55 protein-coding genes (2 of these 55 cut by a window edge) are annotated in these 55,982 nt (G+C 72.1%); 19 read left to right on the forward strand and 36 right to left on the reverse strand.

The annotated features are described in order from the left end of the window. On the forward strand, positions 1-36 hold the 3' portion of the coding sequence (locus tag ABD831_RS02215; protein WP_344940877.1) for a M4 family metallopeptidase. 1,548 nt of this gene lie to the left of the window's left edge; 36 of the gene's 1,584 nt are visible here — the last part of the coding sequence; the start codon falls outside the window, past its left edge; it ends in the stop codon at positions 34-36. 102 nt (positions 37-138) lie between these two features. On the opposite strand, the gene lysS is transcribed toward ABD831_RS02215, so the two are convergent. The 7 genes from lysS to ABD831_RS02250 all read right to left on the reverse strand — a co-directional run bounded on the left by lysS (position 139) and on the right by ABD831_RS02250 (position 7,545). Next, positions 139-1,923, reverse strand: coding sequence for a lysine--tRNA ligase (gene lysS / locus ABD831_RS02220; RefSeq protein ID WP_344940880.1), 1,785 nt, complete (start codon positions 1,921-1,923; stop codon positions 139-141). Positions 1,924-1,982: 59 nt separating this feature from the next. Next, a complete protein-coding gene (locus tag ABD831_RS02225; protein ID WP_344940883.1) occupies positions 1,983-3,293 on the reverse strand; it encodes an adenylosuccinate synthase in 1,311 nt (436 codons plus the stop codon). A gap of 198 nt (positions 3,294-3,491) precedes the next feature. Continuing rightward, positions 3,492-4,295, reverse strand: a complete 804-nt coding sequence (locus tag ABD831_RS02230) for a Cof-type HAD-IIB family hydrolase (protein ID WP_344940886.1) — start codon at positions 4,293-4,295, stop codon at positions 3,492-3,494. A gap of 19 nt (positions 4,296-4,314) precedes the next feature. Beyond that, the gene (locus tag ABD831_RS02235; protein ID WP_344940889.1) at positions 4,315-4,722 is read right to left on the reverse strand and encodes a DUF3151 domain-containing protein; all 408 of its coding nucleotides are present in this window, start codon (positions 4,720-4,722) and stop codon (positions 4,315-4,317) included. Then, entirely contained in the window at positions 4,719-5,747 is a 1,029-nt protein-coding gene (gene fbaA, locus ABD831_RS02240; protein WP_142176518.1) for a class II fructose-bisphosphate aldolase, read from the reverse strand. Before fbaA ends, ABD831_RS02235 begins: the two co-directional genes overlap by 4 nt. A 102-nt stretch (positions 5,748-5,849) precedes the next feature. After that, positions 5,850-6,662 carry a hypothetical protein gene (locus tag ABD831_RS02245; protein ID WP_344940893.1) on the reverse strand — a complete coding sequence of 271 codons (813 nt, stop codon included), beginning with the start codon at positions 6,660-6,662 and terminating at the stop codon, positions 5,850-5,852. Positions 6,663-6,708: 46 nt separating this feature from the next. Continuing rightward, on the reverse strand, positions 6,709-7,545 hold the full coding sequence (locus ABD831_RS02250; protein WP_344940896.1) for a GNAT family N-acetyltransferase: 837 nt from the start codon (positions 7,543-7,545) through the stop codon (positions 6,709-6,711). Positions 7,546-7,580: 35 nt separating this feature from the next. Here ABD831_RS02250 and ABD831_RS02255 point away from each other — a divergent pair, with 35 nt between their 5' ends. Then, a complete protein-coding gene (locus ABD831_RS02255) occupies positions 7,581-8,993 on the forward strand; it encodes an NAD(P)/FAD-dependent oxidoreductase (RefSeq protein WP_344940899.1) in 1,413 nt (470 codons plus the stop codon). Positions 8,994-9,042: 49 nt separating this feature from the next. Here ABD831_RS02255 and ABD831_RS02260 read toward each other — a convergent pair whose 3' ends face one another. From ABD831_RS02260 to ABD831_RS02270, 3 genes are all read right to left on the reverse strand, one after another. After that, on the reverse strand, positions 9,043-10,170 hold the full coding sequence (locus ABD831_RS02260) for a M24 family metallopeptidase (protein WP_344940902.1): 1,128 nt from the start codon (positions 10,168-10,170) through the stop codon (positions 9,043-9,045). A 34-nt stretch (positions 10,171-10,204) separates the two neighbouring features. Then, complete coding sequence (locus ABD831_RS02265; RefSeq protein ID WP_344940905.1) at positions 10,205-11,464, reverse strand: MFS transporter; 1,260 nt, start codon at positions 11,462-11,464, stop codon at positions 10,205-10,207. Between the two features lie 218 nt (positions 11,465-11,682). Beyond that, positions 11,683-12,855, reverse strand: coding sequence for a citrate/2-methylcitrate synthase (locus ABD831_RS02270; RefSeq protein ID WP_344940908.1), 1,173 nt, complete (start codon positions 12,853-12,855; stop codon positions 11,683-11,685). A 126-nt stretch (positions 12,856-12,981) separates the two neighbouring features. Between ABD831_RS02270 and ABD831_RS02275 the strand changes: the two genes are divergently transcribed. Continuing rightward, positions 12,982-14,271 carry a citrate/2-methylcitrate synthase gene (locus tag ABD831_RS02275; protein WP_344940911.1) on the forward strand — a complete coding sequence of 430 codons (1,290 nt, stop codon included), beginning with the start codon at positions 12,982-12,984 and terminating at the stop codon, positions 14,269-14,271. A gap of 1 nt (position 14,272) precedes the next feature. Here the strand turns inward: ABD831_RS02275 and ABD831_RS02280 are convergent, their stop codons facing one another. Further along, positions 14,273-14,935 carry a TrmH family RNA methyltransferase gene (locus ABD831_RS02280; protein ID WP_344940915.1) on the reverse strand — a complete coding sequence of 221 codons (663 nt, stop codon included), beginning with the start codon at positions 14,933-14,935 and terminating at the stop codon, positions 14,273-14,275. A 175-nt stretch (positions 14,936-15,110) separates the two neighbouring features. Here ABD831_RS02280 and ABD831_RS02285 point away from each other — a divergent pair, with 175 nt between their 5' ends. Then, positions 15,111-15,836 (forward strand): DedA family protein, encoded by a 726-nt coding sequence (locus ABD831_RS02285; protein WP_344940918.1) that lies wholly within the window; start codon positions 15,111-15,113, stop codon positions 15,834-15,836. Positions 15,837-15,915: 79 nt separating this feature from the next. After that, positions 15,916-16,863: a TIGR03086 family metal-binding protein gene (locus tag ABD831_RS02290; protein WP_344940921.1), complete on the forward strand. Its 948-nt coding sequence runs from the start codon at positions 15,916-15,918 to the stop codon at positions 16,861-16,863. Positions 16,864-16,867: 4 nt separating this feature from the next. On the opposite strand, the gene ABD831_RS02295 is transcribed toward ABD831_RS02290, so the two are convergent. The 3 genes from ABD831_RS02295 to ABD831_RS02305 form a co-directional block, all read right to left on the reverse strand. Then, positions 16,868-17,584, reverse strand: coding sequence for a cation efflux transmembrane domain-containing protein (locus tag ABD831_RS02295; protein ID WP_344940925.1), 717 nt, complete (start codon positions 17,582-17,584; stop codon positions 16,868-16,870). Further along, positions 17,581-17,928 carry an ArsR/SmtB family transcription factor gene (locus ABD831_RS02300; RefSeq protein WP_344940928.1) on the reverse strand — a complete coding sequence of 116 codons (348 nt, stop codon included), beginning with the start codon at positions 17,926-17,928 and terminating at the stop codon, positions 17,581-17,583. Before ABD831_RS02300 ends, ABD831_RS02295 begins: the two co-directional genes overlap by 4 nt. A gap of 120 nt (positions 17,929-18,048) precedes the next feature. Continuing rightward, complete coding sequence (locus ABD831_RS02305) at positions 18,049-18,792, reverse strand: LemA family protein (RefSeq protein ID WP_344940931.1); 744 nt, start codon at positions 18,790-18,792, stop codon at positions 18,049-18,051. 132 nt (positions 18,793-18,924) lie between these two features. On the opposite strand from ABD831_RS02305, the gene ABD831_RS02310 reads away from it, so the two are divergent. Further along, positions 18,925-19,218, forward strand: coding sequence for a DUF1905 domain-containing protein (locus ABD831_RS02310; RefSeq protein ID WP_142176491.1), 294 nt, complete (start codon positions 18,925-18,927; stop codon positions 19,216-19,218). Then, on the forward strand, positions 19,215-19,913 hold the full coding sequence (locus tag ABD831_RS02315) for a hypothetical protein (RefSeq protein ID WP_344940935.1): 699 nt from the start codon (positions 19,215-19,217) through the stop codon (positions 19,911-19,913). Before ABD831_RS02310 ends, ABD831_RS02315 begins: the two co-directional genes overlap by 4 nt. Here ABD831_RS02315 and pyrE read toward each other — a convergent pair. From pyrE to ABD831_RS02340, 5 genes are all read right to left on the reverse strand, one after another. Next, positions 19,877-20,440: an orotate phosphoribosyltransferase gene (pyrE, locus tag ABD831_RS02320; RefSeq protein ID WP_344940938.1), complete on the reverse strand. Its 564-nt coding sequence runs from the start codon at positions 20,438-20,440 to the stop codon at positions 19,877-19,879. The two genes, ABD831_RS02315 and pyrE, sit on opposite strands and share 37 nt — an antisense overlap. 103 nt (positions 20,441-20,543) lie before the next feature. Then, positions 20,544-21,584 carry an NAD(P)-dependent alcohol dehydrogenase gene (locus ABD831_RS02325; RefSeq protein ID WP_344940941.1) on the reverse strand — a complete coding sequence of 347 codons (1,041 nt, stop codon included), beginning with the start codon at positions 21,582-21,584 and terminating at the stop codon, positions 20,544-20,546. A 98-nt stretch (positions 21,585-21,682) separates the two neighbouring features. Further along, entirely contained in the window at positions 21,683-22,105 is a 423-nt protein-coding gene (locus ABD831_RS02330; protein ID WP_344940944.1) for a (R)-mandelonitrile lyase, read from the reverse strand. A 104-nt stretch (positions 22,106-22,209) separates the two neighbouring features. Beyond that, positions 22,210-22,671 (reverse strand): MerR family transcriptional regulator, encoded by a 462-nt coding sequence (locus ABD831_RS02335; protein WP_344940947.1) that lies wholly within the window; start codon positions 22,669-22,671, stop codon positions 22,210-22,212. A 79-nt stretch (positions 22,672-22,750) separates the two neighbouring features. After that, the gene (locus ABD831_RS02340; protein WP_344940950.1) at positions 22,751-23,527 is read right to left on the reverse strand and encodes an SDR family NAD(P)-dependent oxidoreductase; all 777 of its coding nucleotides are present in this window, start codon (positions 23,525-23,527) and stop codon (positions 22,751-22,753) included. Between the two features lie 52 nt (positions 23,528-23,579). On the opposite strand from ABD831_RS02340, the gene ABD831_RS02345 reads away from it, so the two are divergent. Both ABD831_RS02345 and ABD831_RS02350 read left to right on the forward strand, forming a co-directional pair. Beyond that, on the forward strand, positions 23,580-24,371 hold the full coding sequence (locus ABD831_RS02345; RefSeq protein WP_344940953.1) for an exodeoxyribonuclease III: 792 nt from the start codon (positions 23,580-23,582) through the stop codon (positions 24,369-24,371). Continuing rightward, positions 24,371-25,243, forward strand: coding sequence for an alpha/beta fold hydrolase (locus ABD831_RS02350; RefSeq protein ID WP_344940956.1), 873 nt, complete (start codon positions 24,371-24,373; stop codon positions 25,241-25,243). Before ABD831_RS02345 ends, ABD831_RS02350 begins: the two co-directional genes overlap by 1 nt. A gap of 110 nt (positions 25,244-25,353) precedes the next feature. Here ABD831_RS02350 and ABD831_RS02355 read toward each other — a convergent pair whose 3' ends face one another. Both ABD831_RS02355 and ABD831_RS02360 read right to left on the reverse strand, forming a co-directional pair. Beyond that, a complete protein-coding gene (locus tag ABD831_RS02355; RefSeq protein WP_344940959.1) occupies positions 25,354-27,111 on the reverse strand; it encodes an MFS transporter in 1,758 nt (585 codons plus the stop codon). 7 nt (positions 27,112-27,118) lie between these two features. After that, on the reverse strand, positions 27,119-27,829 hold the full coding sequence (locus tag ABD831_RS02360; RefSeq protein WP_344940962.1) for an LppX_LprAFG lipoprotein: 711 nt from the start codon (positions 27,827-27,829) through the stop codon (positions 27,119-27,121). Positions 27,830-28,011: 182 nt separating this feature from the next. On the opposite strand from ABD831_RS02360, the gene ABD831_RS02365 reads away from it, so the two are divergent. Both ABD831_RS02365 and ABD831_RS02370 read left to right on the forward strand, forming a co-directional pair. Beyond that, positions 28,012-28,707 carry a hypothetical protein gene (locus tag ABD831_RS02365; protein WP_344940967.1) on the forward strand — a complete coding sequence of 232 codons (696 nt, stop codon included), beginning with the start codon at positions 28,012-28,014 and terminating at the stop codon, positions 28,705-28,707. After that, positions 28,704-29,303: an HAD family hydrolase gene (locus ABD831_RS02370; protein WP_344940970.1), complete on the forward strand. Its 600-nt coding sequence runs from the start codon at positions 28,704-28,706 to the stop codon at positions 29,301-29,303. The genes ABD831_RS02365 and ABD831_RS02370 overlap by 4 nt, the downstream gene beginning before the upstream one ends. Here the strand turns inward: ABD831_RS02370 and clpB are convergent. Beyond that, complete coding sequence (gene clpB, locus ABD831_RS02375; RefSeq protein ID WP_344940975.1) at positions 29,290-31,851, reverse strand: ATP-dependent chaperone ClpB; 2,562 nt, start codon at positions 31,849-31,851, stop codon at positions 29,290-29,292. The genes ABD831_RS02370 and clpB overlap by 14 nt on opposite strands. A gap of 152 nt (positions 31,852-32,003) precedes the next feature. Between clpB and ABD831_RS02380 the strand changes: the two genes are divergently transcribed. After that, positions 32,004-32,420 carry a DivIVA domain-containing protein gene (locus ABD831_RS02380; RefSeq protein ID WP_344940979.1) on the forward strand — a complete coding sequence of 139 codons (417 nt, stop codon included), beginning with the start codon at positions 32,004-32,006 and terminating at the stop codon, positions 32,418-32,420. A gap of 7 nt (positions 32,421-32,427) precedes the next feature. Here ABD831_RS02380 and ABD831_RS02385 read toward each other — a convergent pair whose 3' ends face one another. The 10 genes from ABD831_RS02385 to ABD831_RS02430 form a co-directional block, all read right to left on the reverse strand. Continuing rightward, entirely contained in the window at positions 32,428-32,709 is a 282-nt protein-coding gene (locus ABD831_RS02385; protein WP_344940982.1) for a hypothetical protein, read from the reverse strand. Positions 32,710-32,728: 19 nt separating this feature from the next. Further along, a complete protein-coding gene (locus ABD831_RS02390; RefSeq protein ID WP_344940985.1) occupies positions 32,729-33,442 on the reverse strand; it encodes an ANTAR domain-containing protein in 714 nt (237 codons plus the stop codon). A 262-nt stretch (positions 33,443-33,704) separates the two neighbouring features. Next, positions 33,705-36,848: an ATP-binding protein gene (locus tag ABD831_RS02395; protein WP_344940988.1), complete on the reverse strand. Its 3,144-nt coding sequence runs from the start codon at positions 36,846-36,848 to the stop codon at positions 33,705-33,707. A gap of 116 nt (positions 36,849-36,964) precedes the next feature. Then, a complete protein-coding gene (locus tag ABD831_RS02400; protein ID WP_142176456.1) occupies positions 36,965-37,426 on the reverse strand; it encodes a heat shock protein transcriptional repressor HspR in 462 nt (153 codons plus the stop codon). Between the two features lie 9 nt (positions 37,427-37,435). Continuing rightward, positions 37,436-38,446, reverse strand: coding sequence for a DnaJ C-terminal domain-containing protein (locus ABD831_RS02405; RefSeq protein ID WP_344940991.1), 1,011 nt, complete (start codon positions 38,444-38,446; stop codon positions 37,436-37,438). An 89-nt stretch (positions 38,447-38,535) separates the two neighbouring features. Further along, positions 38,536-39,267, reverse strand: coding sequence for a nucleotide exchange factor GrpE (locus ABD831_RS02410; protein ID WP_344940993.1), 732 nt, complete (start codon positions 39,265-39,267; stop codon positions 38,536-38,538). After that, on the reverse strand, positions 39,264-41,174 hold the full coding sequence (gene dnaK / locus ABD831_RS02415; RefSeq protein WP_344940996.1) for a molecular chaperone DnaK: 1,911 nt from the start codon (positions 41,172-41,174) through the stop codon (positions 39,264-39,266). The genes ABD831_RS02410 and dnaK overlap by 4 nt, the downstream gene beginning before the upstream one ends. A 153-nt stretch (positions 41,175-41,327) precedes the next feature. Further along, entirely contained in the window at positions 41,328-42,281 is a 954-nt protein-coding gene (locus ABD831_RS02420) for a hypothetical protein (protein ID WP_344940999.1), read from the reverse strand. After that, on the reverse strand, positions 42,265-43,038 hold the full coding sequence (locus tag ABD831_RS02425; RefSeq protein WP_344941001.1) for a hypothetical protein: 774 nt from the start codon (positions 43,036-43,038) through the stop codon (positions 42,265-42,267). Before ABD831_RS02425 ends, ABD831_RS02420 begins: the two co-directional genes overlap by 17 nt. Positions 43,039-43,186: 148 nt before the next feature. Then, entirely contained in the window at positions 43,187-44,836 is a 1,650-nt protein-coding gene (locus tag ABD831_RS02430; RefSeq protein ID WP_344941004.1) for a sulfatase family protein, read from the reverse strand. 304 nt (positions 44,837-45,140) lie between these two features. On the opposite strand from ABD831_RS02430, the gene ABD831_RS02435 reads away from it, so the two are divergent. Then, entirely contained in the window at positions 45,141-46,418 is a 1,278-nt protein-coding gene (locus ABD831_RS02435; RefSeq protein ID WP_344941006.1) for a PQQ-dependent sugar dehydrogenase, read from the forward strand. On the opposite strand, the gene ABD831_RS02440 is transcribed toward ABD831_RS02435, so the two are convergent. Next, positions 46,411-48,198, reverse strand: a complete 1,788-nt coding sequence (locus ABD831_RS02440; RefSeq protein WP_344941009.1) for an alkaline phosphatase D family protein — start codon at positions 48,196-48,198, stop codon at positions 46,411-46,413. The genes ABD831_RS02435 and ABD831_RS02440 overlap by 8 nt on opposite strands. Before the next feature lie 88 nt (positions 48,199-48,286). Next, positions 48,287-49,027, reverse strand: a complete 741-nt coding sequence (locus ABD831_RS02445; protein WP_344941012.1) for a dienelactone hydrolase family protein — start codon at positions 49,025-49,027, stop codon at positions 48,287-48,289. Positions 49,028-49,079: 52 nt separating this feature from the next. Between ABD831_RS02445 and ABD831_RS02450 the strand changes: the two genes are divergently transcribed. Continuing rightward, positions 49,080-49,958 carry a DUF3626 domain-containing protein gene (locus ABD831_RS02450; protein ID WP_344941015.1) on the forward strand — a complete coding sequence of 293 codons (879 nt, stop codon included), beginning with the start codon at positions 49,080-49,082 and terminating at the stop codon, positions 49,956-49,958. Here the strand turns inward: ABD831_RS02450 and ABD831_RS02455 are convergent. After that, the gene (locus tag ABD831_RS02455; protein WP_344941017.1) at positions 49,948-50,550 is read right to left on the reverse strand and encodes a hypothetical protein; all 603 of its coding nucleotides are present in this window, start codon (positions 50,548-50,550) and stop codon (positions 49,948-49,950) included. The genes ABD831_RS02450 and ABD831_RS02455 overlap by 11 nt on opposite strands. Positions 50,551-50,574: 24 nt before the next feature. Beyond that, positions 50,575-52,275, reverse strand: a complete 1,701-nt coding sequence (locus ABD831_RS02460) for an alpha/beta hydrolase (protein ID WP_344941020.1) — start codon at positions 52,273-52,275, stop codon at positions 50,575-50,577. Between the two features lie 103 nt (positions 52,276-52,378). On the opposite strand from ABD831_RS02460, the gene ABD831_RS02465 reads away from it, so the two are divergent. From ABD831_RS02465 to ABD831_RS02485, 5 genes are all read left to right on the forward strand, one after another. Further along, on the forward strand, positions 52,379-53,218 hold the full coding sequence (locus ABD831_RS02465; protein WP_344941022.1) for an alpha/beta fold hydrolase: 840 nt from the start codon (positions 52,379-52,381) through the stop codon (positions 53,216-53,218). An 85-nt stretch (positions 53,219-53,303) separates the two neighbouring features. Further along, positions 53,304-54,023, forward strand: coding sequence for a DsbA family oxidoreductase (locus tag ABD831_RS02470; RefSeq protein ID WP_344941025.1), 720 nt, complete (start codon positions 53,304-53,306; stop codon positions 54,021-54,023). A 40-nt stretch (positions 54,024-54,063) separates the two neighbouring features. After that, positions 54,064-54,471: an MmcQ/YjbR family DNA-binding protein gene (locus tag ABD831_RS02475; protein WP_344941027.1), complete on the forward strand. Its 408-nt coding sequence runs from the start codon at positions 54,064-54,066 to the stop codon at positions 54,469-54,471. 122 nt (positions 54,472-54,593) lie between these two features. Beyond that, a complete protein-coding gene (locus tag ABD831_RS02480) occupies positions 54,594-55,382 on the forward strand; it encodes a CAP domain-containing protein (protein ID WP_344941030.1) in 789 nt (262 codons plus the stop codon). 20 nt (positions 55,383-55,402) lie between these two features. Further along, a protein-coding gene (locus tag ABD831_RS02485; RefSeq protein ID WP_344941033.1) for a 2-phosphosulfolactate phosphatase crosses the window boundary here: on the forward strand, positions 55,403-55,982 show its 5' portion. It continues 251 nt past the right edge of the window; only the first 580 of its 831 coding nucleotides appear in the window; its start codon is at positions 55,403-55,405; its stop codon lies off the right edge, out of view.

Genomic DNA, 55,982 nt, shown 5'->3' on the forward strand with positions numbered 1-55,982 from the left:
ACCGCGACGGCCTGGTCCGCCGTCGGCGTCAACTGACGAGGACCGCTCACGACCTGCCGGGCTCAGCCCACGGCGGACGAGGAGGCCCCGACCACGGACGTGGTCGGGGCCTTCCCCGTCGAGGGAGTGTCCCGGAGGTCAGTGGCCGACGAGGGTGCGGACCCGCTCTGCGCCCACGGCGAGGAGCAGGGTCGGCAGGCGCGGGCCGGTGTCCTTGCCGACGAGCAGCCGGTAGACGAGCACGAAGAACGCGCGCTGGGCCGCCGACAGCTCCGGGTCCTTGACCTTGGCCTCGGGGTCGATGCCGCGCTGGACCTTGGGCACGCCGTAGACGAGGTGCGTCAGGCCGTCGAGCGACCAGTGCCGCTCGAGGCCGTCGACGAGCAGGCGCAGCGACTCCTGCTGCTGCTCGTCGAGGCTGCCGAGCAGCTCCGCGTCGGGCTCCGTGCGCACGACGGTGCGGTCCTCGGCCGGCACGTAGCCGAGCATCCAGCGCTCGGCGCAGTCGAGGCGCGGGCGCAGGTCGTCGGTCGAGCCGACCGGGTTGTCGGGCTCGAGCTCGCTGAGGATGCGGACCGCCTGCTCCTCGTCGCCCTGCGTGACGTCGATGACCGAGGCGATGGTGCGGAACGGCATCGGGCGCCGCGTGGTGGGCAGCGGACCGGACGCCGTCGACGTGGCACGCAGGTGCGCCGCGAGGTCACCGGCCTGGGCAGAGCCGTCGGCGACCTTGCGGTTCAAGGCATCCCACTCGTCGTAGAGGCGCTGCAGCTCGGGGCCGAAGGCCACGTCGAAGCTCTGGTTCGGCCGGCGGCGGGCGTAGAGCCAGCGCAGCACCGGCGCCTCCATGACCTCGAGCGCGTCGGTCGGGATCGGCACACCGCCCTTGCTCGAGCTCATCTTCGCCATGCCGGCGATCCCGACGAAGGCATACATCGGGCCGACGGGCCGCTCCCAGCCGAAGATCGGGGCGAGGTCCTTGCCGACGACGAAGCTGCTGCCCGGGCTCTGGTGGTCGACGCCGGAGGGCTCGAACATCACGTGCTCGTGCCCCCAGCGCATCGGCCAGTCGACCTTCCACACGAGCTTGCCGTTGGTGAAGGTGTCGAGGTCGACGGTCTCGCTGTGACCGCACCGCGTGCAGTCGTAGGTCAGCTCGTGGCTGTCGTCGTCGTAGGCCGTGACGGTCGTGAAGTCGGTGCCGCACGAGCTGCAGAACGGCTTGAACGGGTAGTAGCCCGCCTTGCCCTCGCTGCCGTCGTCCTCGGACGCGGCGCCCGACCCGCGCTCAGCCTCGGTCGCGGCGGCAGCCTGCTCGTCCGTGAGCTTGGACGCCTTCTGCTGCTGCTGCTGGCTGCCCTTGCCCTTGCCGGTCGACTTCTGGCGCGCCGCCTCGACGGCCTCGAGCGTGCGGTACTGGTCGAGCACCTTGTCGATGGCGAAGCGCTCACGCATCGCGAGCAGCACCTGGTCGCGGTAGACGCCCGCGCGGTACTGCTCGGTCTGGCTGATCTGGCGAACCTCGATGCCGGTGGCCTCCATGGCCTCGATGAGCGGCGCCTTGAAGTGGTCGGCCCAGCTCGTGTGCGCCGACCCGGCGGGCGGCGGTACCGCGGTCAACGGCATACCGATGTACTGCTCCCACGAGTCGTCCACTCCCGCAAGGTTCTTCGGCACCCGACGGAAACGGTCGAAGTCATCCCAGCTGAGGATGTGCTCGCAGTCGATGCCGCGCCGCTTGATCTCGTCGGCGACGAGGTGCGGCGTGATGAGCTCGCGGAAGTTGCCGAGGTGGATCGGGCCGGACGGACTGATGCCCGACGCGCAGACGATCGTCTCGCCGGGGTTGCGCTCCTGCGCCTCGGCGATCACGTCGTCGGCGAGACGCGTGACCCAGTCGAGCGGGGTGACCTCTTCAGTCATGGGTTTCCTTCAGCTACAGATGCTTTCGTATGCCGTGTGCTGGCGTGACACGGAACGCGTCAGTGGGCGACGGCGGGCTTCAGCGGGAACCGCTCGATGATCTCGTCACGTCCCGGACCGACCCCGATGGCCGAGACCCGGGCGCCGATGAGCTCCTCGACCCGGAGCACGTAGGCCTGCGCGTTGGGCGGCAGGTCCTCGAAGGTGCGGCAGGCGGTGATGTCCTCCCACCAGCCGTCGAGCTCCTCGTAGATCGGGGTCGCGTGGTGGAAGTCGGTCTGGTTGACCGGCATCTCGTCGTGGCGCACGCCGCCCACGTCGTAGGCGACACACACCGGGACCTTGTCGAGGCCCGTGAGGACGTCGAGCTTGGTGATGACGAAGTCGGTGACGCCGTTGATGCGGGTCGCGTAGCGGCCGACGACGGTGTCCATCCAGCCGCAGCGGCGGGGGCGGCCGGTCGTCGTGCCGTACTCGGCGCCAGTCTTGCGCAGGAACTCGCCCTTGTCGTCGTGCAGCTCGGTCGGGAACGGGCCCTCGCCGACACGGGTCGTGTAGGCCTTGAGGATCGCGATGACCGAGTCGATGCGCGTCGGCGGCACGCCCGAGCCGGTGCAGGCCCCGGCGGAGACCGCGTTGCTCGACGTCACGTAGGGGTAGGTGCCGTGGTCGACGTCGAGCAGGGTTGCCTGCCCGGCCTCGAAGAGCACCGTCTCGCCCCGGTCGAGGGCCTGGCTCAGCACGAGGCTGGTGTCGGCGACCATGGGAGCGAGGCGGGCGGCATACGCCAGCAGCTCCTCGACGACGTCGTCGACCTCGGCGCCGCGGGTGTTGTAGACCTTGGCCAGCAGCTGGTTCTTCAGCTCGAGGGCAGCCTCGACCTTCTGGCGCAGGATCCCCTCGTCGTACAGGTCCTGGATGCGGATGCCGACGCGGTTCATCTTGTCGGCGTAGGTCGGGCCGATGCCGCGGCCGGTCGTGCCGATGCGGCGCTTGCCGAGGAAGCGCTCGGTCACCTTGTCGATGGTGCGGTTGTAGCTCGGGATGACGTGGGCGTTGGCGCTGACGAGCAGCTTGCTCGTGTCGACGCCGCGCGCCTCGAGCCCGTCGAGCTCCTCGAAGAGGACCGAGAGGTCGATGACGACGCCGTTGCCGATGACGGGGACGCAGTTGGGGCTGAGGATGCCGGAGGGCAGCAGGTGCAGCGCGTACTTCTCGCGCTTGCCGTCCTTCTCGATGACGACGGTGTGGCCGGCGTTGTTGCCGCCGTTGAACTTGACGACGTAGTCGACGCTGCTGCCGAGCAGGTCGGTCGCCTTGCCCTTGCCCTCGTCGCCCCACTGCGCTCCGACGAGCACGATTGCCGGCATCGGTCTGCCTTCCGGTTGTGGTCAAAGCCAACCGCAAGGTTATCGGTTCGAGACCGGTGCCCCCGACGGCGTCCCACCCGAGCCGTCGGACTGCGAGCAGCGCCGCTCGCGCTCAGCAGCGCCTGAGTGCTGCGGCGCCGCTAAGCCGGACCGGCGTCGCCGAGCCGGACCGGCGTCGGTGAGCCGGACCGGCGTCGGTCAGTGCGCGCCCAGCCACTCCTCGAGGTACTCGGCGACGCCGTCCTCGCGGTGGTGTCCGGTGACGACGGTCGCGGCATCGAGCGCCGGCTCGACCGCGTTGGAGACGGCGACCGCGGTGCCGGCCACGGCGAAGGCCGAGACGTCGTTGTGGTTGTCGCCGAAGAACACGGTGTCGGCGACATCGATGCCGAGCTCACCGGCCAGGGCGCGCAGCCCGTCACCCTTGGAGCAGGCCGCGTTGGCGATCTCGAGGTAGGTCGCCTTCGACCGGTACGTCACGAGGCCGGGCCGCCCGGCGAGCGCGGCCTCGAGCTCGTCGACGAGCTCGGGGTCGCCCATCGCCATGACCTTGTGCGGCGGGTGCGTGTCGACGAGGCCACCGGCCACGTAGTCGTGCGCGGACCCGTCGCTCGGGTCGACGGCCGTGATCGTGGCCTCGCGCTCGGTCCACTGGTCCGGGCCCCAGGCGTACCAGTCGTCACCGGCGAAGAAGCTCGCGTGGAGTCCGAGCCGCGAGCACACGGCATACGCCTCCCGTGCGTCCTCGGAGGTGATCGGCACGTCCGTGACGACGGACCGGTCGGCGCGCAGGACGAGACCGCCGTTGTAGGCGATGAGCGGGGTCGGCTCGACACCGCACAGCCGCTCGAGGCCCTCCAGGGACGCCGGCATGCGCGAGCTGCAGAGCACGAAGGTGTGCCCGGCCTCCCGCACCGCCCGGATGGCGGCGACGGTGCGGGAAGACAGCGTGCGTCGGTGGTCGAGCAGCGTGCCGTCGACGTCGGAGCAGAAGAGCGTCATGCGGTGGGGCGGCCGTGCCTCAGAGACCGAGCTCGCGCGCGCCCTCGGCCGAGCTGTCGCGGAGGAACTTCGTGCAGCGGGCCTCCTCGTCGCTCTCGCCGATGGCACGGGCGGCGCGGGCGAGCGCCGCGAGCGCCCGCAGGAAGCCGCGGTTGGGCTCGTGCGACCACGGCACGGGGCCCTGCCCGCGCCAGCCGGACTTGCGCAGCGAGTCGAGTGCCCGGTGGTAGCCGGTGCGGGCGTACGCGTAGGCCTCGACGTCGCGGTCACCGTCGGCGAGCGCGTCCTCGGCGAGCACCGCCCACGCGAGCGAGCTGGCCGGGAAGGCGGCGGCCACCTGCACGGGGTCGACGCCGGCGTCGAGCTTCTCGGCGGCCGGGTCGACGGCGAGACGCGTCTCGGGGATGCCCAGGAGGTTGTCGCTCACGAGTGGGTGCCTGCCGAGCGCAGCGCGGTGCAGGCCTCGACGATGCGCACCGCCATGGCCTCCTCGGCCGCCTTGCCCCAGGCGCGCGGGTCGTACTGCTTCTTGTTGCCGACCTCGCCGTCGACCTTGAGGACGCCCGCGTAGCCGGAGATCATCCAGTCGGCGATGCGGCGGGTGAAGGCGTACTGCGTGTCGGTGTCGACGTTCATCTTGACGACGCCGTTGTCGACGGCGGCCGAGATCTCCTCGGGCAGCGAGCCGGAGCCGCCGTGGAAGACGAGGTCGAACGGGCGCGCATCGCCCGTCAGACCGAGCTCCTTGGCGGCGGCCTGCTGGGCCTGCAGGAGGATCTCGGGGCGCAGCTTGACGTTGCCCGGCTTGTAGACACCGTGCACGTTGCCGAAGGTCAGGGCCGTCAGGTACCGACCGTTCTCGCCCGCGCCGAGCGCCTTGATCGTGGCGATGGCGTCCTCGGGCGTGGAGTAGAGCTTCTCGTCGATGGCGCCCTCGACGCCGTCCTCCTCGCCGCCGACCACACCGACCTCGATCTCGAGGATGACATCGGCAGCCTTGGCGAGGGCGAGCAGCTCCTGCGCGATCTGGAGGTTCTCCTCGAGCGGCACGGCCGAGCCGTCCCACATGTGCGACTGGAACCACGGCGTGCCGCCGGCCTTGACCCGCTCGGTGCTGGCCGCGAGGAGCGGTCGCACGAAGGTGTCGAGCTTGTCCTTGGGGCAGTGGTCGGTGTGCAGCGCGATGTTGACGGGGTAGTTCTTGGCCACCTCGTGCGCGTACGCGGCGAACGCCAGCGAACCGCTCACCATGTTCTTGATGCTCGGGCCGGAGAGGTAGTCGGCCCCACCCGTCGAGACCTGGATGATGCCGTCGGAGCCGGCGTCGGCGAAGCCCTTGAGCGCGGCGTTCAGCGTCTGCGAGCTCGAGACGTTGATGGCGGGGTACGCGAAGGAGCCGGCCTTCGCGCGGTCGAGCATGTCGGCATACACCTCGGGGGTGGCGATGGGCATTGCTACTCCTGCGTCTCGTGTGCGGCTTTGAGGATCCGTCCGAAATCCTGCCACGTATGCCGTCGCGTGCCCACGGGTGCCCACCCATCGGTGAGCGCCCGCTCAGAGCAGGCGCGCGACGAGGACTGCGAGGGCCCGCTGCTGCTCCCCCTGCTGCCACCCGCTCCCGTCGAGGGAGACCCACACGAGGTGGGTGCCGCGGCGGAGCAGGACGACCTCGGCCGACCCGGCGCCGTACTCGGAACGGACGGTCCCGACGAGGGCACCGACACCGGCGACGGTGCTCGGCACCCCCTTCGCGCAGGCCGTGAACGCAGTGTGGAGGTAGTCGACGAGACCTCCCGGGTCGCCTGCGACGAGGTCGACGAGGCTGTAGGTGACGGCCTTCGTCCCGGCGGAGCTCTCGGGCGGGGCCTGGTTGCCTGCCTGCTTCGGCATCGTGAGGAGGTAGCCCTCGACGAGGCGGCGCGCCCCGCTCGCCGGGATGAACGCGTCGGGGGGCAGGTCGGTCCACGGCACGAGGCCGTCGCAGTGCGGCCGGGACGGCAGCTCGCCGGGACACCGGGCCCGGTCGGTGGCGTCGGGACCCGGCACGACCTCCTTCGGGGCGGAGAACGCGCTCGTCTCGGCACCGGGGAAGACCGCGCCGAGGGGCACTCGTCCCTTGCCGGTGAGCGGACGCGTCGTGGTGCACTGCGGGGCCGCCTCGATGGGGGTCATCGCCGGGTCGGGCCCGGCGGCGGACGGGATCGAGCCCGTGTCGGCCGACGCGGACGCCGTGGCTCCTCCCACGACCGGGCCGGTGCTCCCGGAGGTGCACGCGCCGAGCACCGAGGCGGCCACCGCCACGGCCGCCACGACGGCGCGCGGCCGCGACCCTCTCGACCCCCGCGAACCCCGCGACCCCCGCGTCATCACCGTCGCCTGCGTCCTCGCGTCACGTCAGGAGTGTCTCAGAGGGTCAGGTGGCGGGGTCGAAGACGTACGGCGTCGTCGTCGCGACGCGGTGCAGGCCGAGCCGGCGCAGGATCGGCTCGGAGTCGGGCGAGGCGTCGACCCGGACGTAGTCCTTGCCGCGGTCGAGTCCGAGCCGCGCGCGGTGGAGCAGGGTCGCGCGGTAGAGGCCCCGACCGCGCCACTCCGGCAGCGTGGAACCGCCCCAGAGACCGGTGAACCCGCTGGTGTCGTACTCCGCGCGAGCAGCGCAGAGCACCGGTCCCTCGCGCGTCTCCTCGACCACGACGACGTCCATCGAGGACGGCTCGGCGAGCCAGCGCGGGAGGAGCGAGTCGACGACCCAGCCCTGGGACTCGCCCCAGACGGCCTGGAGCATCGCGGCCATCCGCTCGAAGTCCTCCTCGGAGTCGGCGGCGCGCACGACGACCCCCTCGGGCAGGTGGAGGTCCTGGGACGCGAGGGGCGCGGCCTCACCGAGGATGAGCGCCTCGTCGTCCTCCTTGACGAAGCCGGCGTGAACGAGTCGCTCACCGAGGTCGGCGGGCTCGTCGTAGTCGTAGGTCTTCCACTCGACGCGCAGACCGCGCTCGGCGAAGAAGTCGCGCTGCCGCGCGATGACTCCGTCCCATTCGTCCGGGTCCGGGCCGAGGCCGTCAGGACTCTCGATCATGTTCCAGTGGCCACCGTCGATCTCGTACTCGCGGCGCACCAGCCCGTCGAGCTCGATGGGCCGTTGCGCCGTCCCGACACCGATCGGCGCGCGTGTCTCGTCATGGAAGACGCGGAGGAGCTCGTCGGGGGTGAGGGGCGGGCGATCGCTCTGGAACGAAGAGGGGTTCACAGGCACCAGCCAAGCATGGTCGAATCCGTCTCGTCATGCCTGTTTCCCCGCTCTCGCCCCGCGCCGCCGCCGCTCTCGCCGACGCCCGTCCCGTGCCGTTCTGGACCGACCGTCCCGAGCGACCCGATCCCCGGGCGCCCCTGACGGGACCCGCGCCTCGCACCGACCTGCTCGTCGTGGGTGGCGGGTTCACCGGACTCTGGACCGCGATCCAGGCCAAGGAGGCCGATCCCTCGCGCGACGTCGTCGTCATCGAGGCCGGCCGCCTGGCCGATGGCGCCTCCGGCCGCAACGGTGGCTTCATGGCGCCGTCCCTGACGCACGGGCTCGCCCAGGGCGTGGGGTGCTGGCCCGACGAGATGGGGACACTCGACCGGCTCGCGACGGAGAACTTCGCGGGCATCCAGAGGTCGCTGACGGCATACGGCATCGACGCGGACCTCCACGTGCCCGGCGAGCTGACGCTGGCGCTGACCGAGCACCAGATCCCTGCTGTCCGTGAGTCGTTCGAGCTGCACCGCCAGCACGGTGTGCCGGTCGAGCTGCTCGACGCCGAGCAGGCACGGGCCCGTGTCGACTCGCCCCGCTACCTCGCCGGGATGTACGACCCGGAGGTCGCGCTCGTCGACCCGGCACGCCTCGTCTGGGGTCTGGCCCGGGCAGCCGAGTCACTCGGCGTCAGGCTCCACGAGCACACGCGCGCAACGGGATTCGACACCGAGGGCGACGGCGTCCGGGTGACGGTGGACGCTGGCTCGATCCACGCCCGGCGCGTCGTCCTCGGCACCAACGCGTCGCAGGGCGTGCTGCGGCGTCTCAGCGCGTGGGTGCTGCCGGTCTACGACCACGTGCTCATGACCGAACCACTGACTCCCGCGCAGCTCGATGCGATCGGGTGGCGTGGTCGTGAGGGCCTGACCGACGCGGGCAACCAGTTCCACTACTACCGGAGGACGCTCGACGACCGGGTGCTGTTCGGCGGCTACGACGCGAACTACCACTTCCCGGGCCGCATCGACCCCGCGCTCGAGCAGTCGGACGCGTCGCACGGACTGCTCGCCGACCACTTCCTCGGCATCTTCCCGCAGCTCGAGGGCACCCGGTTCACCCACCGCTGGGCCGGCGTCATCGACACGACCTCACGCTTCACGCCGGTGTTCGGCACCGCTCTCGGCGGACGGATGGCGTATGCCGTGGGCTACACGGGGCTGGGCGTCGCGTCGACCCGCTTCGGCGCGGCCGTCGCACTCGACCTCGTGGACGGCAAGGACACCGAGCGCACCCGGCTCGGCATGGTGCGGCACAAGCCGATCCCCTTCCCTCCCGAGCCGATCCGGTATGCCGCCGTGCGGGCCACGCGGTCCTCGCTCGCCGCCGAGGACCGCACGGGACGTCGGAACCTGTGGCTCAGGGCGCTCGACCGCATCGGCGTCGGCTTCGACTCCTGACGCGCTTGGCCACGTCGGGAATCGGGCACTCGGCGGGGAGAGGGTGCGGTCAGACGACGACGAGGTCGGTGGGGCGGGTGTTGAAGCGCTCGACGCCGTCGTCGGTCACGGCGACGATGTCCTCGATGCGGGCGCCCCAGCGGCCGGTGAGGTAGACGCCCGGCTCGATGCTGAACGTCATGCCCGTCTCGACCGGCAGGTCGTTGCCCGCCACGATGTAGGGCTCCTCGTGGCCGTCGAGCCCGATGCCGTGGCCGGTGCGGTGGATGAAGTGCTCGGCCAGGCCGGCCTCGGCGAGGACGTCGCGCGCCGCCCGGTCGATGGCTTCGCAGGTGACCCCGGGTCGCACCGACTCGACGGATGCCTGCTGCGCCGCCTGGAGCGCGGCGTACGCGGAGGCCACGTCGGGCTCGCGAGGCGACCCGACGGCATACGTCCTCGTGCTGTCGGAGCCGTAGCCCGACGGCAAGGGGCCGCCGATGTCGACGACGACGACGTCGCCATCCTCGATGACGCGGTCGCTGACGGAGTGGTGCGGGCTCGCACCGTTCGGGCCGGACCCCACGATGACGAACTCCGCTGTCTCGTGGCCTTCCTCGACGATCGCGAGGGCGATGTCGGCCGCCACGTCGGCCTCGGTGCGACCTGCCCGGAGCCACTCGCCCACGCGGGCGTGCACCCGGTCGATGGCGGCACCCGCCGCACGCAGCTCGGCGAGCTCTGTCGCGTCCTTGCGCATCCGCAGCTCGCGCAGCACCGGCCCGGCGAGCTGCTGGTCGGTGGCCCCGGCGTCACGCAGCCGCAGCAGGTGCAGCGCCGGCATCATGTCGGAGACCGCCACACGGCCACCGGGCATCCCGCCGAGTGCCAGGGCGTACGGGTCCTCACCGTCGACCCAGGTGCGCACCTCGACACCGAGCTCGCCCAGCGGCACGTGGCCCAGGCCGGCGTACTCCAGCGCGGGCGAGACGAACACCGGCGCGACCGCCCCGTCCGTCGGCACGACGAGCGCCGTGAGCCGCTCGAACGACGACCCGACGACCCCGGTGAGGTAGCGCAGGTCCGAGCCGGGCGAGACGAGCGTCGCCGCGACACCTGCGTCGGCCGCGTGCCGGCGCAACCGGTCCAGACGGGACCGCATCGTCGCGACGTCGAGGACGGAGGAGGTGACACCCATGGCCCGACCGTACCGCCGCGCCTGCAGCCCGCGCCTACGGGTGCGGCTGCGCCGCAAGGCGTTCGCCCTCGACGGTGACGTGCCGATAGGGCGAGCACCACAGGACCACCGCCGACACCACGAGCCCGACGACCCCCGCCGCGATCGCCACGCGGTTGCCCCACGTGGCTGCCACCCAGCCGCCGAGCGGCGCCGCGACCGCGATGGAGCCCCAGTTGAACGACCGGATCGTGGCATTCATGCGCCCGCGGAGCCGGTCGGGTGTCACCAGGTTGCGATAGCTCATCTCGAGCGGGCCCTTGAGCCCCATCGCCAGCCCGAAGAGCGCGTTGGCCACGAGCGGACACACGACGGCGAACGGCCCCGGCTGCGCGAGCAGGAGGAGGGCGTATGCCGCGGGGCTGAGCCACTCGCTCGCCGTGATCACCCGGCCGGTGCCGAAGCGCAGCCCGAGCCGCGGGGCGAGGCCGGCGCCGACGACGCCCGTCACGCCGGTCGCGGCGAGGACGAGGCCGACCGCGATCGCGTCGAGCTGCAGCTCGGTCGTCGCGAAGTAGACGAGCACCGTGGTCACCATGGCGTTGGCGAAGAACCACAGGTGCAGGGCCACGGCGTAGGGGCGGAGCGTCGCGTGGCGGTAGACCCAGGCCGCTCCCTCCCGCAGCTCGGTCCAGAGGTGTCGCTCGACGGCGGGCTCGGGACGCTCCTCCTCGACGCGGACGGTCGTGAGCACGACCGCCGACACGGCATACGACATCGCGTCCACGAGGACGGCCACCGGCGCCGAGAGGAGGCGCACCAGCGCACCGCCGACGAGCGGGCCGAGGGACTGGGTCGCCGAGTAGGTCTGGGAGAGGCGGGCGTTCGCCGAGGCCAGCCCCGCGCTCGGCACGATCGTCGGGAGCAGCGACAGGTGCGCCGCGCTGAAGAACATCGATGCCGAGCCGGCGCAGAAGACGAGCACGGCCAGCAGCGGCACGGTCAGGTGCCCGGTCAGCGCGAGCACCCCGACCGCGCCCAGCAGCAGGGCGCACAGCAGGTCGGCCGCGACGAGGAGCGGACGCCGCTGCACCCGGTCCACGACGACCCCGGCGAGCAGGCCGAAGAGGAGGTAGGGCAGCCACTGTGCGGCCCGCACGATCCCGAGGGCCGTCTGGTCGGCGTGCAGCGTCTCGATGAGGAGCAGCTGCAGGGCGAGGGCCGAGACGAAGGTGCCGAGGTTCGAGATGGCGTCGGCCACCCAGTAACGGACGAAAGCCCCGGACCGGGACGTATCGACCACGGGACCGGACACGCTCGCCCCCTCCTTACGTGCTGCCGACGAATCCTTGACACCACCCTGTCGAGTTCTGACCTGAACGTCGAACCGAGCGCCACGTTCTGCCCTACCGTGGTGCTGACGTTCGGAGGGCTCCGGGCGACGACCAGCGACCGGATGCTCCCCCGGTCGCGCCGAGCAGGCCCCGGCAACCGGATGCGTCGGGGCCTGCTCGATGCCCTGGTGCGGCTCGGTCAGGCCGGCAGCGGCGTGCGCGAGCCGGACGGCACGGGCTGCGGAGGCGGCGGGCCGACGTAGCGCGCTGCGGGCCGGATGATCTTCGGGTCGCGGCTCTGCTCGAGGACGTTCGCGGTCCAGCCGACCACACGGGCGACGCAGAACGTCGGCGTGAACATCGACGGGTCGAGCCCGGCGAGCTTCATGACGACGCCCGCGTAGAACTCGACGTTGGCGTGCAGCTCACGACCCGGCTTGAGGTCGGCCAGGGCCTTTTCGATGGCGTCCTCGACGCCGACCGCGAGGTCGACGAGCGGGTCGTCCCAGCCGCGGGCGATCACCTTGAGCATCTCGGAGCGTGGGTCCCGGGTGCGGTAGACGGCGTGGCCGAAGCCCATGATCCGGTCACCCGACCCGATGCGCTCGCGCACCCAGCCGTCGGCCCGGTCCAGCGTGCCGATCTCGTCGAGGGCCTCGAGCGCCCGACTCGGCGCACCGCCGTGCTTGGGGCCCGAGAAGGAGCCGATGGCCCCGACGAGGCACGCCGCGAGGTCGGCGCCGGTGCTCGCGATGACCCTGGCCGTAAACGTCGAGGCGTTGAAACCGTGGTCCATCGTGGCGACGAGGTACTGCTCGACGGCCCGGGCGTCACGGGCCGCGGGGAGCCGTCCGGTCACCATGCGCAGGTAGTCCTCGGCGTGACCGAGGGTCGGGTCGGCGGGGATGGGCTCGAGGCCCTGGTGCAGGCGATGGGCGGCGGCGAGGATCGTCGGCGTGATGGCGACCGACGCCAGGGCCGCAGCACTCTTCTCGTCCTCGTCGCAGTCGTAGAGGGGTCGGATGCCGGCGATGCCTCCCCAGGCGGACAGCGCGGTCCGCAGCACCTGGAGCGAGTCGGTCGTGGTCGCGCAGATGGCGGGAAGCAGGTCCGCGAGCCCGGGCGGAAGGACGCGCAGGCGCCCGGCCGCCGCGGAGAACGTCGCGAGCTCGTCGTCGTCGGGGAGGTGGCCGTGGAACAGCAGGTACCAGGCCTGCTCGAAGCCGACCTGCTCGGCCAGCTCGACGGCGGAGTACTGCCGGTAGTGGAAGAAGCCCTCGTCCCCGCGGACGTCGCCGAGCTCGGTGTCGGTGACGACGACCTTGGCCAGGCCCTTCGGGACGGTGATGAAACCGGTGGCATTGGTGGACATGGGGTGCTCCTTTCGGGTTCACTCGTCACTCTCAGCGATGTTGATCAACATCGTCAATGTTGATCGCGTCAACGGTTGAGCCGATCAACACCGATCACCCGCTCAGCCGATCAGCACGGAGGTGGCATGGCGGCGACGACCGGCTCGTGGATCACGACGACCGAGGCTGCGCAGCGGCTCGGCGTCAAGCGGGCGACGCTCTACGCGTACGTCAGCCGGGGGCTGCTCCGCAGCGAGCGCCGCCCGGGCCAGCAGGAGAGCCTCTTCGACCGGGGCCAGATCGACGCCATGGCATCAGCGACCCGGCCGCCGGGTGGCCCCCAGCCGGTGCTCCGCTTCCGGAGCATCGCGACGTCGGTCAGCAGCCAGGTCGAGGGAGAGCTCCACTACCGGGGCCGCCCCCTGCACGACGTCGTGGCCCTGGGGTCGTTCGAGGAGGCGGCCGCGGTCGTGCTCGGCACCGCTGTGCTGCCCTCGGACTCGGGGACGAGCACCGTCGAGGGTGCCGGGGGCATCGGGGGCGCCGGGGGCGCCGCTGGCGTCCGGGGCTTCGGGGGCGTCGCCGACCTCTCGGCCCTGCCACTCGAACGCCGGATGCCGGTCGCCGTGCAGCTGCTGGCGGCCGCCGACCCGTTCGCCTCCGACACCGACCCGGAGCGGGTCCGCGCCGCCGCCGTGCCAACCCTCCGCGCCGCGGTGGGCCTGGCTGCAGGCTTTGCCCTCGCACCGGCCAAAGGCCTCCGGTCCGGTGACCTTTCCGGCGACCGAGCCCCGGTCGGGGCGCTGAGCCCGGATCTGCCGCCGGACCTGGCGGCGCTCACGCTGGCGGCACTGGGCGGGTCGCCGTCGTCACCCGGAGACGTCGCAGCGCTCCGAGTCCTGCTCGTCGCCCTGCTCGACCACGGCCTGACGGCCTCGACGGTCGCGGCCCGGGTGACGGCGTCCACCCGGGCCGGCCTCCACGACTGCCTCTCGGCCGCGTATGCCGCCATGGCCGGACCCCTCCACGGCGCCGCGCCGGTGGCCGCCCACGCCCTGCTCACCGACGGTGTCGACCCCGCGACCCTCGTGGCCCGCTCCCTGCGCGAGCGCGGCGGGGTCGCAGGCTTCGGACACTTCCTCTACCCCGACGGTGACCCGCGGGCCGACGTCGTCCTGGAGTCCCTGTGGCGCCGCCGCGGCACGACGCGGTTGCGGCGTCGGGTCGAGGCTCTCGCAGCGCTCGTCGCCGAGCGCACCGGAGCCCTGCCCAACATCGACCTCGCGAGCGCAGCGGTCCTGCACGCGCTGCGCCTTCCGGCGGAGTCCGGCGAGGTCGTCTTCCAGGTGGCCCGGTCGGTGGGCGTGGCCGCGCACGTCGCCGAGGAGTACGCCGAGGAGCCGTTGCGTTGGAGAGGCCGGGACCCGCAGGGCTGAGCTAGACCTGCTGGGGCCCGGTCTGGTGAACGGCTTGGTGGACCGGCTGGTGGACCGCCTGGTCGAAGACGTGCCGACGCACCCAGGCATGCATCGCGACCGCGGCGGCAGCGCCGGCGTTGATCGAGCGCGTCGACCCGAACTGCTCGATGTGCAGCACCGCCGCGCACTCGGCCCGCATCGGCTCCGACAGCCCGGGGCCCTCCTGCCCGAAGACGAGGACGCACCGCCGTGGCAGGTCGAAGGTCTCGAGGGCCACCGAGCCCGGCAGGTTGTCGATGCCGAGCAGCACGAGTCCCTCGGCACGCGCCCACTCGGCCAGCGAGGCGGCATCCTGGTGGTGGTGCTCGTGCTGGTAGCGGTCGGTGACCATGGCCCCGCGGCGGTTCCACCGGCGCCTGCCGACGATGTGGAAGGCCTGGGCGCCCATGGCGTTGGCCGTGCGGATCACCGAGCCGATGTTGAAGTCGTGGCCCCAGTTCTCGACGGCGACGTGGAAGTCGTGGCGCGTCGTGTCGAGGTCGGCGACGATCGCCTCGTGCCGCCAGTAGCGGTAGGCGTCGACGACGTTGCGCCGGTCACCGTGCTCGAGCAGCTGGGGGTCCCAGTGGTCCCCGGCGGGCCACGGCCCCTCCCACGGGCCCACGCCCACCTCTGCTTCCACGCACCGAGTCTACGGAGGTCCAGGCAGGTCCACGGAGCGGCTTCGGGGGTCCCACGCAGGCAGGATCCAGCAGCAGGACCGCACTCCCGCCGTCGCGCCGGCAGGGCGGGGGATCCTCAGGCGGCGGACAGCGCGGATTCAGGTGTTCCCGGGCACACGGCATACCCTGTGACGCATGCACGTACTCGCCGCCCTGCCGGCCCTCGCTCCGGCCCTCGGCCCGAAGTGGATGGACCCCCAGCACCTACTTGACCAGTACCAGGGGGCGTTCTTCGTCATCGCCCTGGTCATCGTCTTCGTCGAGTGCGGTCTGCTCTTCCCGATCCTGCCCGGCGACTCGCTGCTCTTCGCGGTCGGCCTCTTCATCGCCACGGGCCAGCTCGACCTCAACCTCGGCGTGGCCATGGCGGCACTGGTCGTCGCTGCCTTCCTCGGCAACGTCGTCGGCTACGAGATCGGCCGGGCGGTCGGCAAGCCGCTCTACAAACGGCAGGGCCGGTTCATCAACAGCGCCAACTTCGACAAGACCAACACGTTCTTCGACAAGTACGGCAACCGCGCGCTCGTGCTCGGACGCTTCGTGCCGATCGTGCGCACGTTCATCACCGTCGTGGCCGGCATCGGCCGGATGCACCGTCAGCGCTTCTTCGGGTGGAGCGCCGTGGGCGCCGTGGCCTGGGTCGTCGGCGTGACCCTGCTCGGCTACTTCCTCGGTCAGGCCTTCCCCGGCCTGACGAAGAACATCGAGTACGCCATCCTCCTCGTCGTGCTCGTCTCGCTGCTGCCGATGGTCTACGAGGTCGTCAAGCACCGCCGAGAGGCCAAGGCGATCGCCGCGGAGACTCCCGAGGCTGCGGGCGACATCGGCGACCACGTCACCGGGTCCGATCGCGCTTCCTGAGCGGATCCTTCGGGCGATGACCTGACGCACGTCCCTCTCCGGAGCACACTGGTGGGTGCAGGGGTGATGGGAGGGCGCCATGACCGCCACCGAGACCCAGCAGGCCGGCCCGGGCCTGGGCGAGACCTACCGCCGCAGCGTGCAGTGGTGGGCGCAGCAGGCCGCTGCCGTCGCGGACGACCAGTGGAAGCTGCCGACCCCGTGCAGCGACTGGTCGGTGCGTGACCTCGTCAACCACGTCGTCGGCGAGGACCTCTGGACCTCGCCCCTGATGCGCGGTCGCACCATCGCCGACGTCGGGTCCCGCCTCGACGGCGACCTCCTCGGCGAGGACCCGCGCGGCGCCGCGGCGTCGGCCGCGACCGAGGCCCTAGGAGTCGTCGAGGAGACGCTCCCCGCGCACGGCACGGTGCAGCTGTCCTACGGCGAGGAGTCGATGGACGAGTACGTCCGCCAGCTCGTCGCCGACCACCTCGTGCACGGCTGGGACCTCGCCGTCGCGACCGGCCGCGACCGCGTGCTGGACCCCGGACTCGTCGCCGACGTGGCGGCGTGGTTCGACGGCACGGAGGACGCCTACCGCTCCGGCGGCGCCGTCGGACCGCGCATGCCGTCCGGTGGCGACCCGCAGGGCGACCTCCTCGCGCGCTTCGGCCGGGACGCCACCTGGGGCCCGGCCCACGCGGGGTTCACCGCGTTCATCGCCGCCTTCGGGCGCGGCGACGTGGACGCGATCATGGCGCTGATGACCGACGACTGCGTGTTCGAGGCCACGGGACCCGCGCCGGACGGGCTGCGGCACGAGGGCGCTGCAGACGTGCGGTCCGTGTGGGAGTCGCTCTTCACCGAGACGGGCAGCCCCGCCTTCACGGCGGAGGAGTCGTTCGTGGCGGGCGACCGCGGGGTGCTGCGCTGGCGCTTCGACTGGGTGGCCCCCGACGGGTCCCCGGGGCACGTGCGCGGCGTCGACGTCGTGCGCCTGCGCGACGGGAAGGTCTGCGAGAAGCTCTCCTACGTCAAGGGCTGAGCGCTCAGCCGGTGCAGCAGTCGCATCCCGGGCCGCACGACGTGCAGGACGTGGACGGGTCGCGCCCGCCGGCCGGAGCTTCCGGGCGCAGGGCGGTGGGGGCGCAGCAGGTGTCACCCCGCCAGGCGTCCAGACCCTCACGCGCGGCGATGCCGGCGATGCCCAGGGCCGCGACCGGGTCGGCCCACGACCATCCGAACCAGGCGTTCGCGGCCAGACCGAGCAGGAGGACCGCCGACAGGTAGGTGCACAGCAACGTCTGCTTCGAGTCGGCGACCGCAGAGGCCGAGCCCAGCTCGCGCCCGGCACGCCGCTGCCCCCAGGACAGCCCCGGCATGACGGCCAGGCTGACCGCGGCCAGCACCAGGCCCACCGTGGAGTGCTGCGCCTCGCCGGCACCGGCCAGGCTGCGCACGGCGTCGACCGTCACGACCGCGGCCAGGGCGAAGAAGGAGCAGGCGATGGCCCGCAGCGCCGTCTTCTCCCGAGCCTCCGGGTCCCTGCCCGCGAACTGCCACGCGACGACAGCCGCAGACGACACCTCGATCACCGAGTCGAGCCCGAAGCCCAGCAGCGCCGAGGAGGAGGCCGCCGCCCCCGCCGACAGGGCGATGACGGCCTCGAGCACGTTGTAGGTGATGGTCGCGGCGACGAACAGCCTCACGCGCCGCGACAGGACGGCCCGGCGAGCCGGCGTCGGGCCCAGCGACAGGGCCGTCACGGCCGCACCTCTTCGGGCCGGTCGACGGCCGTGGCGAGGCCGCCGGAGCAGTCCGGGTCGACCACCAGCACCAGCTCGATGAGATCCCCGAGCGCGTGGCCGATTCGCACGTCGGTCAGCTCGTACAGCGCTCGCCGGCCCTCGGGCCGGGCGACGACGAGTCCACACCCGCGCAGGCAGGCCAGGTGGTTCGACAGTGACTGCCGGGAGACACCCAGCGCGTCGGCGAGCTCGGCCGGGTAGGCCGGGGCGTTCCGCAACGTCAGCAGGATCTGCGCCCTCGTGGGGTCGGACAGGGCGTGTCCGAACCGTGCCAGCGCGTCCGTCGGCGTCGCCGTGATCATGGGGTCGATCATACAGTGATCGATGTATTCACCAAGGCCTGAACTCAGGTATCCAGGCCCACGCGACAGCACGCCCCGAGCGGCTGCTCGAGGCGTGCTGCGTGCTGTTCTGCCGGACCGTCAGGCGTTGGGCGTGCCCTGACCGGGCGCCGAGTCCGACGTCGGGTCGGGCTGCGCTGCCCCGGGAGCCTGGGCCTGCGGCAGGGCGCCCGGCGCCGCGCCGGGCTGCGTCGACGGACCGCCGACGGCGCCCGGCTGGGTCGACGGCGCGACCGCCGGGGAGCCCGAGCCCCCCACGGCGTTGTCGCCTCCGAAGGAGACGTTGGGGACGACGGCCTCGGTGGCCGGGGCCTCGAAGTACTCGGCCCGCCTGACCCCGGCGATGTTGGCGACGACGTTCGAGGGCACCGACTCGACCTTGGTGTTGAGCTCACGCACGAGCGCGTTGTAGTAGCGGCGCGAGCTCGCGATGCGGTCCTCGGTGCTCGTCAGCTCCTGCTGGAGGGCGAGGAAGTTCTGGTTGGCCTTGAGGTCGGGGTAGGCCTCGGCGACGGCCATGAGGCGACCGAGCGCCTGGCTCAGCTGACCCTCGGCCTGCGCCGCGGCGGCCGGTGTCGACGCCCCGGACATGGCCGCGGACCGGGCCTGCATGACCTCCTCGAGGGTGCCGCGCTCGTGGGCGGCATACCCCTTGACCGTCTCGACGAGGTTGGGGATGAGGTCGTGGCGGCGCTTCAGCTCGACGTCGATCTGGCGCCAGCCCTCCTCGACCTTGTTGCGCAGGCCGATGAGGCCGTTGTACATGACGACACCCACGACGGCGAGGAGCACGACGAGGCCGAGCAGGATCCAGACGATGATCATGGGTACTCCCGAGAATCAGGGCGGTCAGTGTGCCGATCCTAGTGCTGCGACAGCGCCTGCGGACCGGGCCGCCGGTGCGACGACGACCGGCCGCCCCAGGTTCCTGTCGGTGCCGGGTCCTACCGTGGACGCATGACGACGCTCCGGTTCACCGCCGACCTCTGGCGGTGGGAGGCACAGACCGGATGGTTCTTCGTGACCGTCGCGCCCGACGCGTCGGCGCGCATCCGGGAGGTGCCCCGCGCGCCTCGCGGCTTCGGTTCGGTGCGCGTGCGGGCGACGGTCGGGGCGACGTCGTGGACGACGTCGGTCTTCCCCGACGCACGGCGAGGCGCCTACGTGCTGCCCGTCAAGAGGGCGGTCCGGCAGGCGGAGGATCTCGACGAGGGCGACCCTGCCGACGTCGTCCTCGAGGTGCTGGAGTGAGCGCCTCGGACGGGCCGGACCGCCCAGGCGGCCCGGCGCGCAACCGCGTCGCCCCCTTCGGCGACGTCGTCGCGGCGAGCGGGCGCGGCACCTTCATGGGCAACCGCGGACGCCTGCACGACGGTGCCGGCACCCGGGACGTCCGGCGCCACCACGCGGGCCGCGCCTGGATCACGTGCCTGCTCGACTTCCGCGGTCGGCGCGTGCGCCAGTGGGACCCGGGCCACTACACACCGCTCTTCTTCCTCGACGAGGCCGTCGCGCTCGCAGCCGGTCACCGACCGTGCGCCGAGTGCCGGCGCGCGGACTTCACCCACTTCCGCGACCTCGTCGCCTCCGAGCACCGCACGAGCCACCTGCCGGCGCCCGGGCTCGACCGGCTGCTGCACGATGAGCGCTGGGACGCGAGACGACGCACCCGTCGGCTGCACGCCTACGCCTGGGGCGAGCTCCCCGATGGCGCCTTCGTGCTGCTCGGGTCCGGCCCCGCCGTCGTCACCGACACCGGCCTGGTGCCGTGGCAGCCGGACAACACGTATGCCGTGTCGCCCCTCGCGCGCCCCGGCACCGGCACGGCGACCGTGATCACGCCACCGTCGGCGGTCGCGGCCCTGCGCGCCGGCTACCCCGTGCGCATCGGCCGCCCTGCGGGCGCGGCTCAGGCGAGCCCGAGCTCCTCGAGCGAGAAGGCGTAGCGGTACTCGACCCCGGCCTCGGCGGTGATCCTGTCGCCGGCGCCGGTGGCGCGGTCCGCGATCGTCGCGACGGCGACCACCTCGGCGCCGTCCTCGCGGGCCGCCTCGACAGCCGCGAGCGGGGACGCGCCGGTCGTCGTCGTGTCCTCGACGACGAGCACCTGACGCCCCTTGATGGATGGACCCTCGATGCGCTGCTGGAGGCCGTGCGCCTTGCCTGCCTTGCGCACGACGAAGGCGTCGAGGCGCTCGCCCGCGGCCGCGGCGGCGTGGAGCATCGAGGTCGCGACGGGGTCGGCGCCGAGCGTCAGGCCACCGACCGCGTCATACGTCAGGTCCTTGGTCAGCTCGCGCATGACGATGCCGACGAGCGGGGCGGCCTCGCCGTCGAGGGAGATGCGGCGCAGGTCGACGTAGTAGTCGGCCTCCTTGCCGGAGCTGAGGGTCACGCGACCGTGCACGATGGCGCGGCTCCGGATGATCTCGAGCAGGCGGGCACGGGCAGCGGCTACGTCAGTGGCGGTCACGAGGCTCCATCGTACGGGCCCTCGGTCGGGTGCCCCGCCGGCGTTCACGGCGGCGAGGCACCCGACATGGTGAGGTCGATCTCAGGTTTGCGTCAGGCCTGCGTCACGCCAGGGTCGCCGCGTCGATGACGAAGCGGTAGCGCACGTCCGAGGCGAGCACGCGCTCGTAGGCCTCGTTGACCTGGTCGGCCTTGATGACCTCGACCTCGGCGCCGATGTGGTGCTCGGCGCAGAAGTCGAGCATCTCCTGGGTCAGGGCGATGCCGCCGATCATCGAGCCGGCGAAGGAGCGTCGCGCCCCGATGAGCGAGAAGACGTTGACGCTGAGCGGCTCGGCCGGGGCACCGACGTTGACGAGGGTGCCGTCGACGGCGAGGAGGCCGAGGTAGGCGTCCAGGTCGATCTTGGCGCTGACCGTGTTGACGATGAGGTCGAAGCGCCCGGCGAGCTGTTCGAACGTCGTCGGGTCGGACGTCGCGAAGTAGTCGTCGGCGCCGAGGCGCAGCCCGTCCTCCTGCTTCTTCAGCGACTGCGACAGCACGGTCACCTCCGCGCCCAGCGCGTGCGCGATCTTGACGGCCATGTGGCCGAGTCCGCCGAGGCCGACGATCGCGACCTTGACGCCCGGGCCGGCACCCCACTTGCGCAGCGGCGCATAGGTCGTGATCCCCGCGCACAGCAGCGGTGCAGCGGAGGCGGGGTCGATGCCGTCCGGGACGGTGAGCACGTAGTCCGCGTCGACGACGACGTGGGTCGAGTAGCCACCCTGGGTCGTCGTGCCGTCGCGGTCGGTGGCGGCGTAGGTGCCGACCATGCCCTCGAGGCAGTACTGCTCGTCGCCGTTGCGGCAGTTGGTGCACTCTCCGCACGAGTTGACCATGCAGCCGACCCCGACCCGGTCACCGACCGAGTGGCGGGTGACGTCGGCGCCGACCTCGGTGACCCGGCCGACGATCTCGTGGCCCGGGACGACCGGGAACGGCTGCGGTCCCCAGTCACCGTTGACGGTGTGGATGTCGGAGTGGCAGATGCCGGCGAACTCGATCTCGATGAGGACGTCGTTGGCACCGACCGGGCGGCGCTCGATGGTGACGGGTGCCAGCGGTTCTCCGGCGGCGGGGGCGGCGTAGGCGTTGACGCGCATGGGATTTCTCCTTGGGTTCGATTGCAGGACAAGGTGACCCCGAGCCGGATGGCTCCTGGGTCGAGTCAGTGGGTCTGGGTGGGGGGTGGACGCAACCGTCAGGCTGAGGCCGGCGTCGCGGAGTACTCCTCGTCGGTGACGGGGCTCAGCCACTGCACGACGTCGTGGTCCTCGTCGCCCTCGTTGATGGCGAGGTGGACCATGAGCCGGTGGGGAGCGGCGCCGTGCCAGTGCTCCTCGTCCGCCTCGAACAGGACGCGGTCGCCCGGACGGATGACCTCGACCGGGCCGCCGCGGCGCTGGCACAGGCCGACGCCCTCGGTGACGAAGACGGTCTGGCTGAGCGGGTGACGGTGCCAGTGGGTGCGGGCCCCGGGCATGAAGTGCACGAGGTTGGCGGTCATCCGGGACGGCGCCGGCGCGGCCGCGACGGCGTCGATGTAGACGTCTCCGGTGAACCAGTCGGCCGGCCCCTTGGCGGTGCCGGTCTCGTTGTCCGCGGAGCTGCGGGTGATCTGCATGGCGCGTCCTTCCTGAAGGTCGGGCATGGTCTGGGGAGCCGCGGCGTCGCGGTGTCGGACGTGCGTGTCCGCCACCCGGACGGCACCCGGGGATCGTGAGGTGACTAGTGGGGCCGGCTCCGCTTGAGGGCGTCGGCGAGCGTGCGGGCCTCACCCGAGAGGAGGTCAGCACGGTCGCCGTCTCCGGCGGCGACCGCGTGCCAGTAGTCGATCTTGATCGCGACGTAGCGTCGCCGCAGGGCGATGTGCTCGGCCTCGAGCTCCAGCCGTCGACCCTGCTCGGTGAGCAGCTCGATCTGCTGGTCGGCGGCCGCTGCACCGACCTGGCCGTTCGCGACGTACTGGCGCATGTCGCTGACCGACATGCCCGTCGCGGCGAGACAGGCCACCCACGTGAGCTGGTCGAGGTCCGCCTCGTCGTAGACGCGGTGCCCGCTGCTCGCGCCACGGCCGATCGGCGCGATGACGCCGATGGTCTCGTAGTAGCGCAGCGTGCTGGCCGGAAGCCCGGTCAGCGCGGCGGCTTCCTTGATCGTGTAGGTGTGTCCGGTCGTGGGTGCACTCACCCCTACGACGTTAGGAACTTCAAGTACTCGAAGTCAAAGCCTCGGGTCGGCCCGCGAAGCACACCGTGACCGACCCTGCTCAGCGGCGGACGAGACGGGCCCGGCGCCGGATGACCGACCGGGGCGCCACCCGGAGCAGGCCGACGATCGCCTTGTACTGCAGCCCCGGCACCGACAGGACCCGGCCCTTGTCGACGTCCTCGAGACAGTCCGAGACGAGCTTCGTCGGGTCGAGCCACATGAAGTCGGGGCCGGGCTTGCTGATGCCGGCCCGCTGCTGGAACTCGGTGTTCGTGAAGCCGGGGCACAGCGCCGTCACGGTGACGCCCGAGCCGGCAAGCTCGCTCGCGAGTCCCTCGCTGAAGGTCGTCACCCACGCCTTGGCTGCCGAGTAGGACCCCGAGGCGATGAAACCGGCCACCGACGACACGTTGACGATGTGGCCGCGGCCACGCCCACGCATCGCGACCCCGGCCGCGTGCGACAGCACGAGCACGGCCCGCGTCAGCACGTCGAACGCCGCCTCCTCGACCGCGACGTCGTTGCGCAGGAAGCTGCGGCGCTGGCCGTAGCCGGCGTTGTTGACGAGCACGTCGACGGGACGCTCCGGGTCGGCCACGCGGTCGGCGACCGTCTGCAGGGCCGACCGGTCCGAGAGGTCCGCGACGAGCACCTCGGCCGTGACGGCATACCTGCTCGTCAGCTCGGCGGCCACGGCATCGAGTCGCGCGCGGTCGCGGGCGACGAGCACGAGGTCGTGCCCGCGGGCGGCGAGCTGTCGGGCGAACTCGTGGCCGATGCCGGCGCTGGCTCCCGTGACGAGGGCCGTGGGTCGCGTCGTGCGCTGCGAAGTCATGCGGCTCACCCTAGGCACACGGCGTGGGGGCGGCGGTCTAGGGTGACCGACTGTGCGCATCGCCACCTGGAACGTCAACTCCATCCGGTCCCGCATCGATCGCGTCGCAGCCTGGCTCGAACGCACCGATGTCGACGTCCTCGCGATCCAGGAGACCAAGGCCCGCGAGGACCAGTTCCCGTTCGAGCGGTTCGAGGCCCTCGGCTACGAGGTGGCCCACCACGGACTGAGCCAGTGGAACGGTGTCGCCATCGTCTCGCGGGTCGGCCTCGAGGACGTCCGGGTCGGCTTCGACGGCCAGCCCGGGTGGGGTGAGCCGGCAGCGCGCGAGGCCCGCGCCATCGGGGCGCTCTGCAACGGCATACGCGTGTGGTCGCTCTACGTGCCCAACGGCCGCGCCCTCGACGACCCGCACCTCGGCTACAAGCTGAGCTGGCTCGATGCCCTGGCCGGGGCCGGTCGAGCGTGGCTTGCCGACGACCCGGACGCGCAGATCGCCCTCCTCGGGGACTGGAACATCGCGCCGACCGACGCGGACGTGTGGAGCGTCGAGTACTACGAGGGACGGACACACACCTCCCCCGGCGAGCGCGCGGCGTTCCAGGCGGTCGTCGACGCGGGTTTCAGCGACGTCGTGCGGCCCCACACGAGCGAGCCCGGCACCTTCACCTACTGGGACTACACCCAGCTGCGCTTCCCGAAGCGACAGGGGATGCGGATCGACTTCGCCCTCTGCTCCCCCGCCCTGGCCCACCGCGTCGTCGGCGCTGCCATCGACCGCGAGGAGCGCAAGGGCAAGGGCGCGTCGGACCACGCGCCCGTCGTCTTCCAGGTCGGAGAGTGATGGAGCAGACCCGTCGCACCGTCGTCACCCCGGACGGCACGGTGCTCTCGGTCCACGTCCACAGCGAACGGGACATCCCGACCAGCGCGCCCACCCTCGTCCTCGCGCACGGCTGGACCCTCACGCACGAGAGCTGGGCTCCCGTCGTCGCCGCCCTCGCCGGGTCCGGACTGCGCATCGTCCTGTGGGACCAGCGCGGCCACGGCCGCTCCGCGATCGGCTTGCGCCGCAACCAGATCGACACGCTTTCGGTAGACCACCTCGGGCGCGACCTGCGCACGGTCGTCCGTTCGGTCGTCCCCACCGGCTCGCCCGTCGTGCTCGGCGGTCACGCGCTCGGCGGCCTCACGGTGATGTCGTATGCCGCGCAGTTCCCCGACGAGGTCAGCGCACGAGTGCGCGCCGTCCTCCTCGTCGCCACGGCGGCACACGGCATCGAGCTCGGTGACCGACGCGGTGAGGCGCGCTTCATGCGGCTGCTCGCCAAGGGGCTGCCCCTGCCGGCCCGGCCGGCCGCGCGCTACAAGGTGCAACGAGCCGCGCTCTTCGGCGACTCGCCCGAGGCCGAGCACGTCACCGCGGTGCGCGAGCAGGTGTCCTCGACCCGGACGACGACGTTCGGGGCGTTCCACGCCCCGATCGCCCGCGTCGACGTGCGCGGGGCGTTCGCCGCGCTGGGCCGGCTGCCCCTGTCGATCGTCGTCGGGCGACGAGACCGGCTGATCCCGACCGAGCGGTCCCGGGCCCTGTGGCTTGCGCTGCCCCACGCGACGTACACCGAGGTCCCCACCGCTGGCCACATGCTGACCTACGAGGCGACCGACGTCATCGCCGGTGAGCTGACCGGGCTGGCCGACCTCGCGCGCGCCTGACCCCGCCGCCGCCTGACCCCGCCGCCGCCTGACCCCGCAACACACCGAGCAGTCGCCAGCTCCTGCGGCTACAACCGCAGGGGTTGACCGCTCTTCGGTGTGTTGCGGGGTCAGAGGGCGACGAAGCGGGGCGCGTCGGCGTCCTCCGGCTGCTGCTCGCTCGCGCGGCCGGTGACTCCGAGCGTGAACGCCAGGGCCGCACCGGCCAGGGCGGCGATCGCGCCACCGAGGAAGACCGTCTGCACCTGCACGACGCCGGCCCCGATCAGGGCGTCGGTGTCGAGCTGGTTCGGCAGGCTGCGCACGGCCGCGAAGTAGCGATTGAGCCCGATCGAGGTGAGCAGCGCGAGGCCGACGACCATCCCGACCATCCGGGCCACGACGACGAGGGAGCTCGCGACGCCGTGGGCATGGGCCGGTGAGTCGGCGAGCGCCGCGTTGTTGACCGGCGCGAGGGCGAGACCCATGCCGAGACCGACGACGACGAGCACGACGGTGGAGGGCACGGTCCGGCCGACCGAGTCGAGGGTCCAGTGCGACATGACGAGCATCCCGCCACCGGCGAGGAGCAGTCCGACGCCGGCCACGGCACCATCCCCGAGCCGGCGCAGCGACCATCCACCGACGAGCGCCCCGACGGGCACGGCGAGCAGGAACCGGACCAGCACGAGCGCCGCCCCGGTCTCGTCGTAGGTGTCGGTGAGGCGCGCGAGGAGGGGGACGTCGACGACGACGGCCACGAGGGCCGCACCCACGAGCAGGCTCACGCCGAGTGCACGCAGCCCGCGGGCGCCCACGACGCCGCGCGGGATCAGCGGGTCGGCGGCACGGCGGTGCCACCAGGCGAGCGCCACGAGGGCGACCGCGCCGACCGGCAGCAGGCTGTAGCCGAGCGGGCCCACGACCTCCTTCTCGGGGTCGGACGACGCGAAGGTCAGCACGAGGCTGCCCAGGGCGACCGCGACGAGTCCGGCGCCCACGAGGTCGGCGCGCCGCAGCACGGCCCACCAGCGCGGGGCGGTGAGGACCGCGACGACGAGCAGCACGCCGAGTCCGACCACGCCGATCGGCGTCAGCACCCGCGACGACCCGGCGAAGGGGACGAACGGCGCCCCGAGCGCGACGTCGGTGACGAGTGAGTCAGGCGCCGCGAGCGCGAGACCGGTGATCCCGAGCCCGAGCACCGTGAGCGCACCGGCAACCGACGACACGGCCCGGCTGCGACGCGGACGCGCCGGCTCGGAGCCCGCCCCCGACGGGAGCCCGCGGGCCCCGAGGAGGTGGATGACGGCATACAGCACGAGCGCCGCGGCGACGTTGAGCCAGAAGATGGCGCGCCACCCCGACCACGCGAGCACGATCGCCCCGATGACCGGGCCGAGCACCGAACCGAGCTCCTGCACGGCGCCGACGACTCCGAGCGGCGTGCCGCGGCGGTGCGGCGGCCACAGGTCCGCGACGAGTGCGAGGGTCGCCGGCACGAGCCCGCCGCCACCGATGCCCTGGAGCACGCGCCCCGTGACGAGCACCGGCATCTCGACGGCGAGCGCCGTGACGGCCGAGCCCACGACGAAGACGAGCAGGCAGCCGAGCAGGATGCGGCGCCGGTCGAGCAGGTCCGAGAGCCGGCCGATCAGGGGCAGCACCGCGATGTAGCCGAGGAGGAAGCCCGAGATGATCGGCGTCGCCCGCTGGAGGGCGTCGATGCCGATGCCGACCCCGGCCATCATGTCGGTCAGCGCGAGGACGACGACGTAGGTGTCGGCGGCCGCGAGGGCGACGGCCGCGGACGCCGCCGAGAGCAGCGCGAGGCGGTGCGAGCCGGCGGTCGGCGCCGGACCGGCGGCCGTCTGGGCGGGAGACGTCACCGGCAGGTCAGGGCTTGGTGATCGTGACGGGCCGGCCGTACTGGTCGAGCGTCAGGGTGTACGTCGAACTCGTCCCGGCGCCGAAGAACGGCCCCGTGATGACGACCTGGCGCAGCTCCTGGCTGTCGGTGAGGCCGTAGGTCGCGGTGAAGGTGCCGTTGCTGTCACCGATGAGGAAGAGGTCGGTGACGGCCTTGCCGGGCACGCTGCCCTTGATCGTGGTGAGCACCTCGGCGCCCTGCCGCACCTTGTCGCCCGCGACCGGCGAGGTCGTCGCGGTCAGCAGGGTCGTCAGGCCCTTGTCGGGCGAAAAGAGCACGGCGGGGTCGGGCAGCCCGAACGTCTTCGGGTCGATCTTGTTGGTGCCCGGGATGAGCGGCAGCTTGGCGTAGACCTCACCGTCGAGCGAGGTGATCTCCGCGTCGGCCTGCACTCCCTTGAGCGTCACCTTGAAGGTGCCCTTGAACGCCGGCGGGTGCTTGCCCCAGCCGTCGGCCGACACGACGCCGCTCGCACCCTGCGGGACGTTGGCGCTCGCCAGCTTGAGGTGCACCGTCGGGGCGGCGTCGACCTTGGCCTTGGCAGCCGCGAGCTGCTGCGCCGGCGACTGCTGCGTCGCACCCGCGGCGCCTCCCTCGGGGTCGCTCGAACAGGACGCCACCGTGACGACGCACAGCACCGAGAGGGCGACGGCGGCGAGCTTTCGCGAGATGCGCATGGGGGTCAGGCTAACCGAGGAGCGCGCGCGCTCCGGTCGGCCGCGCTCGACCGTACCGAATCGGCCGAATCAGGCCGAATCGCGCCGCCACGTGCTCGGCAGGTCCGGTCATGTGGGTATGGCTAAGGTCGGGGACGATCTCGGCGGGACCATCCCGCCACCTGACGAAGGAGCACGAACCCATGGCCCTGCTCGGAGTGATCCTGATGCTGATCGGCGCTGGAGCCGGCGTCGTGACCTACCTCGCGACGCACGCCGCCGCCGGGACGGTCGCGGTCTCGGCCTTCGGATTCACGCGCAACGCGACTCCGTTCGAGCTCGTGCTCTACGGCGCCGTCGCGGTCCTGCTCTTCGCGCTCGGTTGGGCGCTCCTCTCCGCCGCGGCCCGCCGTCGGGCGCGACTGCGCCGCGAGGAGAAGGAGTCGGCACGGCTGACCGAGGCCGAGGAGAACGCCGAGGCCGCCCGCCGCGACCACGAGCACCGCTTGGAAGAGGCGGGCCTGCGCGACGAGGACCTGCGCCGCCGCGAGAGCGAGCTGGCTGCGCGGCACGAGGGGCTCGACACCCGCGAGGCCGAGCTCTCGCGGCGTGAGGCCGAGTGGCGTGAGCGCGAGGGTCCGTCGGTGGCCGACGTCGTGACGGGTCGCGCCGAGGGCAACGTCCACGAGGGCACCGCGTCGTGGTCCGACGAGCCCCGGTCGGCCGGCAGCGTCGAGCGCCCCGCCGAGACCCGCACGGGTCGCCGCGCCGACCACGTCGACCAGACCGACCAGACCGGCCAGACCGGCCAGACCGGCCAGACCGAGGCCGTGGACCCGGCCGACACCTCCAACCGCACCTCCACCGAGGAGCACGCCCAGCGCGACGGCGCGGTGTGAGGGACCACACCGCATACGTCTTCGACCTCGACGGCGTCGTCCGGGACTTCGCCCCGGGCGACGCCGATCCCGCGATCGAGGCGGCGCTGGGGCTGCCCGCCGGGCACGTCTCGGCGACGGCGTTCCGCAGCGAGCTGCTCCTGCCGACCATCACGGGTCGGCGCAGCTTCGACCAGTGGTATGCCGCCATCTGCGCCGCGCTCGAGGAGATCGTTCCCGAGCCGGCACTGGTGCGCGAGCACATGACGCGCTGGCGTGAGCACCGCGGATCGGTCATCGACGAGACCGTCGAGCGCCTCGAGACGCTCCGCTCGGGCGGTCACCGCACCTACGTCTTCACCAACGGCACGGACTACGTGCCGCAGGAGATGGAGCTGCTCGGGATCACCCGCCTGTTCGACGGGCTGCTCAACAGCGCCGACTTCGGCGTGGCCAAGCCCGATCCGCTGGCGTATGCCGCCGCGCACCGGGCGATCGAGGCGGACCTCGGTCACGCGGTGGCCAGGAGCGACGTCTGGTTCACGGACGACCGCGACGAGAACATCGCGGCCGCCCGTGAGTTCGGCTGGGAGGCAGAGGTCTTCAGCCGAGGGTGAGCATGTCTCCCTCGGCGTCGACCCCGACCCGGACCGTGGAGCCGTCGCGCACCTCGCCGGAGAGCAGTCCCCGGGCCAGCCGGTCGCCGATCTCGCGCTGGACGAGCCGGCGCAGCGGTCGGGCCCCGTAGGCGGGGTCGTAGCCCCGGGCTGCGAGCCACTGGCGTGCCTCGTCGGTGACCTCGAGGGAGATGCGGCGGTCGGAGAGCCGCTCGGCGAACGCCCGCACCTGGAGGTCGACGATGTGCGCGAGGTCGTCGCGGCTCAGGGCGTCGAAGACGACGACCTCGTCGAGCCGGTTGAGGAACTCGGGCTTGAACGACGAGCGGACCACGCCCATCACCGACTCACGCCTGGCCTCGGGGCCGAGCGTCGGGTCGGTGAGGAACTGCGACCCGAGGTTGGAGGTCAGCACGAGGATGACGTTGCGGAAATCGACCGTGCGACCCTGGCCGTCGGTGAGCCGGCCGTCGTCGAGGACCTGGAGCAGGATGTCGAACGTCTCGGGGTGGGCCTTCTCGACCTCGTCGAGCAGGATCACGGAGTAGGGCCGGCGGCGGACGGCCTCGGTGAGCTGACCGCCCTCCTCGTAGCCGACGTAGCCGGGAGGGGCGCCGATGAGGCGCGCGACCGAGTGCCGCTCGGAGTACTCCGACATGTCGATACGGACCATGGCCCGCTCGTCGTCGAAGAGGAAGTCCGCGAGGCTCTTGGCCAGCTCGGTCTTGCCGACCCCGGTCGGGCCGAGGAAGAGGAACGAGCCCGTCGGGCGGTCGGGGTCCGAGACCCCGGCCCGCGTGCGCCGCACCGCGTCGGAGACAGCACGCACGGCGTCGGTCTGGCCGATGAGGCGCGCACCGATGTGCTGCTCCATGTGCAGCAGCTTCTCGGACTCCCCCTCCATGAGCCGTCCGGCGGGGATGCCGGTCCAGGCGGAGATGACGTCGGCGATGTCGTCGGCGCCGACCTCCTCCTTGACCATGGGCTCCTCGTCGACGGACGTCGCCGCGGCCTCGCGCTCCTGGGCGGTCGCGAGCTGCTTCTCGAGCGCCGGGATGTCGCCGTAGGCGAGCTTGGACGCCCCGGCGAGGTCGCCCTCGCGCTGGAGCCGGTCGGCCTGCACCCTGAGGTCGTCGATCTTGGCCTTGATGTCACCGACGGCGTTGAGTCCGGCCTTCTCGGCCTCCCACCGGGCGTTCAGGGCGGCGAGCTCCTCGGAGCGGTCGGCGAGGTCCTTGCGCAGGCGTGCGAGACGCTCCTTGCTCGCCACGTCGCTCTCCTGCTCGAGGGCGAACTCCTCCATCTTGAGCCGGTCGACGGCGCGGCGCAGCTCGTCGATCTCGACGGGGCTCGAGTCGATCTCCATGCGCAGCCGCGAGGCGGCCTCGTCGATGAGGTCGATTGCCTTGTCGGGCAGCTGGCGCCCGCTGATGTAGCGGTCGGAGAGGGAGGCTGCGGCCACGAGCGCCGAGTCGGCGATCGTCACCTTGTGGTGCGCCTCGTAGCGCTCCTTCAGACCGCGCAGGATGGCGATGGTGTCCTCGACCGACGGCTCGCCGACGAAGACCTGCTGGAAGCGTCGCTCGAGCGCGGCGTCCTTCTCGATGTGCTTGCGGTACTCGTCGAGCGTCGTGGCGCCGACGAGGCGCAGCTCGCCGCGCGCGAGCATGGGCTTGAGCATGTTGCCGGCGTCCATCGCGCCCTCGCCGCCGGCCCCTGCGCCGACGACGGTGTGGATCTCGTCGATGAAGGTGACGATCTGCCCGTCGCTGCCCTTGATCTCCTCGAGCACGGCCTTGAGCCGCTCCTCGAACTCGCCGCGGTACTTCGCGCCGGCGACCATGGCCGCGAGGTCGAGGGAGTAGAGCGTCTTGTCGCGCAGGCTCTCGGGCACGTCGCCCTCGACGATGCGTTGGGCGAGTCCCTCGACGACGGCGGTCTTGCCGACACCCGGCTCGCCGATGAGGACGGGGTTGTTCTTCGTGCGCCGGCTGAGGACCTGGACGACCCGACGGATCTCGGCGTCGCGGCCGATGACGGGGTCGAGCCTGCCCTCGCGTGCCTGGGCGGTGAGGTCGTTGCCGTACTTCGCGAGTGCCTCGAAGGTGCCCTCGGGGTTCTCGGACGTGACGGGGCGCCCGCCGCGCAGCTCGGGGATGGCCTTCTCGATCGCGTCGGCGTCGAGGCCGAACTGCCCCGTGCGGGCGATGGCGAGCAGCAGGTGGTCGGTGGAGACGAACGAGTCGCCCATCGCGGTCATGTACTGCTGCGCCTGCTGGATGAGGCGCAGGCCCGTCGGGGAGAGCTGCGGCTGCTGGGTGCCGCCGGTGACCTGTGGCATCGCGGCCATGGCGCGCTCTGCCGCTGCCGTCGCGGCAGCGGCGCTCGAGCCGCCCGCGGTGAGCAGTGCCGGAGTCGTCGTGCCGCCCTGGGCTGCCAACGCGAGCAGCAGGTGAGCCGGCTCGATGTTCGGGTGGTGCTTACCCGTCGCCGTGGTCGCGGCCTGGGCAAAGGCCTCCTGAGCCTTGTTGGTCAGCTGTAGGTCCATGCGTGCTCCTGGTGCGGGGATGCGGTCACCGGGGTCAACCGGCGCTGACTTGAGTGTATTCCACTCAACTTCGTGCGTCCGGCGAAGGGCGCGTATGCCGTGTGGTGCGCGCCGTCCCGAGCGCTCGGGCCGCTCCACCTAGGCTCGCGGGCATGGACCGAACCAGTCTCGCCGACGAGCTGCGCGCCGCGCGCTTCCGCACGACCCGGTTCCGGACCGGCTACGACGAGGGGTCGGTCGACGACCTCATCGACCTGCTCGCCGGACAGCTGGTCGCCGACGTGGCCGACCACGAGATCGTCGCCACGGTGGAGGCGAGCCGCTTCCCGACGACCACCGCTCGGCGGGGCTACGAGACGGCCGACGTCGACGCGCTCCTCGCCCGCGTGACGAGCACGCTCGGAGGCACCACGACGACGCAGAGCAGGCACGGCAGCGCCGACACCGGCCAGAACGGCGACGCCAGCGGCACCCGCAGCACCAGCAGCCCCAGCAGCTCAGGAGCGGACCTGCCCTCTGCCCTGATCGAGCCGCCGCGGGGATTCCTGGCACGGCTCCTCGGACGCTGACGTCTGCTCAGTCCCGCGGGTCGGGGTCGTACCACCCGTCGTGCGCTGCGGCGAGCGCCTCGAAGCGGACGGCATACGCAGGGTCGGACGGGGTGCGCACGTAGACGGCCCACTCGTGGGCCTCGGAGTCGTCCTCGCCTGCGAGCGCCTCGCGGACGACTTTCACGTCGGGGAGGCCCTCGGCCTCCAGGTCGTCGGCGAGCGACTCGGCGAGCTCACGCTCGGGCAGCACGATGAGGTGCTCCCTCGAGTCGTCCGTGACGTCGTCCGCGGCGGGCGTGCTGTTCACGGTCCCCAGCGTAGGTGGGTCAGACGACCTCGTCGGGCTCCGCTCCCGTCTCGATGACCCGCCGCGCGACCTCGCGCAGCTTGACGTTGTGGTCCTGCGATGCGCGCCGCAGCACCTCGAAGGCCTCCTCCGACGTGATCCGGTGACGCTCGATGAGGATGCCCATCGCCTGACCGACGAGGCGGTGGCTCTCGACGGCTCGCTCGAGGTTCGCCTCGGTCTGCCTGACCTTGTCGACCGTGACGATGCGGTCGACCGACTGGGCGAGGCAGTGCAGGAGCAGCTCGGCGACGGTGTGCTCCGGGGCGCCTTCGCGCGGCGGCTTCGTGACGCCGACCCACACCCGGCACGTGGCGTGGCCGCCCGACGACTCGAGCAGCACCCCGGCGGCCTCCCGGGGCGGTGCGGACCCGTCCGCCGAGGCGGAGGCAGCCTCGGAGGGAGCAGCAACGCCGTCGACGTCGGCGGGCGAACCGAGGACGGTACGCGCGAGCGCGGACAGGGCCGACGGCGGGAGGACGCCCGAGGCACTGGCATGGAGGTCGTGCTGGGTCGTGCGGACCCGCAGCACCGCCTCACCGGCCAGCACCTCACCGATGGCGGCGGCAGCGACGGCGAGCACCTCCTCGAGGTCCTCCGACCGCACCAGGTGCCGGGCTGCGGCCCTCGTCCGGGCAGCTGCCGCACAGTCGTGTGCGTCGGTGGCTGCGGTGGCGGGGCGCAGGACGCTCACGGGGCCTCCAGGGTACGCGTGCGGAAGGCCCGCGTACTTGGAGGCAGCACAGTGTTGCATCCCGTCACGTCGCACGCAAAAGCGACACGACGCACGGCCGTCATCGGCCGATTGCCACGTGGCGCAAGGCCGCCCGGATGCGCCGGCGCACGGACGGGACGACCTCCGGCGCCCTGGGGGCTCCGGAGGTCGTGGCCCGGCGTGGGATTCCGGCCCTGTCCGGGCTCGGTTCGGGCTCGGTCCGGGCTCGGTTCGGGCCCGTTCAGGCCCGGTCGGGGTCCTGACCGCTCTCGACGACGCGCGCAGCGATCTCGCGCAGCTTGATGTTGCGGTTGAGCGACGCCTGCCGGAGCATCTCGAAGCTCTGCTTCGCGGTGATGCGGTGACGCTCGATGAGGACGCCGACGGCGTGCCCGATGAGCCGGTGGCTCTCGATGGCCTGCTCGAGCTGGTGCTCCTTCTCGGCGCGGGCGCGCTGGGCGACCACACGGTCGACCGCCTGGCCCAGCGACTGGGCGAGGAGGTCACCGACGATGAGCTCGTCGCTCGCCACGATCCGCGGCTCGTCGAACTGCACCCAGGTGCGGCAGTCGGAGTCGTGGGCCGTCGGCAGGAGCAGCAGGCCCTCGCGCTTGTCGCCGACGAGCACGTCGTGGCGATGGGGCGCGGACTCGAGCCCACGACGCACGCCCGGGTCGAGGTCGGTGACCGCGACCCGACCACGCGGGGACAGCAGCACCGGCTCGCCCTTCGTCGGCGAGACGCGCAGCGTCACCGTCCCGTCGAAGAGCACGGTGAACCCCGTGACGGCCGTGGCGAGCACCTGGTCGAGGTCCTCGGCGGTGGCGAGGTCGACGGCGATGCGCGCCGCGAGCTCGCGGCGCATCCGGGACTCACGCTCGCGGGTCTCGTCCCGGACGACGACGATGATGAACCCGTCGTACTCCGCGGTGCCGGGCACGCTCGCCGAGCGGACGTGGACCCAGGCCTCCCCGCCGCCGCGCCGGAGGATGCGGTAGCGGTCCTCCTCCACGGGCTGACCCGCCTGGAGCAGGTCCATGCGCCGCTCGTGCTCGCGCCGCTCGTCGGACGACTGCGACTCCGGGACCCACCACGGGTAGGGCGGCACGAGCGGTCCGTCGGCGAGCGACCAGCCGAACGTGCGGGTGAAGACGTCGTTGACCTGCACGACGAGCCCGTTGGCGTCGACGACGACGAACGGCTCCTGGATGGCCCCGAGGATGGCGCGCAGCCAGGATGCATCGCGCGACCGCGAGCGCGAGCGCACGAGGTTGGCCGCGAGCCTCGCGCGCAGCTCCTGCGGCTGGAACGGCTTGACGACGTAGTCGTCCGCACCCTCGAGCAGCCCGGTCGTGCTGGCCTCCACCCCCGCCCGGGCCGACAGCAGGACGACCGGCAGGTCCCTCAGCCCGGCGTCCGCACGGATCTCGCGCACGAGCGTCAGCCCGTCCATGCGCGGCATCATGACGTCGGCGAGCACGATCGAGGGACGCTGCGAGCGGAGGTGCTCGAGCGCCTCGACACCGTCGCGGACCGACACGACGTCGTAGTCGACGACGCAGTGACGGGCGATGTAGTCGCGCATGTCGTGGTTGTCCTCGACGACGAGGAGGGTGGGGCGCACTGTGCCCGCGAGCGCGGTCGGCGACATCGGGGACTGCGGGTCCGCCGGGACCCCGTGCTCCATGCGCGCCGCCACGTCCTCGCGAACGACCCAGCTGCTCGCCTCGTTGATGAAGGACTCGGCCGAGCGCGGGGTGATCGATGGTCGCAGGGCGGCGTGCGAGGCAGCATGACCCCAGGGGAAGGCGACCGTGAACGTGCTGCCCTCCCCGCGCTGCGACCGGACCGAGACGCGACCGCCGAGCAGGTCGACGAGCTGGCGCACGAGCGACAGACCGATGCCCGCGCCCTCGCGCGACCTGCGGTCGTCGCCGCGGTCGAGCTGACGGAACCGGTCGAAGACGAGGTCGATGTCCTTGGCTGCGATGCCGATGCCGGTATCGGTGACGGTGACGGAGTAGCCCTCGTCGTTGCCGGCGAGGTGCAGCGTGATGCGGCCGCGCGGCGTGAACTTGAGCGCGTTGCTGAGCAGGTTGAGCACGACCCGCTCGACCATGTCGACGTCGATGTATGCCGTGTGGTCGAGCTCGTCGCAGATGACCTCGAACTCGAGACCGGTGCGCTCGATGGCGGGCCGGAAGTTCGCGGCGATGCCGGTGACGAGCTCCTCGACGTCGGCCTCGACCCAGTGCGGCTCCACGGCGCCGGCCTCGACCCTGGTGAGGTCGAGGATGCGGTCGACGAGCCCGGTGAGGCGGTCGGTGTTGCGGCGGATCAGCTCGAACCGCTGACGCTGCTCGGGGTCGAGACCGTCGGCGGTGAGGGCGTCCTGGACGGGACCGGCGATGAGCGTGAGCGGCGTGCGCAGCTCGTGGCTGACGTTGGCGAAGAAGTCGGACTTGGCGACGTCGAGCTCGGCCAGCGCCTCCGCACGGTGACGCTCCTCCTGCAGGCGACGGAGGCCACTGAGGGCCATGGCGACGTGAGACGCGCACAGCTCGGCATAGACCTGCAGCTGGGCGTCCCACGGACGCCGGGGGTGCTCGGTCAGCACGAGATCGGCCGTGGGCTCGACCAGCCCCGGCTCGACGACGGGAATGACGTGCACGGTCCGGCCCTCGACGTCCGGGGAGTCTGGCGTGGGGACGCCGGGGGCTCTCCAGCGCAGGTCGCTCTCGAGGTGGTCGTGGCTGTCGGAACGCAGGACCTCGAGGGAGCGGCGGCGCACGTCCTCGGCGTCCTCGGCGTCGGCCAGCGCGGCGAACAGCCGGGACGCGACGTCGGCACGCCGCTCGGCGAGCACCTTCGCCGTTGTCTCGGTCGCGACGTTGAGCACGCCGACGACGGCACCGGTGTCGTCGTGGATCGCGCCGTAGGACCACGTGAAGTAGGCCTCCTCAAGGAAGCCGTGACGGTCGACGACGAGTGGCCCGTCCTCGACCCACGTCGCCGGGCCACCGCCTGTGACGCCGGCGAACATCGGGCCGATGACGTCCCAGACCTCGGGCCAGACGTCCTTGACCGGACGCCCCCACGCGCCGGGGTGCTTCTGCTCGCCGAGCAGGGTGCGGTACCCGTCGTTGTAGAGCATGACGAGGTCGGGGCCCCAGCAGACGAGCATGGGGAAGCGCGACGACAGGCAGACGTCGACCAGGTTGCGCAGGTTGGTGGGCCACGTCTCGACGGGGCCGAGCGGCGTCACCGACCAGTCGGTGCGACGGAACACCTCGTGCATGCCGCCCTGTCGTGGGGGCGCGTCGATGCCGAGCGGGTTGGACGTGGCGGCGCCTGCGACGTCGCCGTCCGGGTGGTGCGGGGTCACACGGTCTCCGGGACTGGGGTCAAGAAGCTGCCTCGGGGGCATTCATCAACGGCGCGCCCCGTTGCTTGAGGCCTGCACAGTCTGACACACGCCGGGTGCCGCGTGGAGTCCCGAAGCTACCGCTCGGGGCGCCACACGACGAGCGCCTGCGAGGACGGAGCGCGAGGTGGCCGCTGGCCCGGGCGGACAGCCACGACCTCGCCGCGCGGCCCCACGGCGAAGACCCTCGCGCCGACCGACAACGCCGCCTGTGCCGCGGCGAGCTCGGACGACAGCTCCTCGACCCTCGACCGCAACGCAGTCACGTGGTTCTCGAGGTCGAGGATGCGCTGGATGCCGGCGAGCGACACCCCCTCCTGAGAGAGTCGCTGGACCTCGCGCAGCAGCTCGACGTCGCGCGTGCTGTAGCGTCGCCCGCCCCCGCGGGTGCGGGACGGGGAGACGAGCCCGAGGCGGTCGTACTGCCGGAGGGTCTGCGCGTGCATCCCGGCGAGCTCCGCGGCGACGGAGATGACGAAGACGGGGGCGTCGTCGTCGTGCCCACCGGGGCGGGCGCTCTTGCGGGCCATGGTCGTCATCTCCTCTCGTCAGGCTCGGGCGCGCCGGAACAGCTCGGCACGCGGGTCGAGGCCGTCCTCCGCCGCTGCCATCTTCTCGACGGCCTCGCGGGCCTCGTCGGTCAGCCGCTGGGGCACGACCACCTGCACCTTGGCCAGGAGGTCGCCCACGTGGTCCCCGCGCTTGACGCCGCGACCCTTGAGCCGCAGGACCCGGCCACTCGGCGTGCCGGGGGCCACCTTGACCTTGACGGAGCCGCCGTCGAGCGTGGGCACGGCGACAGTGGCACCGAGCGCGGCCTCCGCGAACGTGACCGGCAGATCCACGGTGAGGTTGTCACCCTCGCGCCCGAAGACCGGGTGCTTGTCGACCGAGACCGTGAGGATGAGGTCACCGGCCGCGGCACCGGGGTCGCCCTGACGACCCTTGCCGCGCAGGCGGATCCGCTGGCCGTCCTTGACGCCCGGGGGGATGCGGGCGTTGATGCGACCGAGGTCTGGCGAGCTGAGCGAGACCGTGGATCCCTGGACGGCGTCGCGGAAGCCGATGTGCGTGCTGGCCTGGACGTCGGCGCCGGGACGGGGACCAGCGGTCGCGCCGTAGCCGCCGTAGCCGGCGCCGGGCGCCGCGCCACCGAACATCTGGCCGAGGATGTCCTCGAGGTTGGGCTGGGCCCCCGCGCCGCCGGTGTTGAACCGGACACGCTGCCCGCCCGGTCCCCCGGCACCTCCGAACGCGGAGAAGATGTCCTCGAATCCCGCGCCCGAACCCCCCGCGCCGCCGGCCGTGAAACGGGCCCCGCCGTGTGACATGGCGCGGATGGCGTCGTACTCGCGACGCTTCTCGGGGTCGCTGAGGACGGAGTACGCCTCCCCGATCTCCTTGAAGCGCTCCTCCGCCTTGGTGTCGCCGACGTTGTGGTCGGGGTGCATCGTGCGGGCGACCTTGCGGTACGTCTTCTTGATCGTCGCGGCGTCGGCGTCCTGGGGCACGCCGAGGATCGCGTAGAAGTCCTTCTCGAACCAGTCCTGACTAGCCATGGCGCACCTCCTCCTTCACGGGAACCCTGTCGCTGCTCCCATCATCGGGTATGCCGCCGGGCTGCGTGCGCAGCCCGGCGGCGGACGTCTCAGGCAGGGTCGGCAACCGACACCCGCGCGGCGCGAACGAGCCGGTCACCGATGCGGTAGCCGGGCTGCAGCACCTGGACGACGGTGGTGCCCGTCGCCCCTTCGGGAAGCTCCGCCTCCACGTGCATGAGGGCCTCGTGGACGTTGGGGTCGAACTCCTGGCCGGCCTCGCCCAGCCGCTCGACGCCGAACCGGCCGAGCGTGGACTCGAGCTTGTCCGCGATGGCCGCAAAGGGACCACCTGCGAGATCGCCGGCCTGGCGCGCCATGTGGATGTCATCGAGCACGGGCAGGAGCGACTCGACGACGCTGCCGACCGCGGTGTGGCGGATGACGTCGCGGTCACGGTCGACGCGCTTCTTGTAGTTGACGTACTCGGCCTGCAGTCGCTGCAGGTCCGCGAGCAGAGTCGCGGCCATCGTGTCCTCCTCGGCGAGGGCGAGCCCCTCGGCCTCCTCCACATCCGCAGCCTCGTCCGACGGGACTGACCGTCCGGACTTCACGGACTCGCCTGCGGCGTGGTCGAACTCGTCCTCACCGCCCGGTTCGGACGAGGCGCCCGGCCCACCCTCGTAGTAGGTGTGGTGGCGCTCGCCGTGGGCCGGGTCGCCCGAGCCGGCCCGGGGCGGGGTGCCGGCGGCGTCGCCGCCGGCACCCGTCGCGCCCGTCGCGCCCGTCGCGGTCACGTCGGGCTGGTCGCCGGACGTGCCGTGGTTCGGGGAGTCGGTCACTTGGCGTCCTTGACCTCGTCGTCGTCGACGACCTCGGCATCGACGACGTCCTCGTCGGCCGCGTGGGACGACCCGGCGGACTCACCCGCGGGCGCACCGTCCTGGCTGCCGTCCGAGCCGGCGGCGTTGGCCGAGGCCTGCTCGGAGGCGTAGACGGCCTGACCCATGGCCTGGGACTTCGTGTTGAGGTCCTCGACCTTGGCCTTGATGTCGTCGGCGCTGGCCTCGGACCCTTCGGCGATGGCGGCCTTGAGGTCGGCGAGCGACTCCTCGACCGGCGTCTTCACGTCGGCCGGGACCTTGTCGCCGGACTCCTTGAGGAAGGTTTCGGTGGAGAAGACGAGCTGCTCCGCCTGGTTCTTGACCTCGGCCTCCTCGCGACGCTTGTGGTCCTCCTCGGCGTGCGCCTCGGCGTCCTTGACCATGCGGTCGATCTCCTCCTTGGACAGGGCCGACCCACCGGTGATCGTCATCTTCTGCTCCTTGCCGGTGCCCTGGTCCTTGGCGGAGACGTTGACGATGCCGTTGGCGTCGATGTCGAAGGTGACCTCGATCTTCGGCACGCCGCGCGGGGCCGGAGCGATACCGGTCAGCTCGAAGGTGCCGAGCGACTTGTTGTGCTGGGCGATCTCGCGCTCACCCTGGAAGACCTGGATGAGGACCGACGGCTGGTTGTCGTCGGCGGTGCTGAAGATCTCCGAGCGCTTCGTCGGGATCGCGGTGTTGCGCTCGATGAGCTTGGTGAAGAGGCCACCCTTGGTCTCGATGCCGAGCGAGAGCGGCGTGACGTCGATGAGCAGGACGTCCTTGCGCTCACCCTTGAGGACACCGGCCTGCAGGCTCGCGCCCATGGCGACGACCTCGTCGGGGTTGACGCCCTTGTTGGGCTCCTTGCCGCCGGTCATCTCCTTGACGAGGTTGCTGACGGCGGGCATGCGGGTGGAGCCACCGACGAGCACGACGTGGTCGATGTCGGCGACCTTGATGCCGGCGTCCTCGATGACCTTGTGGAAGGGCGCCTTGGTGCGGTCGAGCAGCGACTTGGTCATCTGCTCGAACTGCGCGCGGCTCAGGTTCTCGTCGAGGTGGATCGGGCCCTCGGGAGTCATCGAGATGTACTGCGCGGAGATGTTGGTGCTGGTCGCGGTGGAGAGCTCCTTCTTGGCGCGCTCGGCCTCGTCCCGCAGGCGCTGCATCGCGATCTTGTCCTTGGACAGGTCCTGGCCCGTCTTGTTCTTCACCTGGGTGATGAGGTGCTGGACGATGACGTCGTCCCAGTCGTCACCACCGAGGTGGTTGTCACCGTTGGTGGCGCGCACCTGGATCGTCGCGAAACCGTCCTCGGCGTCCTTGCCGACCTCGAGGAGGGACACGTCGAACGTGCCGCCGCCGAGGTCGAAGACGAGGATGAGCTCGTCCTCCTTGCCCTTGTCGAGGCCGTAGGCGAGCGCGGCCGCGGTGGGCTCGTTGACGATGCGCAGCACGTTGAGGCCCGCGATCTCACCGGCCTCCTTGGTGGCCTGGCGCTCGGCGTCGTCGAAGTAGGCGGGGACGGTGATGACGGCGTCGGTCACGGTCTCACCGAGGTAGGACTCGGCGTCGCGCTTGAGCTTCTGCAGGATGCGGGCGCTGATCTCCTGCGCGTTGTAGGTCTTGCCGTCGATCTCGGCCGACTTCCAGCTCGTGCCCATGTGGCGCTTGACCGAGCGGATCGTCCGGTCGACGTTGGTGACGGCCTGTCGCTTGGCGACCTCGCCGACGAGCACCTCGCCGCTCTTGGAGAACGCGACGACGGACGGCGTCGTGCGCCCGCCCTCGGCGTTCGCGATGATGCTCGGCTCGCCGCCCTCGAGGACGGAGACGGCCGAGTTGGTGGTACCGAGGTCAATTCCGACCGCACGTGCCATGGGTGACTCCTTGGATGCTGATGCTGATGGTCTGGTGAACAGGTCCTCGCTCAATCTGCTCCGACCCGGCCGTGATTGTCAAAACCGGACTCGCAAATCTTGCGTTCACTGGACTCAACTTCGGGGATGGAGCGATTGTTCCCGAGCGAGACGTCAGCACGACGCCGGCAGCGCATCCTGGAGCGCACCCGAGCTGCGGTAGTCGAGCCGGATCTGGGCGCTCTTCGGCACGGCGATGGCGCGCCCCGTACGGCGGTCCCATCCGGTCGGCAGGAAGATGTACTGCCCGTTGGAGTTGAGCAGGAGCACCAGCCCCGAGTAGCGGTAGCGATAGGCGCCCGACTCGTCGGTGCAGCGCAGCGTCCGGACCCCGGGAGCCGTGATCCCCAGCGCCTTGTCGCTGTAGAGGACGACCTGCGGGCGCTCGCCCAGGGAGCGGGCGAGCGCCGCGGCGCGCCCACGGCCCACGGACGCCGAGTAGTCGCCGGTTGCCCAGAAGAGCGACATGGCCATGACGAGGGTGAGGGCCGTGAGCTCCGCGACCCGGGCCCCGCGTGAGTAGCTGAGGCGGCCCGCACGGACGGTGTGTCCGGCCACGCTGAGGAGCGTGACCCCCAGCACGAGACACAGCGGGGCGACGGCCAGCCTGTCGACGAGGACTCCCCGGCCGAAGAGGCCGAGCACGCCGTTGATCGCGAGCACGGCCCCGACCACGGCGGCGACGGGCGCCGCCCAGGCGGCACGCAGCACCGCGCCCGGGTCGGAGCGGCGCACCAGGTTGAGCACCCACGTCATCACGAGGACGAGCAGCGCGATGACCACCCCCGGCACGAAGAGCCCGTCCTGGGTCGTCAGGAGGTAGTCGGTGCTCGAGAAACCGAGCGACGTCGGGTCGATGCCGAACCAGCCGAACAGGGCGGTGGTGTGCGACCAGCCGAAGAAGACGAGCAGCGCCGTGACGAGCGTCGCCGGTGCGACCACCTGGCCGAGCACCTTCAGGACCGGGGGCAGCTCGTGCAGGACGCTGGGCGGGGTTGCCGCCGGCGTGGACCGGCTGTCCGCCGGCTGGCTCGCGTCGCCCTCGCTCGACTCACCCTGACGAGCCATCGGACTGTCCGCTGCTCGGCACACCGGTGTCCGTCCCGCCGGTCGTCCCGGAGCCCGGGGCGTCGGTGGTTGTGGTCGTCCCGGAGCTCGGGACGTCTGTCGACGGCCCGGTGTCCGGCGTCGTGCCGTCCGTCGACGAGCCCGACCCGTCGAGCCCGTTGGCCCGGTCGCAGTCCTCCTGGGACTCGGTGAGCACCCGGACCGTCGACCCGCGCGGCGCCCGCGTGGCGGGGTCGTAGCCGGCGAAGCAGGGGCCCTCGCCGTACACGAGCTTCACGCAGAGGTCGTGACCGCCGCACGCCGTGATGAACAGGTCCGGGATGCCTGCGCGGATCTCGTCCATGGTCACGTGCTTGTCCGGGATCGACGGGACGTCGATCGGCGAACCTGCCGCCTCGTTGCCCCCGTCTGCCCCGTTGCCGCCGCCTCCGCTGCTGCTGCCGCCTCCGCTGCTGTTTCCACCGCTGCTGTTGCCGCCACTGTTGTTGCCGCCACTGTTGGCGCCGTTGCTGCTGCCTCCGCCGCCGCTGGTTCCGGCGCTGGCGGAGCCGGCCGAGTCAGTGGGGCTGGTCGAGGGTTGCGTGGCCGACTCGGTGGGCACGACGGACTCGGTGGGCACGACGGACCCGGTGGCCCCGTTCTCGGTCGCACCGGCAGGCGTCTGCGCCCGGGTGCACCCGGTGACGAGGACGAGGGTGCAAGCGGCGATCGCGAGCCCCTGTCCAGCGCGCGTGATGCCGATGAGTTGGCGTGACATGGTCGCCTCCCGCGGGAGTCCTGCTGAACTGCTTTGTCAGAGTGATTCGTGAAGGTGCTGATACGGCTGCGGCATCTCGTCATCGTCGAGGTCCACCGTGGCAGGTCCGCGGGGCCGGCACCGCCGGGGCGGCGGCGCCCGTCCGGCGTCAGGCGGACGAGGCCTGCGCGGCGGCGAGGGAGTCGCCGCGCCAGCGCGGCGGACCGAGCAGGATGGGGCGCTCCTGCACCCACGCGTGGTCGTCGGCCCCGATCTCGGCGTCGATGAGTGCCTCGAGCTTGGCCGACAACGACTCGACGAGCCCGAGGTGGTCGGGGTCGGAGGCGAGGTTCTTCGTCTCGCCGGGATCGCTCTCACGGTCGTAGAGCACGACGTCGTTGTCCCGCACCAGGTCCTCGACCCCGCGCGGTCGGTTCGGCTCGAGCGGAGAGAAGTAGCGTCCGAAGGTGTAGCGCTCGTCGGTCCAGCCGCGGAGGAAGCCGCGCTTGCGCCAGTCCGGCCGCAGCTCGCCCGACTGGACGCGAGCCGGTGCATCCCGGCTGCCGAAGGCCCGCCAGAAGTCGGCGTCCAGGGTGAGCACCGACTCCACGGCGGTGAGCACGCCCTCGCGGACCCGCGCCTCGGGGTCCAGGACGACGGGTGCCAGCGATCGGCCGTGCAGCCCCTCGAACTCCGACCGCAGCCGCGCCGGGTCCACACCGGCCAGCTCCAGGACGGTGGGCGCCAGGTCGACCGCGGAGCCCAGGGTGTGGCTGATCCCCCCGCCGGCGACGTCGGGGTGGACGACGACGAGGGGCACGTGGAAGTTCTCGTCGTAGACGAGGTTCCCCTTCTGGCGAAGCCCGTGTGACCCGGCCATCTCTCCGTGGTCCGAGGTGAACACCACGACCGTGCGGTCGGCCTGACCGGACGCGGCGAGGGCGTCGAGCACGAGCGCGACGCTGCGGTCCACGTCCCGGATGCAGTTGAGGTAGAAGTTGATCCCGAGCCGCCACTGCTCCGGCGAGGTGATGTCGCCGAACATCGCGCTCGCCAGGCCCGCGTACTCGCGCACCGCCTGGGGCGCGCTCGACAGGTCGTCGCCGGCCGTCGCCGGGAGCTCGAGCTCCCACACCTTGTTGTAGATGGGCGTGTCGGCCGGGGGCCGGACCTTCACCGCTTCGGCGAGGTTCGGTGGGGGTGCGATCGAGCGCCGGCTGCCGTAGTCGTAGCTCATGACGTCGTGGGGGTTGACGAAGTTGACGGCCATGAACCAGGGCTGGGTCTGCGCGACCACCGGGGCGCGGTCGCGGAGCCACTTGACCGCCTGACCGGCGATGACGGGGTCGATCTTGAGGCCGGCCCAGGCGCCGCCGTCGATGTCACCCCAGTCGTTGAACTCCGCGAAGCCGTAGGGCTCGAGCTCGTCCACGGTCGAGGTCTGCTTCGTCGGCGACAGGTACGCGTTCGAGAGGTGCCACTTGCCCTGGTAGGACGTGTAGTAGCCGGCCGCCCGCATCATGGTGCCCAGGGTCCCGAGGGCGGGGTCGAGAGGCCGGATGTAGGGCATGTTGTCGTTGTCGTAGATCTGGGTGATCGGCACGTGCCGGCCGGTGTACATCACCGAACGCGAGGAGCTGCACATCGCCGAGGCGACGTAGTAGCGGTCGAAGGTCGTGCCCCGCTCGGCCAGCCAGTCCCGCGCGGGAAGGCTGAAGCCCTCAGGTGTCGGCAACGACCAGCGCTGCTCGTCGGTGGTGATGAGCAGGACGTTGGGACGGCCCGCAGGACCTCCCAGTCGGGGGGTGGACTCGGACATGAGGACTCCTTCGGGGCACGGAGAGGAGGGGCGTCTTCGCGAGTCCGAGGCGGTGGCCCCGGCCCGTCAGATCTCGGCGAGTCCGCCTCCGGCAGCAGTCGACTCCTGCTTGTGGCGGCTCCGACACCGCGGCCATGGTTCCGACGATAGCGCCGACTCCGACGGTCGGGTCGGGACTGGAGGAAGCGCCGGAAACGTTCGCTTGGAGCCTTTCGCCCCGCGCTGCCCGACCCGTCCCGGGAGCCCGACCCACACAGGGAGGCTGCGTAGCGTCGGGTCACGGCGACACACTCGGAGGTGCGTGGTGGGACGACTCTCGGACAGCGCCGCAGTGGCTCTGCTGTCGCTCGGACTGGTCACGATCTCCGGCTGCTCGGCCGCGACCAGCGGGAGCGTCGACGGGAGCGCCGCCCCCGGATCGAGCCGGGCGACAACGACATCCGCGACGTCGGCGACGTCGGCGACCGCGTCGGCACCTTCAGCCCGCACGTCCAGCGCCGCACCGTCGGCGACCTCCCCCGCGGCCGGAGCCACCCGGACCCGGGCCACCCCCTCCACCGCCCCGTCCCGGGCTGCGGCCAAGGGGTCCGTGCGGGTCCTCGCGACGTCGGCCACAGGTATCGACGTGCCGTGGGGGCTCGCCCTCCTGCCCGACGGCGCCGTGCTCGTGACGGCGAGGGACGACTTCCGGGTCTTCCGCCTCGACGTGTCCGCCGGCCGGCTGACACCGGTGGGCACGGTGCCGGGCGTGGTGAGCAACGTCGGCCAGCAGGGAGAGGCCGGGCTGCTCGGCGTCGCCGTGTCACCGACGTTCACGCGCGACAGGCTCGTCTTCGTGTACTACTCGACGTCGGCCGACAACCGCATCGCCGCGGTGACGTACGACAGCAGCCGGCCGGCCGGACGCCAGCTCGGCAGGCCCAGCGTGATCGTCAAGGGCATCCCCCACAACGTGCACCACGACGGGGGCCGTCTCGCCTTCGGTCCGGACGGCTACCTCTACGCGACCACGGGCGAGGCGCAACAACCCGCGCTCGCCCAGGACAAGAGCTCCCTCGGCGGCAAGATCCTGCGGATGACGGCCACCGGCCGCCCGGCTCCCGGCAACCCCTTCGGGACGCTGGTGTGGTCCTACGGCCACCGCAACGTCCAGGGCATCGCGTGGGACGCCGCGGGGCGCCTCTGGGCGTCCGAGTTCGGCGACCACAGCGAGGACGAGCTGAACCTCATCCGCCCCGGCCACAACTACGGGTGGCCCCAGACCGAGGGTCGCACCAACGTGCCCGGCATCACCGGACCCGTCGCCCAGTGGGGGCCGCCCGAGGACTCCCCGAGCGGCATCGCGATCGCTCGGGGCGCGGTCTGGATGGCGGCGCTGCGTGGACAGCGCCTCTGGCGCATCCCCCTCGACGGCAGCGCCACGGCGGCGCCACCCCAGGACTTCCTGGTCGGGCGCTACGGGCGACTGCGCAGCGTGCTCGCGGTCGGGCCGGACACCCTGCTGGTGACCACGAGCAACCGCGACGGCCGCCAGAGCCCTGGCCCCGGGGACGACCGGATCCTGCTCCTGCGGGTCAGCTGACCGGCCCCGGCGAGGGGCTGCCCACACGTCCGGCCGCTTCGGTCCGCGGGGAGCCGGCCGGTCCGGGCAGGCGCACGCTGGCCACCGTGGTCAGCACCGGGTGGGCGTCGTCACCGCCGCGGATCTCCCCGCCACGCCAGACGATGGAGAGATCGCGTCCCTGGACCGTCAGCTCGGCGAGGCAGTTGTCGAACCACGGTCCGTCGGTGACCACCCACGGGTAGGCCGGTTCGGGTACGTGCTTCGAGTGTCGGGTGACGAACCTCATGGGCCGCACCAGCCCCCGGGCGAAGGCCGACATCATGACGCGGACCATCCGCGGCATCGGGTTGCGGATCGGCGAGCAGACCGCCTGCACGATGCGCGAGCTCGCGCCGTACCGGGTCCTCGCGTCCACGACCTCGGCGACGTAGGAGTTGTGGACGTCACCGGACAGGAAGACGATGCTCGCCGGGGCCCGGCCGCGCTCCCCCCGCGCCACCTCCATGACCATCTCGAAGACCTCGACGAAACCGTCGTTGAACGCCGCCCAGTGCTCGAGGTCGATCGACTGACGGGCCTTCTCGGCCCCGGCGGCCACGAGACGCCCGCGCGTGCCCATGGCGAGCGCCTCGTCGATGGCCTCGAGGTCGTGCAGCCCCGGGGGCAGCAGGAACGGCAGCGACGTGCCGATGAGCAGGTGCTCGACGTCGCCGGTGAGCTGCTGGTCGAGCCAGTGCATCTCGTCGGGGTCGAGCATCGAGCGGTGCTGCGGCTGGAGCACCCGGGCGGCTCGCGAGTCGACGACGACGAGGCGGCTGTCGCCGAGGTCGCGGCGGTAGCTCCAGCGGTAGACCTCGGGGTGACGGTCGGCCCGGCGCGCCAGGTCGAAGACCGCCTCGGTCAGGTCCAGCTCGTCGCCGCCGCTCGCGTGCTGCCCGTCGAGGACGCGGGCATAGACCTCGTCCTCGGCGAGCTGCGACGGGGAGAGGTTGCCGATGTGCTGGTAGACCCAGTAGGAGGAGAGGCCCCCCATCAGGCGCTCGTGCCACCACGGAGTGCGGTTGATCTCCTCGTGCCACGTCCACGAGGTGTTCCAGTCGTCGCGGATGTCGTGGTCGTCGAAGATCATGCAGCTCGGCACGGTGGACAGCAGCCAGCGGTTGGCCTCGTCACCCCACGCCAACTGGTAGAGGTGCGCGTACTCCTCGTAGTCCTTGATCTCCTCCCCCGGCGGCTCGTCGAGGTCCCGGCGTGCCGCGATGAACTCGCGCATCGCCTCGGACGTCTCGTCGGCGTAGACCTGGTCGCCGAGGAAGGCCACGAGGTCGGGCCACTCCTCCTCGCCGCGGGCGAGCGCGAGCGCGAGCGTCCGCAGGGCGTCGACACCGTTGGTCTCGTGACCCTTCCGGTCGTGCGGCACCGAGGTGCGGCACGAGCCGAAGAGCAGCCGGGTGGGCCGCGCGCGGTCGATGGTGCGGATCCGCGGCGGCGGGTACGCAGCGTCCGGCTCGGGCCACACGGGCGTCCCGTCGATGCTCACGGCATACTCCCAGGACCCGCCGGACTCGAGGCCGTCGACGACGACGAGGGCGTAGTGGTGGCCCTTGACGACGAAGGTCGGGGCGGTCCAGTCGCGACCGTCGACGTGGACGGTCACGACACCCGACACGGACGTCTCGACCCACACCGTGGCGTCGGTCTCGCCGATGTAGCGCAACATCGGGCCGAGCACGAGTGGGGCGATGGCGTCGGGCGCGGAGTCCTGCGTCGGGTCCGGGGCGGCATCGGATTCGCTCATGCCACAGGCTTACTCCACGTGGGCGGCACCGGGGGACGAAAGACCTGTGACGGATCTGTGGAGGTCCCCGGGTGGGCGGTCCTGGTGCTCACCGGGCGAGGTGCTCGTCGAAGAAGGCGAGCATGCGCCCCCACGCGTCGGCCGCGACCTCCGCGTTGTACTTCGAGGGCGAGGTGTCGTTGAAGAAGGCGTGCCCCACGCCGTGGTAGACGCGTGCCGAGAAGTCGACCCCGGCCTGGCCCATGCGCGACTCGAGCTCGGGGACGCCGTCGGTGATGCCGTGGTCGTCCTCGCCGTAGAACGCGAGGACCGGACAGCCGATCGTCGCGGGGTCGGCGTTCTCGGGGAAGTGGCCGTAGAACGGCACCGCAGCGCGCACCCGGTCGTCGGCGGCCGCGAGGGCGAACGCATACGTCCCTCCGAAGCAGAAGCCGACGACGCCCACCCGGCCGTCGACACCGGGCTCACCGGCGAGGGCGTCGACGACGGCTCGCAGGGCCGGGACCGCCCAGGCGGCGAACTCCGGCTGGCGCGCGGGGGTCGTCGCCGCGCGCATCTGCGGCTGCGCGGCGAGGCGGTCCTCCTCGGACGCGCTGAACATCAGCTCGAAGAGGCGAGCCCCGACCTCGGGCGTCAGACCGACGTGGCCGAGCAGGTCGGGCGCGACGGCGACGTAGCCCTGGGCGGCGACGCGGTCGGTGACGTCCTTGATGTGATCGGCCAGGCCCCAGATCTCCTGGATGACGACGACCGCGCCGCGCGGCTCGCCGGTCGGGTCCGCGCGGTACGCGGTGAGGTCGTGCTCGGGGAAGTCGATCATCGTGCCCATGCCACATTCCTACCCCCTCCGGCTGGGCCCCCGACGATGTGAGGATGGGCCCATGAGTCGCCGACCCTCGACGCCCGCGCCCGGTCGACGCGCTGTCGAGCTCCCGTATGCCGTCCGCCGTGCCCTCGCCCACGTGCGCGCGCTCTCGAGCGGCCGACCTCTCGACCCGACGCTGCGCGTCACGCTGAACTTCCATCCAGACCGGCTCGTGCGCGGCGAGCCGATCCTCGCCGCCATCGCGCGCGACGGCGTCTACCGGTCCCAGTTCGAGACCGGGACGAGCAACGGCGGACTGACCGCCCACCCGGGCGGTGACCGGTGGCGCTGGGAGAGCCGGATGTTCGGGGGCGCCTACGACGACGCGGAGCCGGCGCTGCGACCGAAGTACGGCGGACTCGACCTGCACCGGCGTCCCTACGGTGCTGCGCCCCGCTTCGGGTCGGCCCACGTGCGCCTGGCCGCGCACACCCTCGAGCGCACGACGTTCTGCTTCCCCGACAGCGTCTTCGAGCCCGAGCACTTCGGCAGCTCAGAGGCCTTCGGCCTCGAGGAGGTCGCCACCGGTGCTGACCACGACCTGCTCGACGACTACGTCGAGGCGCACGTGCACGGGGTGGTCCACCTGGCCGAAGACGCTGAGGCGCTGGTGCTCGACCCCGGCTACCGCGGCACCGACGTGGACGAGCACGCGTCCGCGCTCGGGGTGCCCGTCGAGTGGCACCCGGGCTACCGCCTCGACGTCGCGACGCTGCGAGCCCACCCCGACTACCGCGGCCCTGAGTTCGTCGCTCTCGGTGAGTCGCTCGCCGTCGACGGCGTGCTCACCCCGCAGATCGTCGGCGCGGCGGCCCGCGAGGGACGGCACGACGAGCAGTCCCTCAAACGCGTGTGGCACTACCTCGCGCGGTTCGGGTCGACCGTCAGGGGGTGACCACCGTCGTGACGACGGTGGTGACCGACGGTCGCGCCGGCGTCGAGGAGAATCCGAACCGGCACGGCGGGTCGACCGGGGCCAGCGTGCCGAGAGACTCACCGTCGAAGACGCCCTCCAGGGCCGTCACGGCGTGCAGGTCCGTGGCTCCGTAGTACTCACGCCGGCCCGCGAGCGCCGTGCCGCGAGTTCGCACGCCACGCAGGGCGACTCGTGCCACGGTGTCGACCGCGGTCGCCCAGGCGGGACTCGACGCGACGCGCACGGGGACGGCGCGCAGGACCCGACCGAGCGGCAGGCGCCCACCGACCGTGAGGTCGAGCGACAAGGACGGCGACTCGACGTGCCAACGGGACCGGCCCGAGGTCACCGCGATCGGCTCGAGGCGCACCTCGTCGAAGACGTAGGTCGCCTCGATGAAGGCCGCCACCTCGGGACTCGGCGCGACGAGCACCCGGTGCCCGCCCGTCGTCTCGACCATGGCGTCGCCGAACGACCCGAGCGGCGTGCGCTGCCAGGACCCGACGACGACCCGGACGCCGGAGGTGGAGCCGACTCCGGCGATCTGTCCGTGGAAACGCTGTGCTGGCACGCCCTGAGAGTAGGTCAGCGCCGGTCAGGCGACCCGGTTGACCGTCTCCTCGATGCCGGCGACGAGCTTGCTGTAGTCGTCGGTGGGCGAGCCGCCGAGCACCGACCCCCAGGCGGGGACCAGCTCGGGACCGTAACGGTGCCCGTAGCCGTCGGGCGGGTCGTGGCCCACCGCCATGTCGGTGGTCAGCTGCCAGAACGTCACGAACGGGATCCACGTGACGTCGGGGTTGACGTCGGGGCCGCGCGGCTCGCGCAGCCAGTCCGGCTCGGCGCCGAGCAGGGCCGGGTTCCACCACACGACGGGATCGGACGCGTGCTGGGCGTAGACGAAGCGCGGGAAGTCCCACGCGCCGTAGTCGCGGCCGTACGAGTCGTGGGTCAGCTGGTCGCCGTTCGCGGCGAAGCGGATGTGCAGGCCTGCGTCGACGACCGGCACGATCTCGGGCGACCCCTCGTTGCGCCGAGCGGTCAGCGACTGCCAGATGTCGGTGAAGCTCGGCGTGCCCACCCACACGCCACCCTGGGCGCGGGCCAGCATGTCGTCCGCGCTCGCGAAGGCCGCCTGACCGCCGTAGGAGCCCAGCGACTCCCCACCGACGACGAGCTGCGGACGGTCGTCGGCCGGCAGCGTGCGCCACACGGCATACACCTTGTCGAAGAGCGCCTTGCCCGCCTCGCGCGGGGTGTCGCGGTCGGTCATCATCGACATCGCGCTCGGCAGGTAGGAGTACTGCATCGCGGCGATCGCGCTGTCACCGTTGCTGAGGTACTCGACGGACTGCGCCGACCAGTCGTCGACCCAGCCGGTGCCCGTCGTCGTGAAGACGGCGAGGACCCGGCGGTGGAACGCGTTGGTGCGCTTGAGCTCCGCGACGACCGCGTCGGCGACGTCGGCGATCGTGCGGTCGGCGGTGCGGCCGGCGTAGACCCGGATCGGCTCGATGGCGCCGCGGTCGGTGGCCGCCGTGATCTGCGCGGGCGTCGGCGCGCTCGTGACGAACATCTGGCCCTGGTAGCCGAGGCTGTCCCAGGACTCGAGCGACCCGGGACCACCCGAGCGCAGGGGTGACGTCGGCGCAGCGCGGCCTGTCGGCGCGGTGTTGACCTGGGCGGCGACCCCGGCGAAGGCCTGCATGCCGCGGTGGAAGAGCACGCTGTCGGTGACCCAGGCCGTCGTCAGCGCGACGACGAGGACGGCGATGACGGTCGCGATCGTCTTGGGCAGGACGTGGCCCGCGGCCTGGGCCAGCTGGTGCGTCGCACCGCGCAGGCCGCGTGCGACCGCGAGGAAGAGGACCGCGACGAGGGCCGCGAGCACGAGCGCCAGCGCCCAGTCGAGGGGGTCGAGCGGAGCCAGCTGGACGAACGCCGCCGTGCGTGCCTGCGCACGAACGTTGGCCACGGTCAGGCCGAGGACGGCGACCGCGCCGAAGACCGGCGCCGCGACGAGGAGCCAGTGCCGGGCTTCGCCGCTCACCGCGACGCGCAGGTCGATGAGCCGGGAGACCTGCCGCACGACCCAGGCGACGAACACCCCGAGCGCGTAGCCGACGACCGCGCAGAGCCCGCTGATGAGCCCCTGGTAGTACCACGTGCGCGGCAGCAGGCTCGGCGCCATCGAGGTGAGGAAGTAGGCGGCGCCGAAGAACAGCCCGGTGCGCGACAGGTGCCACCACGCGCGACCCGCACCGTGGTGGCTGCGATGGTCGGACGCGTCGGACATGCTCTCAACAGTAGGTCGCCGCCCCGCCGCCCCGCTTCCGGATAACCCCTTACGGGACCTCCCTGACCGACGCGGGGCACGCCGCCGGGGCAGGATGGGCGGCATGGCATCCCTGGGCGACCGGATCACGACCTTCAGCCGGGACGGGCTGCGCTTCGACGTGACCGACGGGGGGCCGCTGGACGGTGCCGTCGTCGTGCTGCTCCACGGCTTCCCCACGGACCGGACGAGCTGGGACCGCGTCGCCGCCCGGCTGCACGAGGCGGGGCTGCGCACCCTCGCCCCGGACCAGCGGGGCTACTCCCCCGGGGCCCGGCCGACCGACGAGGACGCCTACCGTCTCGACGAGCTCGTCGGCGACGTCCTCGCGCTCATCGAGGCGTCCGGCCGTGAGCGGGTGCACCTCGTCGGCCACGACTGGGGCGGCGCCCTCGCCTGGCTCGTCGCGGCCAACCACCCGACGCGCATCGCCTCGTTGACCGTCCTGTCGACGCCGCACCCGGCCGCCATGTCGCGGGCCTGGCGCAGCGGCATCGACCAGAAGCGGCGGTCCTGGTACATGGCCGCCTTCCAGGTCCCGTGGGTGCCCGAGCACGTCCTGGCCGCCGGGTTCCACTCGCTCATGGCGCGCTCCGGGCTGCCGACGGAGGACAGGAGGAGGTATGCCGTCCGCCTCGCCCACGCCGACGCGCTCGCGGGGCCGGTCAACTGGTACCGCGCAGCCCGGCACTCGGGTGTCGGGGCGCACCGCGTCGAGGTGCCGACGACCTACGTGTGGGGCTCGCGCGACCCGTTCCTCGGTCGCGCCGCCGCCGAGCTGACCCGTGAGCACGTCGGTTCCGACTACGAGCTCATCGAGCTCGACGCGGGGCACTGGCTGCCCGAGACCCGCGACGCGGAGTCCGCCGCAGCGATCCTGCACCGGGTCGCGCGGGCGGGCTGAACGGCATACGCCGGCTCACCCGGAGGGTGACGAGCACCTCGCTCGATGCGGGGAACACGGGCACGCCCGGGTAGGTTGCACGACCGTGAAGATCGACATCTGGTCCGACATCGTGTGCCCGTTCTGCTACCTCGGCAAGCGCCGCCTCGAGGCTGCCCTGGCGCAGTTCGGGCACGCCGACGAGGTCGAGGTGCAGTGGCACAGCTTCGAGCTCGACCGCGGCGCCTCCCCCGTGGCGAACGTGCCGCTCGTCGACCTCGTCGCGGCCAAGTACGGGACCACGCGCGAGCAGGCCGTCGCGCAGCACCGCTCGATGGCTGCCGCGGCCGCCGAGCTGGGACTGACGTTCAACTGGGAGCAGGCCCGTTACGGCAACACCTTCGACGCGCACCGGGTCGTGCACCTGGCCGCCGAGCAGGGCCTTGCCGACGCCGCCCACGAACGGCTCATGCGCGCCTACTTCACCGACGGGCTCGCGGTCGGCGACCGCGACGTGCTCGTCCGGCTCGCCGGGGAGATCGGTCTCGACGAGGGCGTCGTGCGCGACATGCTCGAGTCCGACGACTACGGCAACCACGTCCGCAGCGACGAGGCGACGGCCAAGATGCTCGGCATCGAGTCGGTGCCCTTCTTCGTCCTCGACCGCAAGTACGGCGTCTCCGGCGCGCAGCCGGTCGAGGTCTTCGCCCAGGCGCTCGAGACGGCGTGGGAGCACCGGCACGAGGTGCCCGAGCCGGTCGCGGCGGGAGGTGGCTGCGGGGGCGGCTGCGGCGCCGGTGGCTGCGGAGGGGTCTGCGGCGCCTGAGCCGCCCGACCTCGGCCGGCAGGACCTAGCGTGGGTGGTCATGGCCCACCCACAGATGTTCGAGCCCGCCGACCCCTATCTCGGGCGCCTGCGAGAGATCTGTCTCGCGCTGCCCGGCGCCGGCGAGAAGGTCTCGCACGGCCGTCCCAACTTCTTCACCCGCAAGGTCTTCGCCATCTACGGCGGGGTCGTCAAGGGCGACCACGACCCGGAGCCCTTCCGTCACGCCGTCATCGTGAAGCCTGACTCGGCGGACCGGGCCGCGCTGCTCGAGGACGAGCGCTTCGTCGTGCCCGGCTACTACGGCCCGTACGGCTGGCTCATGCTCGACCTGCGCAACGACCGTGGCGCCGACGGGGTCGACTGGCTCGAGGTGGCCGAGCTCGTCGACGCGTCGTACCGTGTCACGGCGCCGACGCGGCTCGTCCGCGAGCTCGACGCGGGCTGAGCGGGCGGCAGTCGGGCAGGCGGCGCGTCCCGGCCGGACCGTCGAGAATGCCACCGGGGCATCGGCGCGGCGCGGCCGCGGGACGCGTAAGGTACCGCTCGCTGGGTCGACGAAAGGCGCACATGGGACGGCACACCGATCCCGCGATCATCGGGTCGCGGCGGGGCGCAGTCGTGACCCTCGTGGTGTCGGCACTGCTCGTCCTCGGTGGTTTCGTCATCCTCAACCAGGCCCGCGACCTGCGCATCCTCCCGGACCAGCCGCCGACTCCATCGGTCCCCGCCACCCCGACGAGTCGGGTCGACGACGTCGAGGAGCCGAGCCGCACGCCGCCCACGACCGGGGGCGGCACGGCGTCGACACCGACGTCCACCCTGCCCAGCGCCACGGCGTCGCCGCGACCCTCGCTGACCACCCGGGCGCCCGCCCCGCTCGTGACGGCGGCCCAGCCGGCTCGGACTCCGACCGTCCGGCCGAGCGGTGCTCCCTCCCCGACGACCTCGGCCGCGTCGTCAGTCCCGCCTCCCCGGGCCGGCGTGGCCCACCAGGTCGTCGCCCTCGTCAACATCGAGCGGGCTCGCGCCGGCTGCGACCCGGTGTCGGCAGACGCGGCCCTGCAGAGCGCGGCCCAGGGACACAGCGACGACATGGCGGCACGCGACTACTTCTCCCACACGAGTCCCGCCGGGTCGACCTTCGCCGACCGCATCCGCGCCGCCGGCTATCGCGGTGGCTCGATCGCCGAGAACATCGCGGCCGGGCAGCGGAGCGCCAAGGCCGTCATGGACGCCTGGATGGCGAGCCCGGGCCACCGCGCCAACATCCTCAACTGCACCTACCGCGACATCGGCGTCGGCTACGCGACCGGAGGCTCCTACGGCACGTACTGGACCCAGACCTTCGGCGGCTGAGCCACCGTAGGTTGGGGACCATGAAGCCAGCGGCAACGGTGCACTCGCAGGACCGTCATGTCGTCCGCCTCGACTGGGGGCCCTCCGCGGCCGAGGCCCTGACGTCGTATGCCGTCGCCGCCGGGTCGCCCGTGTGCGCGGTCGTCGTCGACGTCCTCAGCTTCACGACGTGCGTCTCCGTCGCCGTCGACGCGGGCACCCGGGTGCATCCCTACCGCTGGAAGGACGAGTCGGCGCAGGCCTTCGCCGACGACCGCGGGGCCACGCTCGCCCGACCGCGGTCGGAGACCCGATCGGGAGGTGGGGTCAGCCTGTCACCGGCCTCGATCCGCGCCGCCGGTGACATCGGCGAGCTCGTGCTGCCCTCGCCGAACGGCTCGACGATCAGCGCCGTCCTGGCTGAGGCCGGCGCGGACGTCGTGGCCGCGTCGCTGCGCAACCGTGCCGCGGTCGCTGCGTGGCTCGTCGGGTGGCTCGAGTCATCGGGCGGCTCACGGGCGCAGCCCGCCGTGGTCGTCGTCCCGGCCGGAGAGCGATGGCCCGACGAGTCGCTGCGCCCGGCGGTCGAGGACCTCTGGGGCGCCGGCGCGGTCGTCGCGG

Source organism: Terrabacter ginsenosidimutans (genome assembly GCF_039539425.1).
Lineage (GTDB): Bacteria > Actinomycetota > Actinomycetes > Actinomycetales > Dermatophilaceae > Terrabacter > Terrabacter ginsenosidimutans.

Coding starts and splice junctions, on each gene's coding strand:
- ABD831_RS02325 (WP_344940941.1), bottom strand. CDS start 21,584: ATGCGCGTCAACGCCTACGCCGCCCCCGCCGCCGGAGAACCGCTGGCA.
- ABD831_RS02270 (WP_344940908.1), bottom strand. CDS start 12,855: ATGTCCACCAATGCCACCGGTTTCATCACCGTCCCGAAGGGCCTGGCC.
- ABD831_RS02305 (WP_344940931.1), bottom strand. CDS start 18,792: ATGATCATCGTCTGGATCCTGCTCGGCCTCGTCGTGCTCCTCGCCGTC.
- ABD831_RS02260 (WP_344940902.1), bottom strand. CDS start 10,170: ATGGGTGTCACCTCCTCCGTCCTCGACGTCGCGACGATGCGGTCCCGT.
- ABD831_RS02275 (WP_344940911.1), top strand. CDS start 12,982: ATGGCGGCGACGACCGGCTCGTGGATCACGACGACCGAGGCTGCGCAG.
- lysS (WP_344940880.1), bottom strand. CDS start 1,923: ATGACTGAAGAGGTCACCCCGCTCGACTGGGTCACGCGTCTCGCCGAC.
- ABD831_RS02430 (WP_344941004.1), bottom strand. CDS start 44,836: ATGTCCGAGTCCACCCCCCGACTGGGAGGTCCTGCGGGCCGTCCCAAC.
- ABD831_RS02400 (WP_142176456.1), bottom strand. CDS start 37,426: ATGACGACCATGGCCCGCAAGAGCGCCCGCCCCGGTGGGCACGACGAC.
- ABD831_RS02445 (WP_344941012.1), bottom strand. CDS start 49,027: ATGGGCACGATGATCGACTTCCCCGAGCACGACCTCACCGCGTACCGC.
- fbaA (WP_142176518.1), bottom strand. CDS start 5,747: ATGCCCATCGCCACCCCCGAGGTGTATGCCGACATGCTCGACCGCGCG.
- clpB (WP_344940975.1), bottom strand. CDS start 31,851: ATGGACCTACAGCTGACCAACAAGGCTCAGGAGGCCTTTGCCCAGGCC.
- ABD831_RS02350 (WP_344940956.1), top strand. CDS start 24,371: ATGGAGCAGACCCGTCGCACCGTCGTCACCCCGGACGGCACGGTGCTC.
- ABD831_RS02365 (WP_344940967.1), top strand. CDS start 28,012: ATGGCCCTGCTCGGAGTGATCCTGATGCTGATCGGCGCTGGAGCCGGC.
- ABD831_RS02245 (WP_344940893.1), bottom strand. CDS start 6,662: ATGACGCGGGGGTCGCGGGGTTCGCGGGGGTCGAGAGGGTCGCGGCCG.
- ABD831_RS02380 (WP_344940979.1), top strand. CDS start 32,004: ATGGACCGAACCAGTCTCGCCGACGAGCTGCGCGCCGCGCGCTTCCGC.
- ABD831_RS02405 (WP_344940991.1), bottom strand. CDS start 38,446: ATGGCTAGTCAGGACTGGTTCGAGAAGGACTTCTACGCGATCCTCGGC.
- ABD831_RS02310 (WP_142176491.1), top strand. CDS start 18,925: ATGACGACGCTCCGGTTCACCGCCGACCTCTGGCGGTGGGAGGCACAG.
- dnaK (WP_344940996.1), bottom strand. CDS start 41,174: ATGGCACGTGCGGTCGGAATTGACCTCGGTACCACCAACTCGGCCGTC.
- ABD831_RS02290 (WP_344940921.1), top strand. CDS start 15,916: ATGACCGCCACCGAGACCCAGCAGGCCGGCCCGGGCCTGGGCGAGACC.
- ABD831_RS02285 (WP_344940918.1), top strand. CDS start 15,111: ATGCACGTACTCGCCGCCCTGCCGGCCCTCGCTCCGGCCCTCGGCCCG.
- ABD831_RS02450 (WP_344941015.1), top strand. CDS start 49,080: ATGAGTCGCCGACCCTCGACGCCCGCGCCCGGTCGACGCGCTGTCGAG.
- ABD831_RS02230 (WP_344940886.1), bottom strand. CDS start 4,295: ATGACGCTCTTCTGCTCCGACGTCGACGGCACGCTGCTCGACCACCGA.
- ABD831_RS02340 (WP_344940950.1), bottom strand. CDS start 23,527: ATGACTTCGCAGCGCACGACGCGACCCACGGCCCTCGTCACGGGAGCC.
- ABD831_RS02465 (WP_344941022.1), top strand. CDS start 52,379: ATGGCATCCCTGGGCGACCGGATCACGACCTTCAGCCGGGACGGGCTG.
- ABD831_RS02425 (WP_344941001.1), bottom strand. CDS start 43,038: ATGTCACGCCAACTCATCGGCATCACGCGCGCTGGACAGGGGCTCGCG.
- ABD831_RS02420 (WP_344940999.1), bottom strand. CDS start 42,281: ATGGCTCGTCAGGGTGAGTCGAGCGAGGGCGACGCGAGCCAGCCGGCG.
- ABD831_RS02360 (WP_344940962.1), bottom strand. CDS start 27,829: ATGCGCATCTCGCGAAAGCTCGCCGCCGTCGCCCTCTCGGTGCTGTGC.
- ABD831_RS02460 (WP_344941020.1), bottom strand. CDS start 52,275: ATGTCCGACGCGTCCGACCATCGCAGCCACCACGGTGCGGGTCGCGCG.
- ABD831_RS02300 (WP_344940928.1), bottom strand. CDS start 17,928: ATGATCACGGCGACGCCGACGGACGCGCTGGCACGGTTCGGACACGCC.
- ABD831_RS02255 (WP_344940899.1), top strand. CDS start 7,581: ATGCCTGTTTCCCCGCTCTCGCCCCGCGCCGCCGCCGCTCTCGCCGAC.
- ABD831_RS02330 (WP_344940944.1), bottom strand. CDS start 22,105: ATGCAGATCACCCGCAGCTCCGCGGACAACGAGACCGGCACCGCCAAG.
- ABD831_RS02225 (WP_344940883.1), bottom strand. CDS start 3,293: ATGCCGGCAATCGTGCTCGTCGGAGCGCAGTGGGGCGACGAGGGCAAG.
- ABD831_RS02440 (WP_344941009.1), bottom strand. CDS start 48,198: ATGAGCGAATCCGATGCCGCCCCGGACCCGACGCAGGACTCCGCGCCC.
- ABD831_RS02475 (WP_344941027.1), top strand. CDS start 54,064: ATGGCCCACCCACAGATGTTCGAGCCCGCCGACCCCTATCTCGGGCGC.
- ABD831_RS02480 (WP_344941030.1), top strand. CDS start 54,594: ATGGGACGGCACACCGATCCCGCGATCATCGGGTCGCGGCGGGGCGCA.